This window comes from Actinomycetospora flava, from assembly GCF_037400335.1.
Lineage (GTDB): Bacteria > Actinomycetota > Actinomycetes > Mycobacteriales > Pseudonocardiaceae > Actinomycetospora > Actinomycetospora flava.
The window spans coordinates 56,997-113,997 of record NZ_JBBEGM010000006.1 but is presented as its reverse complement, the minus strand read 5'-3'; the positions used below and the strand labels follow the sequence as shown (position 1 = coordinate 113,997).

Genomic DNA, 57,001 nt, shown 5'->3' with positions numbered 1-57,001 from the left:
GCCCACGGGTCCCCGGCCGCGCGTAGTCTGGGTGCGGCACGACTCGTGGCACCCCGTCGACAAGGAGCCGTCCCGGTGGACCCAGCCGGAAACGATCCGCGGCCCACGTCAACCACCACCGCTCCGCCCGAGACCCCGCAGGCCCCCGCGTTCGACGAGGGGCCCAAGGAGGAGTGCGGCGTCTTCGGCGTGTGGGCGCCCGGCGAGGAGGTCTCGAAGCTCACGTACTTCGGGCTCTTCGCTCTCCAGCACCGCGGCCAGGAGGCCGCCGGCATGGCGGTCAGCGACGGCCGCCAGATCGTGGTCTTCAAGGACCTCGGGCTGGTCAGCCAGGTCTTCGACGAGCAGTCGCTGTCGTCGCTGCGGGGCCACCTCGCGGTCGGCCACACCCGCTACTCGACCACCGGCTCGCCGACCTGGGAGAACGCTCAGCCGACCTTCCGCACCACGGCGGCCGGCACGGGGCTCGCGCTCGGGCACAACGGCAACCTGGTCAACACCGCCGAGCTGGTGCGTCGTCGCGACGCGCCGGCCCCGGTGGGCGCGAGCACCGGCCACGGCGGCGGCAACCGCCGGCCCCGCTCCGCGCTCGACGGCGCGACCACCGACTCGGACGTCGTCACCGGCCTGCTCGCCGACGCGGCCGCCGACCTCGGGGTCGAGGAGGCGGCGCTGCGCCTGCTGCCGGACCTCCAGGGCGCCTTCAGCCTCGTGTTCTCCGACGAGACGACGCTCTACGCGGCCCGCGACCGCCACGGGGTCCGCCCGCTGGTGCTCGGCCGGCTCGACCGCGGCTGGGTCGTGGCGTCGGAGACCGCGGCGCTCGACATCGTCGGCGCCTCGTTCGTCCGCGAGGTCGAGCCCGGCGAGCTCATCGCCATCGACGCCGAGGGCCTGCGCAGCTCGCGCTTCGCCGCCCCGGAGCCCAAGGGCTGCATCTTCGAGTACGTCTACCTCGCCCGCCCGGACACCTCGATCGCCGGCCGCGGGGTGCACTCCGCCCGCGTCGAGATCGGGCGCCGCCTGGCCGACGAGCACCCGGCCGAGGCCGACCTCGTCATCCCCGTCCCGGAGTCGGGCACGCCGGCCGCCATCGGCTACGCGGAGCGCTCCGGCATCCCGTACGGCCAGGGCCTGGTGAAGAACGCCTACGTCGGGCGCACGTTCATCCAGCCCTCGCAGACCATCCGCCAGCTGGGCATCCGCCTCAAGCTCAACCCGCTGCGCGAGATCATCCGGGGCAAGCGGCTCGTGGTCGTCGACGACTCGATCGTCCGCGGCAACACCCAGCGCTCCCTGGTGCGGATGCTCCGCGAGGCCGGGGCCGTCGAGGTCCACGTGCGCATCGCGAGCCCGCCCGTGCGCTGGCCGTGCTTCTACGGCATCGACTTCGCCTCGCGTGCCGAGCTCATCGCCAACGGCCTCGAGGACGAGGGCGTGCGCCGCTCCGTCGGCGCCGACAGCCTCGGCTACATCTCCGAGGACGGCCTCGTCGCGGCCACCGACCAGCCGCGCTCGCGCCTGTGCACCGCCTGCTTCTCCGGCGAGTACCCCATCCCGCTGCCGTCCGACGCGATGGTCGGCAAGCACCTGCTCGAGGACGTCACCGGCGCCAGCTGCGGCGACGGCGGCTCCGGCGGGCCGGTGGTCCACACCGGGCACACCACGAACGGTGCCGGGATGTCACGGGAGACGGAGCGCAGCGGAGCCCGACCCGACATGCTGGGGACGCCGGGTTACGGTGCCGAGGACGCCCTCAGCCGTCCCTAGCGGACGGTCTCGACGGGTCGAGCCCCGGCTCCGCTCCGTCCCCATCCCCTGCCGCATGCCCAGCGAGGATCCCCACCGATGACCCACGCCCCCGAGAACCCCGACGCACCGCAGGCCAGCTACGCGGCGGCCGGTGTGGACGTCGAGGCGGGCGAGCGTGCGGTCGACCGGCTCAAGCCGCTCGCCAAGTCGACCTCCCGCGCGGAGGTCCTCGGCGGCATCGGCGGGTTCGCGGGGCTCTTCGCGCTGCGCAGCGGCAAGTACCGCGAGCCCGTGCTCGCGGCGTCCACCGACGGCGTCGGCACCAAGCTCGCCGTCGCGCAGGCCGCCGACCGGCACGACACCGTGGGCCGCGACCTCGTGGCGATGGTCGTCGACGACCTCGTCGTGTGCGGGGCCGAGCCGCTGTTCCTGCAGGACTACCTGGCGATCGGGAAGCTCGTCCCGGAGAAGGTCGAGAAGATCGTCTCGGGGATCGCCGAGGGCTGCCGGCTGGCGGGCTGCGCGCTGCTCGGCGGCGAGACCGCCGAGCACCCCGGGGTCATGGAGCCCCACCACTACGACCTCTCGGCCACCGGCGTGGGGATCGTCGAGGCCGACGGCATGCTCGGGCCCGACCGCGTGCGTCCCGGCGACACGGTCGTCGCCATGGCCTCGTCAGGGCTGCACTCCAACGGCTACTCGCTCGCCCGCCAGGTGCTGCTCGAGATCGGGCGGATGTCCCTCGACGGCCACGTCGAGGAGTTCGGCCGGACGCTGGGCGACGAGCTCCTCGAGCCCACCCGCATCTACGCCCGCGACTGCCTCGCCGTGGCCGCGGAGACCGACGTGCGCACGTTCGCCCACGTCACCGGCGGCGGCCTGTGCGCCAACCTCGCCCGGGTCCTGCCCGCCGGCCTCACCGCCGAGCTGGACCGCACGACCTGGACCCCGGCGCCGGTCTTCAAGCTCATCGCCTCCCGCGGACGCGTGACCCGCGACGAGATGGAGAAGACCTTCAACATGGGCGTCGGCATGGTCGTCGTCCTGCCGCCCGACGACGTCGACCGCGCCATGGCGGTGCTGACCGCCAAGCATGTGCCGTCGTGGGTGCTCGGCGAGGTGCGGGCGACCACGGAGGCCGACGAGGCACCGGCCGAGGCCGGCCACGCCGTCCTCCGGGGCGACCACCCACGGTTTTGAGTCAGTCGTCGGGCATGAGCTCCGAGTGGAGCTTGAGGACCCGCTGACCGTCGGACTGCTCCAGCACGTAGGCAGGGTTGTCGTCCGACCCGTTACGGGTCTTCTTCTTGCCGTCGATGGTGCGCTCGACGCGTTCGGTGTGGACTTCCTGGACGGTCGCCTCGGCCTGGCCGGGACCCCAGTTCCACTTGACGTCGTCGCCCTTGCTGAACGCCTTCGTCACGGGTACTCCTCGCGCTCGACGGTGCCGCTCGCTGGTGAGCGGCGATCGAGCGCGGTTACCCGCCCGGGAAGCGGCGAAGCACGCCGTCCCCGAGCGGATCACCCCGTGTCAGCGGAGCGAGCGGAAGTCACCGCTCGTCGTAGCTGTACTCACCCCAGCGTGCGTCGACCTGGTCGTCGTCGTCGGAGCGTCGCGTGAACGGGTCCTCGCCGCTGCCCAGTTCCTGCTGCAGCTTGTCGAAGTCCGTGTTCGGGGAGCTGTACTTGAGCTCTCGGGCCACCTTCGTCTGCTTGGCCTTGGCTCGTCCGCGTCCCATGGGTGGACCCCCTCGCACAGGGCGGGGGCGGCCGGAGCGTCTCCGGCGGCCCCCTGAAATCTGAGGTAACTCTCGTGCCCACGACAATACCGTGTGTCCGATCGGGGTCGCGACGTGACATGGCACGATCGACGGCCGTGCCCGCACCCTTCGTCTGCTACCTGCGCGTGTACGAACCGCTCGGTGCGCTGCGTGGACCGTTGGCCCAGCGGGTGCGGGCCGGACTGGCCCGTGGAGCCGTTCCCGTGGTGGACGCGGGCCGCCGCGATCGAGAAGTGTGTCTTCGCGCACAGTTGGGGGTCCCGCCCCGTCTGTTGCCCGGCGAGCGCATCGACGGCACCGCCATCGACGCCCCCGCGGACGTCCTGCTCGCCGAGGGGCCGGGGGGTGCCGCGGGGCAGGAACCGATCGGTCCGCAGACCCTCGTCTGCCCCCTCGAGACCCGCCCGCGGGCGGCCGCGGCGCTCGTCGGCTTCCTGTCGAGCGAGACGCCGGTCCTGCGCACGGCCGCGCTGACCGCGGAGGAGTCGGTGGTGCGCTCGCGCGCCGAGGCCGTCGTCGCCGAGCTCGGCGACTCCGCGACGCACATCGTCTCGGCGACCTGGACGGTGCCGCTGCCGTGGTTCGCGCTGGTGGAGCCGGCCGAGCGGATCCTCGTCCTGCCCAGCGACGACGCCGTCACCGCGCCCGAGGCGCCGACCCGCCGCTGCTACTGGCGGGTGCCGATGGCCGACGCGCTGTCCCGCGCCGACGCCGCCGCGGACCTCCTCGCCGACACCCTCGGCGACGACGGTCCCTCCGACGTGCTGCGCGACACCGCCCGCTGGCTGCGCCACTTCGACCCGGGCGCGCTCGTCGAGCTCGACTACGGCGGGCTCGTGGCGCTCATGGACGACCAGACGCTGGCCGCCGACACCTCCGCGGAGGACGTCGCCGAGGCGCTCGAGGCCCTGCGTGCGGGCGACGCCGAGAAGGCGATGGCGAGCTACCGGCGCCTGCGCGACTTCTGGGCCGGCCGGGCGGCCCACCAGCGCGCCAACTGAGCCGAGGCTCCGACCGCCGGATCAGGCGCCCTCGCGCTCGCGGCGCAGCAGGTCGTCCACCGAGGCCGAGCCGTCGCGGTAGCGCCGGCCCATCTCGTCGTTGCACGCGTCCATGACCTGCTGCACGCGGCCGCGGTGCTCCGAGACCGAGCCCTCCTCGGCGGCGTAGGCCGTGGCGGCGGCGGTGAGGTCGTCGTCGGGGAGCGTCGCCACGTCGGACAGGCCCGTGTCGGCGAGCAGGGCCTCGACGTGACGCCGGTGCGACTCGGCGCGCGAGGGCTGGACGGTGTGGTGGCGCCCGCGGCCCGCCGACGGGCCGAGCGCGTTGTCGGCGAGGATGCGCGGCAGCTCGTCGACCAGCGACGGGCCGTCCTCGCCGCGCGCGGTCGCGACCCGCCGACGCTGCTCGAACCGGACGATGTCCATCCGCGCGTGCAGGAGCCGCCGCAGGTAGGACAGGTCGGTCTCCTCCTGCGCGGCGTCGTCGCGCTTGGCGCGCACGTCGTCCAGCGGGCAGACCGACAGGTCGGCGAGGAAGGCGGGGTCGAGCACGCGGTCGAGGCGCCGACGACCGCCCTGACGGAACTCGATCATGTGTTCATCGTCGCGCGGGCGGGTGGGGCGTGTCATCCCGCACTCGGGTCGACGCGTCGAGAGGTGCGTGTCGCGCGTGCGCCGGTCGGAGCCGTGCGCCGCCGACGGCCGGGTGTCACCCGAACGTCGGCGCCGCCGACCGGTCGACCCCGTCGCCCAGCACCCCGGCCAGCCACCGCGGGTCGACGTTGCCGCCGCTGACGACGGCGACCGTGCGCCGCGCGCGGTCGGCGGTCGGGAGGGCGAGCCAGCCTGCGGTCGCGACGGCGCCGCTCGCCTCGCACGGCACGCCCGCGGCGTGCAGGCGCCGGGTCGCGTCGGCGATGGCCTCCTCGTCGACGGTGACGACGTCGGCGACGAGGTCGCGCACGTACGGCCAGGTCAGCTCGCCCAGGACGGTGGCGCGCAGGCCGTCGGCGGCGGTCCGGGCCACCTGCTCGCGGGGGAACCGGACGCGCTCGCCCGCCCGCTTGCTCGCCGCCGCGTCACCGGCGAGCGCCGGCTCGGCGCCGAGCACCCGGACGCCCGAGTCCCGCAGCGCCGCGGCGATCCCGCTGATCAGCCCGCCGCCGCCGATCGGGACGACGACCTGCTCGACGTCCGGCCGGTCGGCGAGGATCTCCGCGCCGACGGTGCCCTGGCCCGCGATGACGTGCGGGTGGTCGTAGGGCGGGATCAGCGTCCCGCCGGTCCCGGCGACGACGGCGGCCGCGGCGGACTCGCGCTCGTCGGCGGGGACCCGGACCAGCCGCGCCCCGAGCCCGGCCATCGCCTCGACCTTCGCCGCCACCGCGTCGTCGGGCACGACCACGGTGCACGGCACGCCGAGGTGCCGCGCGACCCAGGCGAGCGCCCGGCCGTGGTTGCCCGAGGAGTGGGTGACGAGCCCGGCCGCCTGCTGCTCGGGCGCGAGCCGGCTCGCGGCGTGGAAGGCACCGCGCAGCTTGAACGCGCCGATCGGCTGGAGGTCCTCGCGCTTGACCGCGAAACCGGCCGCGAGGTCGGTCAGCGGGGTGCGGGCCGCCACCCCGTCGAGCACCGCCGCGGCCGCGTCGACGTCGGACGGCCCGAGGAGCGTCACCCCTTCAGGCGCCGCATCGCCGCGCGCCCGGGGGGCTCGCCGGTGTCCGGCGGGATCGAGTCCGGGTCGACCGTCGCGGGGCCGGGCACGACGTCGCTCTCGTCGGACTCCGCGGCGACCCACAGCGGGTCGCCGCCCGGGACGGCCGCGACGGCCGAGCGCTTGAGCAGCGCGAGCGCGACCGTGCCGAGCTCGTGATGGCGCACCGCGGTGCCGATCCGGCCCACGGCCCGGCCGCCCTCCTCCGCGAGCACCGGGGTGCCCGGGGGCGGCAGCGGGTCGTCGCCGGCCTGCAGGTGCAGCAGGACCAGCTGGCGGGGAGGCCGGCCCAGGTTGGCGACGCGCGACACCGTCTCCTGCCCGCGGTAGCAGCCCTTGTGCAGGTGGACGGCCGCGCCGATCCAGCCCATCTCGTGGGGGATCGCGCGCTCGTCGGTGTCCAGGCCGAGGCGCGGCTTCAGGGCGGTGACCCGCAGGGCCTCGAACGCGTCGTGCCCGGCGGGGCGGGCGCCGGCGCCGCGCAGCCGCGACCACCACGCCGCCAGCTCCCCGCGCGGGACGATGAGGTCCACCGCCGCCTCGCTGTCGGGCCCGGGCCACGACATGCGGCGCACGATCCCGCCTTCCCGGGTCGAGCTGCGCTGCGCTGCGTCTCCGCCGCCCGGGAGGGCCGACGCGGTGTGGTCGCCGTGCGGGGCCTCGACGCCGGCGGCGGTGAGCACCTCGTCGACGGCGGGGCCGACGACGGACAGGACGGCCCACTCCGCGGTGGCGTCGGCGACCTCGACCTGCGACCAGAAGCGCATCTTCTCGAGGTAGTCCGCGAGCGCGGCGGCGCGCCCGGGCTCGACGTCGAGCCACACCGTGTCGTCGACGTGGGCGAGGACGGCGTGGTGCTCGACCCGTCCCTGCGCGTCCAGCACGAGCGCCTCGGTCCCGGCGCCCTCGGGCAGGTCCGCGACCTGCTGGGACAGCAGCAGGTGCAGCCAGCTCAGCCGCTCGGGGCCGGTGACGCGCAGGACGCCCCGGTGCGAGCGGTCGACGACGCCCGCGCGGCGGGCCATCGCGCGCTGCTCGTTGAAGGGGTCGCCGTAGTGGGCCGGGACGGCGGCGTCGAGGAGGTCGTCACCGGCGTCGTCGTCGCGGGGCTGCGGGGCGACGGCCCCCGGTTCGTCGAAGGACGGGCTGGTCACGGGGCGACCTCCTCCGCGAGCTCGGCGTCGGCGCGGTCGGCGCAGTCGCGGCACGCCCCCGACAGCGCCACGTGGGTGGCGTCCAGGCGGAACCCGTGGGACCGCCGCAGGGCGGCCGCCAGGTCGTCGAGGGCGTCCGCCTCGATCTCGTCGACCCGGCCGCAGTGGTGGCAGACGAGGTGGACGTGCTCGTGCTCGGAGGTCGCGTACGTCGGCGCGCCGTGCCCGAGGTGGGTGTGCTTGACGACGCCGAGCTGCTCGAGGAGGTCGAGCGTCCGGTAGACGGTGGTGATGTTCACGGCCGGCGCCGTCTCCTGCACCCGCGTGCACACGGCCTCGGGCGTCGCGTGCCCGAGCTCCGAGACCGCGTCGAGCACCAGCTGACGCTGCGGGGTCATGCGCAGGCCACGGCGGTGCAGCGTCTGCCGCAGTTCGGTGTCCACCCCCTCGATGGTAGGCGTCCTGACCACCCCGCGACCCCCGCCCTCGCGGGGCGTCGCCGCCGGGCCGGGTCCCGTGCGTGGGCGGGCCCCGGTCCCTACGATCAGTGGGGTTCCGCGCCGGACCCCCACGGCGGCGGAGAGGACCCGGCAGCAGGCAGGTGACGATGACGACCGGTGAGCAGGGACGCACACCGCCCGACGCCGAGCACTACCTGGATCTCTCGGGTGTCGAGGAGGACAGCCCCGGCCCGCACTTCGACGTCGTGCTGCGGGGGTACGACCGCCGCCAGGTCGACGAGCACGTGGCTGGCCTGCGCCGGATGAACGCCCAGCTCCGGGCGCAGCTCGCGGTGCGGGAGCGGCGGCGCAGCGGGCCCGGCGCGGCCGACACCTCCGCGCTCGAGGGCCGTGCCTCCGACACCGTCCCGGAGGGGCGGCGCGTGCCGCCGCCCGACGACCAGGCGATGGGCCCCGACATGGTCGGCGCCTTCAACGACCGGCTCCGCGGCATCCTGCAGGCCGCCGAGCAGGAGGCCCAGCTGGTCCGCAGCAAGGCCGCCGAGTCCCTGCTGGCCGAGCACGCCGAGTCGCGCGCCGCCCTCGCCGACCTGCGCGCCCAGCGCGACGCCGTCGTCGACGAGCTGGTGCGGCTGCGCGGACGCCTCGACGACATCGTCTCGGGCCCCGTGCGCCCGTCGGCCGTGCCGCCCGGTCCGCCGCGACCCGGCGCGCACCCCGGCCCCGGCGGGCCCGCCGGCCCGGCCGGCCCCTGGCGCGGGCCCGGCCGTCCCGCGCCCCCCGCCCCGGGCCCGCGTCCGCCGTCGCCCTACGCCGCCGGGCCGCCCGTCGCCCCGCCGGCCGGCGTCGGTGCCGAGGGCGGGGTCGGCTCGCCGGCGGAGGACACGGTGACCGTGGCCGCCGCGGGCGACGCGACCGCCGACACGGCCGACACCGCCGACACGGCCGACGCGGTCCCGGCCGTCGAGCCGGTCCGGTCCGGCGGCGAGCCCGACGCCGACCCCGACGCCGCCCCCGCCGCCGAGGTCGATGTCACCGAGGGCGCCCGCCCGGCGTCCGGACCGACCCAGGTGACGCCGTCTGCCCCGGAGCGTGCGGCAGACGGGTGACACGTTCCGACGTTCCGTGACCATCGAGACCCGCGGGACGACTCCGGTCGGCGTACTGTCTGCGGTCATGGGCGTGCTCGAGTCCCCGATCACCTGGATCGTCGTGGCCGCCGTCCTCGTGGTGGTCGCGATCCTGCTGCTGGTGGTGTCCGCCGCGCGGCGCCGTCGTGCCCGCCGGGCGGCCGCCGCCGCGGCGTGGCCGCCGCCGGCGCTGGAGGCGAGCCGGCCGAACTCGGACGCTCCCTGGACGGGCCCGACACCGGTCACCGAGGAGCGCGTGCGGGTGTCCACCCGACAAGCGGTGTCCAACCTGTCCGGCCGCGCCGAGGCCGCCGCGGCGACCCGGTACGCCGAGCCCGACACCGCGCCGCTCGACGTCGACACCATCCGGGCCCGCCTGGCGGCGGAGCTCGCGCGCGCCGACGCGGAGGAAACGCCTGCGGTGACCGCCGAGGAGCCCGCCGCCGAGGAGCCCGCCGCCGAGGAGCCCGCGCCCGAGGAGCCCGCGCCCGAGGGGCCCGCCGACGAGCGGCCCGCGTCGGTGTCGCTGTTCCGCCCGTACGCGCCGACGGTCCCCGCGGTCGTGTCGGCCACCGGCGACCACGGGCCGCACCGGCCCCGGCACGCCGCGCTCGACGGGTCCGACGAGACCGGCGACGACACCGGTGACGCCGGTACCGGGGACACCGCCCCGGAGGCGGCCACGGAGACCACCGGCCCCGACACCGAGTCCGCCAAGGACCGCCTGCTCGGCGTGCTGCTCCGCGACCCCCAGGCCGCGATCGCCGCGCTCGACACCAGGGGCGGCGACGCCGCGGAGGGTGACGTCACCGCGCTGCTGCGCGCCGGTCTCAGCCCGGCGCAGGTGGCCCGGCTGGTCGGGGTCGAGGAGCGCGACCTCGCGACGGTGGTCGCGCGCGGCCTCGGGCTGCTGCCCGCCGCCGATCAGACCGGCGGGATGACCAACGGCGAGAACCGCACCGACGACCCCGGCCGGAGCTGGGCGAACGCCGCGAGCTCGGCCGGGTCGACGACGCCGACGACGGGATAGCCGCCGGTCGTCGGGTGGTCGGCGAGGAACACCACCGGCTGCCCGTCCGGCGGCACCTGCACCGCGCCGCCGACCAGCCCCTCGCTGCGCAGCTCCTCGCCCCGCCGCGCGGCGGCGCGCTCGAGGGCGGGGCCCTCCAGCCGGACGCCGACCCGGTCGCCGGTCGGGGCGACGGTCCACGTCCCGGCGCGCAGGCGCTCGGCGGCGTCGTCGACCCAGTCGGCGCGCGGGCCCAGGTGCAGGCGCACCCGCACGGCGTCGGGGGCCGCGGAGACGCCGAGGGCGCCCGTGCCGACGGGCGGGATCGTCGTCGGTGCCCCGACCGGCAGCCGGGCACCGGCCTCGAGGGGCGCGGGCCCGAGCCCGGAGAGGGTGTCGGCGCTGCGGCTGCCGAGCACCTCGTCGACGACGATCCCGCCGCCGACGGCGAGGTAGCCGCGCAGGCCGGACGTCGGCGGCGGGACGACCACGACGTCGCCGGCGGCGAGGTGGACGGGCTGGTGCGAGGCCGCCGCCCGCTCCCGGTCGTCCCCGCGGCGGATGCGCAGGCCGCCGGGCGGGCCGGTCAGCGCCACGGTCGTCGCCGCGGTGGCGCGCAGGCCGAGCCCCCCGAGGAGGATCTCCAGCCCGGCGGCGTCCGGCGGGTTGCCGACGAGACGCTGCGCCAGCGCGTGCGCGGGACCGTCGAGGGCCCCGGCCGGCGGGACGCCGATGTGGGCCCAGCCGGGCCGGCCGCGGTCGACCACGAGGGCCTGCGGTCCGACCTCGGTGACCACGAGCTCGCGGGTCACGGCCGTCCCGCGTCCCGGAAGCGGACCGTCGTCCCCGGCACGAGCAGCGCCGGGGGGTCGCGGTCGGGGTCGAAGAGGGTCGGCGCGTCGTCCGTCAGCCGTCCGATGAGGCGCCACCCGCCGGGGGAGGTGCGCGGGTAGACGCCGCCGAACTCGCCCGCCACGCCGACCGAGCCCGACGGGATGCGTGGCCGCGGGGTGTCGAGCCGTGGCTGCTGCAGCGCCTCGGGGAGCCCGGCGAGGTAGGCGAAGCCGGGGGCGAAGCCGCCGAACGCGACCGTGAGCTCCGCGCCGGTGTGGGCGGCGACCACCTCGTCGGCCGACCAGCCCGCGTCCCGGGCGACGAGCTCGAGGTCCTCGCCGTCGTAGACCACCGGCAGCTCCACGGTGCCCGCCTCGCGGCGCTCCGGGACGTCGGCCGGGTCCACGTGCTCGAGCAGCGTCCGCACGGCCCGCAGCGCGTCCCGCGACCCGGGTGCGGTCACCAGCACCGTGCGGGCGGCCGGCACCACGTCGACGACGCCGGGCAGGTCGCCCCGGTCGAGGGCGTCCCGGAGCGCGGCGCCCACGGCGGCGACGGCGTCGAGCCCGTCGAGATCGACCAGCAGCGCCTCCGGCCCGGCCGGGAGGACGTCCACCTCAGCCGACGACGCGGCGCAGGCGCGCGGAGGTGTGCGGCTGCATCGGCTGGCCCTCCATGGCGCGCTCCTCGACGTAGGCGAGGTCGCCGTTGTCGACGATGCCGTAGAGGCGGGTCGCGCCGACGACCTCCTTCGCCGAGGAGGTCCGGGCGATCGCGTCGGTCTGCAGCTCCCAGGAGGTCTGGGTGCGGCTCTCGCCGTAGTAGAGCTCGACGATCCCGGTGTGGTGGGCGAGCAGGAGCTCGATCGTGCCGTCCTCCTGGGCCCGCCAGAAGCCGGACTCCCGCGCCGCGGGGCGCACGACGGCGCCACCCGGCCCGTCGAGGATCCAGGCGCGGGCCTCCCACGTCAGGAACGGCCGCCCGTCGTGCGCGACCGTGATCTGCTGGCCGAAGTGGAACGGGCCGTCGATCGTCGGGTACACGACCTCGCCCTCACCGCGCCACACCCCGACGATCGGCAGGAGCCCCAGGAGCGCGTCGTTCAGCTCGGGGCCGAGCCGCAGGTTGGCGGTGTCGTTCTCGATCGGCAGGTCCGGCCACTGCGGGAGGTTCGCGTCGCGGGTGTGCTGCGCGCGCTCCTCGGCCGCCCGGATGGCCTCGTTGCCGCTGGTGCCCTCGGGCTCGGTCATCGCGTCTCCTGGACATCATCGGAGCCGGTGAGGAGCTCGTCGCGGAACAGCCGCCGCGTCAGGGCGACGCCGGCGCCGAGGATGCCGGCACTGCACGCGGCGAGCACAACGGTGTAGAACCACGCCACCGGCCCACCCTAACGAAACGACACCGCCCGCCCGCCGTACCCGGGTGGGCGTGGCGAGCGGGCGGTGCGATCGGGCGATCAGGTCAGGCGACCTGGACCTCGGTGGTGAAGAGGCCGGGGCCGCCGACGGCGACCTCGGACTGGCCGTTGCCCGAGCGCGAGAGCGCGCGGACGGTCCACGTGCCGGGCGCCGCGAAGAAGCGGTAGTCGCCGGACGCGGACGCGACGACCTCGGCGGTGAACTCGCCGGTGCCGTCGAGGAGCCGGACGTAGGCGCCCGCGACGGGCGAGCCGCCGGACGTCACCTTGCCGACCAGCACCGACTCCTTGGTGAGGTCGGTGCCGGCGGGCAGCTCGGCGTTCTGGTCAGGAGCGCTGCACATCAGGACTTACCGTCCCCGAGCTCCACCGGGACGCCGATGAGCGACCCGTACTCGGTCCAGCTGCCGTCGTAGTTCTTGACGTCGGTCTCGCCGAGCAGCTCGTGCAGGGCGAACCACGAGTGCGAGCTGCGCTCGCCGATGCGGCAGTAGGCGATGGTCGAGCGCGAGGAGTCGAGACCCTGCTCCTCGTAGAGCTTGCGCAGCTCGTCGTCCGACTTGAAGGTGCCGTCCTCGTTGGCGGCCTTCGACCACGGCACGTTGAGCGCGCCGGGGATGTGGCCGCCGCGCTGCGCCTGCTCCTGCGGGAGGTGCGCCGGGGCGAGGAGCTTGCCGGAGAACTCGTCGGGCGACCGGACGTCGACGAGGTTCTTGTTGCCGATCGCGTTGACGACCTCGTCGCGGAAGGCGCGGATCGAGGTGTCCTGCTCCTGGGCGGAGTAGGAGGTCTGCGCGCGCTGCGGGACCTCGGTGTCGAGCTTGCGCCCGTCGAGCTCCCACTTCTTGCGGCCGCCGTCGAGCAGCTTCACGGCCTGGTGGCCGTAGAGCTTGAAGTACCAGTACGCGTAGGCCGCGAACCAGTTGTTGTTGCCGCCGTAGAGGATGACGGTGTCGTCGTTCGAGATGCCCTTCGCGGACAGCAGCTTCTCGAAGCCGGCCTTGTCGACGAAGTCGCGGCGGACCTGGTCCTGGAGCTCGGTCTTCCAGTCGAGCTTGACCGCGCCGGGGATGTGCCCGCCGTCGTAGGCGGTGGTGTCCTCGTCGACCTCGACGAAGACCGTGTTGGGGGCGTCGAGGTTCTGCTCGGCCCAGTCGGCACTGACCAGGGCGTCCTGGCGACTCATGTGCGGTACTCCTCGGATGCGTTCTCGGGTTCTCGGGACGGATGCCCAATGACAATCTCAGTGGCAACGCTCGCGAACCGGGACCTGCGGAAACGCGCGGAGACGCGATCAGGTGAACGGTCCGGCGCGGCGTCGGCCGGGAGGGGTCAGCGACAGAGGCTGGCGTCGAGGCGGCACAGGTCGACCGTGCGCCGTTGGGTGAGCCCTCCGTTCACGGGCGCCACGGTACCGAAGATTCGGGCATCCACCGAGAGTGATGTCCGACGGGTCAGCCGGTGCGCCGGTGCGGGGCGAGCGTGCCCACCAGATCCGCCCTCCGCGGCACCCCGACGGTGCGGGCGAGCTCCACCCCGGCGGGGTCGACCACCAGCGTCGTGGGCGTGCGCCGGATGCCCAGGAGGCGCACCAGCTCGGGGCGCATCGCGACGTCGACCTCCCGCACCGTGACGCCGTGGTGCTCCGAGGCGACGTCGGTGAGCACCGCGCGCGAGGCGCGGCAGTCGGCGCAGAACTGCGAGGAGAGCTGCAGGAGGGCCAGACCGCCCGGCGGGGCGGCGAGGTCGCGCGGGAGGACGCCGCTCACCTCGGCGCCCGGGCGCGGGGCGACGGCCCGCAGGTCGCGGCGCGTGCCCTCGGGACCGGGGTCCTCCACCGGGGGCGCCGCCCGTGCGTCGGCGACGCGACGACGGCCCCGCACGACACCGAGCACGACGCCGGCGACGACGATCACGACCAGGACCGCCCCCGCGGCCACGAGCACCCAGCTCGACACCCGACCCCCCGTCGACCGCTCCGTGTTCCTGCAGCGTAGTCCCGGGATCGTGAGGTCCGGGTCGGTGGTGGGGGCCGTCCGGGCCGGCGGCGGGTGAGCGAGTGACGTTGAGCGCGCGGGCGGGTGACGGCGCGGTGAACTGGTCTATCGTCCGGGGCACGATCGCGGAGGGAGACAAGCGTGGAGCTGTTGCTGCTCACCGCCGACCCCGAGCCGACGTCAGTGTTGCCGTCGCTGGCCCTGCTACCCCACGGACTCCGGACCGCGGCCCCCGAGGTCGCGGCCCTGCTCGATGCCGGCCCGCACGACGCCGTGCTGGTCGACGCCCGGCACGACCTCGCCGCCGCCCGCAGCCTCTGCCGCCTGCTGGGCTCCACCGGCCTGGACGTCCCGGTCATCGCCGTCCTCACCGAGGGCGGCCTCGTCGCCGTGTCCCTCGAGTGGGGCGTCGACGAGGTGCTGCTGCCCGGTGCCGGGCCGGCCGAGATCGACGCCCGCCTGCGTCTCCTGCGGGCCCGGCGCGCCTCGGACGGCGCCGGGGTCGAGGGCGCGCTGGTGCTCGGTGAGCTCGTCATCGACGAGTCCACGTACACCGCACGCCTGCGCGGGCGCCCGCTCGACCTCACCTACAAGGAGTTCGAGCTCCTCAAGTACCTCGCCCAGCACGCCGGCCGGGTGTTCACCCGCGCCCAGCTGCTGCAGGAGGTCTGGGGCTACGACTTCTTCGGTGGCACGCGCACGGTCGACGTCCACGTCCGGCGTCTGCGCGCGAAGCTCGGCCCCGAGCACGAGCAGCTCATCGGCACCGTGCGCAACGTGGGCTACAAGTTCGTCCGCCCCATGCGCGGGGTGCTGGGCACGAGCCAGCGCGCCGGGGACGACGCGGGCGAGCGCACCGAGCCGGACGAGGAGGACGCCTCCGGTCGAGGCGCCGCCGGTCCGCCCGCACCGCCGTCGGGACGCCTGCCGGCCACGCCGGTGCCGCGGTCGTCGGGGTCCTGGGACGACGCCCGGGTGGTGCGCCCCGCCGCCTGGGCCCGGGGTGTCTGACCCGCCGCGATGACCGACGGCGCTACGGTCCCGTCCGTGCTCACGACCCGGTGGGTGTCCGCCGCGACGCCGCAGGAGGCCGACGAGGTCCGCGCGCTGGTCGGCGCCGTGGCGGCCGCCGACGGGGTCGACGCGTTCGCCGAGCCGGCGCGCCGCGACGTCGCCGCGCTCGGCGGCGACGGGGGGCGGGCGACCTCACGGCACCTGCTGGTGCACGACCGCGACGATCTCGTCGGGTACGCGCTGCTCGACCTCGAGAACGCCGACGACCCGGTCGCCGAGCTGGCCGTGCTCCCGGCGCGCCGGCGTCAGGGGATCGGCGCGGCCGTGGTCGACGCCGTCGTCGCGGAGTCACCGGCGGCCCGCTTCTGGGCCCACGGCGACCACCCGGGCGCCGGTCACCTGGCCGAGCGCGTCGGTCGCCGCCGCGTCCGGGAGCTCTGGCGGATGCGCCGCCCGGCACCGGGCCACGAGGCCCCGCCGCTGCCCGACCTCGTCGTCCCCGAGGGCGTCACCATCGAGCCGCTGCGGGTCGGCCGCGACGAGGACGCCGTCGTCGCCGTCAACAACCGCGCGTTCTCCTGGCACCCCGAGCAGAGCGGGTGGACCACCGCGGACGTCGCCGAGATCGAGGCCGAGCCGTGGTTCGAGGCCGCGGGTGTCCTGCTCGGCTGGGACACCGCGACCGGCGACCTGCTCGGCTTCCACTTCACGAAGGTCCACGAGGTGTCGGCGACGGTCCCCGAGCCCCTCGGCGAGGTCTACGTCGTGGGCGTCGACCCCTCCGCCCAGGGGCGGGGTCTGGGGCGCGCGCTCACCCTCGCGGGGCTCCATCACCTGGCTGGTCGCGGTCTGCGAGTCACCCTCCTGTACGTGGAGGGCGACAACGCCCCGGCGATCGCGACCTACCGCCGGCTCGGCTTCGAACGCGATGCGGTGGACGTCTCCTACCAGCGATGATCACCGCATGTGACCACGGTCGCAGTTGATCACCCCTTCGGTTGTACGTCACTGAGCCAGTTCATCTCGCGTTCACCTTGCTAGCTCCGCATGTCCACCCTGCCTGCCTAGCCTCCGGCGTCGTGGTGCGAGCCCGCGCCGCGACCTGCCCGCATCGAGGTGGGCACAACGGACTCGGAGGACACTCTGTGAGGTATCAGCGGCGCGTGGCGGCGATCGGTCTGATCGCCGCATCGGCGCTCGTGCTCGGCGCGTGCGGCAGCGACGAGAACGCTGGTGGCGGCGGAGTCACCGCGGTCGAGGGTGTGCAGTGCGGTGGCAAGCCGGACCTGCGCTCCAGTGGCTCGTCGGCCCAGAACAACGCCATGACCCGTTTCGTGGCGACGTACCAGCAGACCTGCCAGGGGCAGACGCTGAACTACACCCCCAGTGGCTCCGGCGCGGGCCGCAACGAGTTCCTCGGCGGGCAGACCGACTTCGCCGGCTCGGACTCGGCCCTCAAGGACGGCGACGAGACCAACCGCGCCCAGCAGCGCTGCGCCTCCCCGGCGTGGAACCTGCCGGTCGTCTTCGGCCCGGTCGCGATCGCCTACAACGTCGCGGGCGTCCCCGACCTCGCGCTCGACGGCGCCACCGCCGCCCGCATCTTCAACGGGCAGATCACCACCTGGAACGACCCGGCCATCGCCGCCCTCAACCAGGGCAAGCAGCTCCCGGCCGCGCCGATCATCGTGAACTTCCGTTCCGACGAGTCGGGCACCACGGAGAACTTCCAGAAGTACCTGGTGGCCGCCTCGAACGGTGCCTACGGCAAGGAGGCCGCGCAGACGTTCAACGGCGGCGTCGGCGCCGGTGCCCGCGGCAGCCAGGGCGTCGCGGACGCCACCCGCAACACCCCGAACTCGATCTCCTACGTCGAGGCCTCGTTCGCGCAGCGTGCGAACCTCGGCATCGCGCAGATCATCAACGCGGGTGGCGGCGCCCCGGTCGCCCTCTCGCCCGAGTCGGTCGGTGCGGCGATCAACAACGTGCAGGTCTCGGGTCAGGGCAACGACCTGAAGCTGAACCTGGACAGCCTCTACCAGGCGAGCGCCCCGGGCGCGTACCCGATCGCGCTGGCGACCTACGAGATCGTCTGCTCGAACTACGCGGACGACCAGACCGCCTCCGCGGTCCGGGCGTTCCTGCAGACCGCGCTCTCGCCGAACGCGCAGCAGGCGCTGCCGGAGGCCGGCTACGTCCCGCTGCCCGACCAGTTCAAGCAGCGGCTGACCACCGCGGTCAACGCCATCCAGTAAGGACCGGCCAGACCGATTGACCAGCGACGACGAGGCGGACGGAACCCCGGCTGTGACCGAACGCACCACGGAGCAGGCCCCGTCGCGGAGCTCTCAGGACGAGAGTTCCGCGGCCGGGTCGTCCACCATCGACACCGTGACCGAACCCGACCCTGCTCGTGGGCGGTCCCAGGGGTCCCCCACCCGAGGACGCGGTGAGCGGATCTTCCGGGGACTGACCTCGGGGTCCGGCCTCCTCGTCGTCGCGGCCGTCGCCGCGATCGGGCTCTTCCTGCTCGTGCAGGCGGTGCCCTCGCTGCTGGCCAACAACGCCAACTTCTTCACGTCGCCGGTGTTCGACACCCGCGACGCGGCGAACCTCAACTTCGGCATCCGTGACCTGCTGGTGGTCACGCTGCTGTCGTCGCTGTTCGCCCTGCTGATCGCGATGCCGATCGCCATGGGCATCGCGCTCTTCCTGACGCAGTACACGCCGAAGCGGGTCGCGCGACCCTTCGCCTACATCATCGACCTGCTCGCCGCCGTGCCGTCGATCATCTACGGCCTCTGGGGCATCGCGGTCCTCGCGCCGGCGCTGCTGCCGATCGCCGAGTGGCTGCAGGGCAACCTCGGATGGTTCTTCCTGTTCGCGCCCGGCAACCTGCCGGTGCTCACCGGGACGATCTTCACCGGCGGCGTCGTGCTGGCGGTGATGATCCTGCCGATCATCACCGCGGTCACCCGCGAGGTGTTCTCGCAGACCCCGCGCTTCCACATCGAGGCGGCGCAGGCGCTCGGGGCCACCCGCTGGGAGGTCATCCGCATGGCCGTGCTGCCGTACGGCCGCAGCGGCTACATCGCCGGTTCGATGCTCGGCCTCGGCCGCGCGCTCGGCGAGACCATCGCGGTCCTCATCGTCATCCGGGCCGCCACCACGCCCTCGGGCTTCAGCCTCTTCGACGGCGGCTACACGTTCGCTTCCCTGATCGCCTCGGCGGCCTCGGAGTTCAGTCAGCCGCTGCCCACCGGCGCCTACATCGCCGCGGGCCTGGTCCTGTTCGTCCTGACCTTCGTGGTCAACGCGATCGCCCGCGTGGTCGCCGGCGGGAAGGTGAACGGCTGATGAGCACCGCGACCGGGCTCGACTCCCCGGACCGTCCGGCCAACGGCCCCACCTTCCAGGCGCTCAGCACGGGCCGGAAGATCAAGAACAACGCCGCCACCGTGCTGGTGACCCTCGCGTTCCTCATCGCCCTGGTGCCCCTGGTGTGGGTGCTGGTGACGGTGGTCGGGCGCGGGATCGGCGCGATCCTCTCCGCCGACTGGTGGGGCCGCTCGCTCAACGGCGTGCTCCCGGAGTCGTTCGCCGGCGGCGTCTACCACGCGATCTACGGCACGATCATCCAGGCGCTGCTCGCCGCGCTCATCGCGGTGCCGGTCGGCATCGCGGCCGCGGTCTACCTCGTCGAGTACGGCCGCGGGCGCCTGGCGAAGACCACCAGCTTCATGGTCGACATCCTCGCCGGCGTCCCGTCGATCGTCGCCGCGCTGTTCATCTTCGCCGCCTTCATCTCGATCCTGGGCGGCACGCAGAGCGCCTTCATGGTGTCGCTGGCCCTGGTGCTCCTGATGCTCCCGGTGGTCATCCGCAACACCGAGGAGATGCTGCGGCTGGTGCCCGACGAGCTCCGCGAGGCGTCGTACGCCCTCGGCATCCCGAAGTGGAAGACGATCCTGCGGATCGTGCTGCCGACCGCGCTGTCGGGCACCGTCACGGGCGTCATGCTGGCGCTCGCCCGCGTCATGGGCGAGACCGCGCCGGTGCTGGTGCTGGTCGGCTACTCGCAGTCGATCAACTTCGACCCGTTCTCCGGCAACATGGCCTCGCTGCCGCTGCTGATGTTCTCGGAGCTGTCGAACCCGGAGCCCTCCGGCCAGTTCCGCATCTGGGGCGCGGCGCTCACGCTGATCCTCATCATCATGATCCTGCAGCTCGGGGCGAGCGTCGTGTCGCGCTTCTCCGCCATCTCGAAGTAGAGGGAATCCCCGTGGCCAAGCGTCTCGACCTCAAAGACGTCGACATCTTCTACGGCGACTTCCACGCCGTGGCGGGTGTGAACCTGTCCGTCGCCCCGCGCAGCGTCACCTCCTTCATCGGACCGTCGGGCTGCGGCAAGTCGACCGTGCTCCGCACGCTCAACCGCATGCACGAGGAGATCCCCGGCGCCCGCGTCGACGGCGAGGTGCTCCTCGACGGCGAGGACATCTACGCCCGCGGCTCGGACGCCGTCGCCGTGCGCAAGACGATCGGCATGGTGTTCCAGCGCCCGAACCCCTTCCCGACGATGTCCATCCGCGACAACGTCGTGGCGGGCCTGAAGCTCTCGGGCGTGCGGGACAAGAAGAAGCTCGACGAGGTCTGCGAGGCCTCGCTGCGCGGCGCGAACCTCTGGAAGGAGGTCTCGGGCCGGCTCGACAAGCCCGGCGGCGGCCTGTCCGGCGGTCAGCAGCAGCGTCTGTGCATCGCCCGCGCGATCGCGGTGGCGCCCGACGTCCTGCTGATGGACGAGCCCTGCTCGGCGCTCGACCCCATCTCGACGCTGGCGATCGAGGACCTCATCGCGGACCTCAAGAAGGAGTACACGATCGTCATCGTCACCCACAACATGCAGCAGGCTGCGCGGGTGAGCGACCAGACGGCGTTCTTCAACCTCGAGGCCACCGGCAAGCCGGGCAAGCTCGTGGAGATCGACGACACCGAGAAGATCTTCTCGAACCCCACCGAGCAGGCCACCGAGGACTACATCTCGGGCCGCTTCGGCTGAGCATCACGCCGCCCCGCACGTTCTGAGCGAAGGGCCCCTCCGGTCGGTAGAGCCGACCGGAGGGGCCCTTCGGTCGTCGCCGGGGGTGCGCGCGAGAGAGCCCCTCCCACACGCGGCGGGAGGGGCTCTCGGTGGTCGCGGGGAGGCTCAGGCCTCGGGGGTGTTGGGCATCTTGCCGGTGACCATGAAGACGACGCGGCGGGCCACGGCGACGGCGTGGTCGGCGAACCGCTCGTAGAAGCGGCCCAGCAGGGTCACGTCGATGGCGGGGGCGACGCCGCTCGGCCAGTCCTTGCTCAGCAGCAGGGTGAACAGGTGGCGGTGCAGGTCGTCCATGGCGTCGTCGTCGGACTCCATGGTGAAGGCGAGCTCGACGTCGCGGGTGAGGATGACCTGGCGGGCGTCCTGGGCGAGGTCGAGCGCTACCCGGCCCATCTCGGCGAAGTACGGGGTGACGTCGTCGGGCAGGACCTTGGCGGGGTGGCGGCGGCGGGCCGCCTTCGCGACGTGGAGGGCGAGGTCGCCCATCCGCTCGAGGTCGCCTGCGGAGTGGATGGCGGCGATGACCGAGCGGAGGTCACCGGCCACGGGCGCCTGCAGGGCGAGGAGCCCGAACGCCTGCTCCTCGGCCTGGCTGCGCAGGGCATCGATCTTGTTGTCTTCCGAGATGACCTCTTCGGCGAGGTCGAGGTCGCCCTCGAGGAGGGCGCTCGTCGCCTTCTTCATGGCCTCGCCGGCCATGAGGGACATCTCGGCCAGCTCGCCGGACAGGGCGTCGAGCTTCTCGTGGTAGGCCGCGCGCATACGCCGCAACCTACGCGGATCCGCGGACGCGCATCCGACCGCTGCGTGAACCAGGGATGAACGAGATCGGGGAAACCCCTCGTCAGAGGCGTGACGGTCGTCGCTTCCGCGGGGAGCGAGCGCGTGGCGATACGGACGTTGGACGTCAGCGACGCCACGCCGCTGACATGGGGGCGAGCGGGTGGCGCTACGGACGCTCGACGTCAGCGGTGGGCCCCCGCTGACACCGGCGTCAGGCGCAGGAGGCGTCGGCGGCCGTGATCGTCGGGTTGACCGGCGCCGAGGGGGTGGCGCCCGAGGGGCCGGAGCCCGAGCGGACGCGGCCGTCGAAGTCGTCGCCGAGGACGAGGGTCAGCGTCCCGTTCCCGGACGACGTCGGCTCGAGTGTCGCGCCCGGCACCGCGGAGGCGAGCGTCTGCGCCGCCAGCGCCTGGTCGGGCGAGTAGCGGATCGTCGTGCCGCGGGCGCCGGCGGAGGAACCGCTGTCGTCGGTGACCACCCCGAAGCCGGCCGAGCGCAGCCGCTCCGCGATCGACGAGGCGGACGGGCCCGAGCCGCCGGAGGAGGAGCCGCCGTCCTCCGAGTCGCCGTCGTCCGAGTCGCCGGAACGCTCGTCGGAGCCGTCGTCGGCGGGGGAGCGACCGTCGACCAGACGGACGTCGACGGGGGCCGGCGCCGGCGCCGGCGGAGCCGCCGGCGCACCGGGAGCTCCCGGCGCCCCCGGCAGCGGGCGGCCCTCGATGATCGAGCTGAACAGCGCCCGCTCCTCGACGGGGCGCAGGACCTCGTTGCCCCGGTCGTTGGCGATGCCCGTCGTGGGCACGGTGACGAAGGTGACCGCGCGCGGGTCGAGGCTGCCGAACGACTGCGCCAGGGTGAGCAGCTGGTCGGAGCCGATGTTCTCCCCGAACGTCGAGCGGGAGATCGCCTCGACGAGACCGTTGAGCCGGCCCGGGTCGAGCAGCGTGCCTGCCGAGAGCACCGAGCGGAGCAGGGCCCCGAGGAAGCGCTGCTGGCGCTGGATGCGGCCGTAGTCGCTGGACGGGTCGCCCTCGACGTGGCGGGCGCGGACGTAGTCGAGGGCCTGCTGCCCGGTGAGCACCGTGGGACCGGCCTGCGTGACGATCGGCCCCAGCACCGAGTCCCGCACCGGCCGCTCGACGCAGATCGGCACGCCGCGCACCGAGTCGACCATGCCCTGGAAGCCCTGGAAGTCGACGCCCAGGAAGCGATTGATCGCCAGCCCGGAGAGCTCCTGGACGGCGCGGGTGACGCAGCGCGGACCGCCGGCCGCGTACGCGGAGTTGAGCTTGACCCGCGGGGTCGGCGGCAGCATCTCGGGGGAGTACGCGCCGCTCACCGGGTCCCAGCGCTCGCAGGCGGGCCGGGTGATCTCCAGGTCGCGGGGGAAGGAGACGACCGTGACACCCGAGCGGTCCTCGGGGACGTGCACGATCATGATCGTGTCGGTGCGGGCGCCCGGGACGTCGGCGGTGTCGCCCGCGTCCTCCGAGGGCGGAGCGCCCGCGCGGCTGTCCGAGCCCACGACGAGGAAGTTCTGGTCGCCGGCCTGCGCGGCGGCGTCCTGGATGGCGGGCGAGTTCGGGTCGAGCGCGCCGATCTGGCGGACGGCGGCCTCGACCCACGACGCGGCGCCCCACCCCAGCCCGCACACCACGACCACGAGCACCGCGCACGTCGCGGTCAGCAACCGCATCACGCGCGCGCCGGTCCAGCCGCGGCGCCAGGTCGCGAGGCGGGCGCCCGCCGCCGCGACCACCGCGGACGTCGCGGCGTAGTCGGCCTCGCCCGCCCGGGCCTCGGCCGCGGGGCGACGGCGATCCGACGACGGCGAGGGGTCGTCCTCGCCGCGCGAGCGCTCGGAGGGCTTCGCGGGGGTCGGTTCCTCCGCCGCCGACGCCCCGGCGGGGACGGACGTCACGGCGAGGGGCAGGACCTGCTTGGCCGTGGGCGACGCCGCGGCGGGTGCGGGTGCGGCCGGTGCCGGAGGGGCGCCCGCAGGCGCCCGGCCGGTCGGCGGCGCGGCAGTCCCGGCGCCGACGGTGGGAGCGGGACCGGCGACCGGCTTCCCCGGTGGCTTCCCGTGCGGTCCCCCGACGCGCGGGCGGGCCGGGGGCGGCTCGGGCACCGCGTCGGGCCGGGGTTCCGGGGCCTCCGGCCCGGGCGTGACGACCTGTCGGGGCACGCGGCCCGCCGGCAGGGTGACCGCGTCGACGGGCCCGCGGGTGGACGGCGGCGCCGGGGCGGCGGGCGAGGGGATGCCCGACGACGGAGTCCCGGGCGATCCGCCGGCGGACGAGGAGGAGGAGGTCGACGAGGTCGACGTCGGCGCGGTCACGAGCGCCGACCCGGGCGGGCGCAGCCCGAACCGCGGGCCCGTCCGGCGCGTCAGGCGCACCATCGTCGGGCGGCGGGACGAGGGCGTCGCGACCGGGATCCGGAAGGGTGCCGAGGCGGGCCCGCCGAGGGTGGACGTGCGGACCGCGTCGGAACCGGTCGTCGCGGGGCGAGAGCCCCGGACCGGGTCACCGGCGCGGTCGTCGGTCACGCAACTCCTCGAGGATCCACGGGCCGGGGACGTCAGCAGGCGGATACTACGGCGCGTACCGGTGAGTTCGGCGTCGACCCCACTACGCCACGCAGATACTCGGACACAACGGTCGCCACACGACCGGGGGACACGATCCACCCCCGAACGTTCAGCTTCGGCTCAGACCGTCACGCGGACGGGAACGCCCGGCGTACGGCGGCGCCGATGCCGCGCCGACCACCGGCGGCGCCCGCCAGGCGCACCTCGCCGTCGGCCGTGTCGCGGAAGGCGACGGCGTTCCGGCCGGCGCGCTTGGCGACGTAGAGCAGGGCGTCGGCGGCGTCGAGCCCCGGCGACTGCGGGGTGCCCCCGTCGCAGGCGTCGAGGCAGGCGACGCCGACGCTGACCGTCACCCGCAGCCCCTCGGCGATCTCGTGCCACGGGTGGGCGTCGACGCGGGCGCGGGCCTCCTCGCACACGCGGACCGCCTCGGCGGGCTCGACCCCGGGCAGCACGAGCGCGAACTCCTCGCCGCCGTAGCGGGCGCAGAAGCCGTCCTCGGGCAGTCCCTCGCTCATCAGGTCGACGAGACGCCGCAGCACCTCGTCGCCGAGCGCGTGGCCGTGGGTGTCGTTGACGTCCTTGAAGTGGTCGACGTCCGCGAGGGCGACGCACGCCGCGCCGCCGTGCGAGCCATCACGCAGCGTGCCGAGCCGCTCGTCGAGGTAGCGCCGGTTCCACGTCGCCGTGAGGCTGTCGCGGCGGCTCTGCTCGCGCGCCTCCGCCCGCTCGCGCCGGAGACGGTCGACCTCGACGCGTAACTGGTCGGGCACGCCCGACGGGAGTGCCCGCTCGTCGCGCACGAGGGAGACGGCGGCCTTGAGGTGGTGGTACGCGCGGCGCCAGTCGCCCCGGTCGGCGAGGACCTCCGCGGCGGCCTCGTGGGCCCGCGCCTGGTCGGTCCGGTCCTCGCCGGGTGTGTCCCCGGACGGCACGGCCTCGAGCCCGACGATGGGCTTGGTGGGGAAACCGCAGGTGACGGACGTCTCGACGTTCGTGGCGTTCTCGGTGCGCGACGGCTCGGCGGTTGTCACCGCCGTGCTCCCACGTCCGTGGAGCAACCCGACCAGCCGCACACACACCACCTCCGTCCCGCCTCTAGTGTCGCCCCCGATCACCGCGATGTAACGGTCATTCCCCGCGTCGCCCGCAACTTCAATCGTCCGGCGCAGGTGACGCTGCGTAGAAGCATCAGGCGCCGACCCGTTCGGCCCACCTTGAGTCGCCCGCGCCGGTGGTCCTGCGGGAACAGCGGGTGCCTGCCGTGATGAGGCCGGCGCCACCGAGCACGAAGAGTAGCGTCAGCCGCCGCTGTGCATGACGTCCGCGGCCGTCGGGACGGTGTCGTCCTCGGGGTCGTCGAGCCAGCCCTCGGGCAGGGTGACGTGCGCGGGCGAGCCCTGGCGTCCCCGCGGGCCGTCGGCGTCGGCGGGGAACGGCAGGTCGTGGTCGAGCTTCGCGAGCAGCTCGTCGAGACGGTCGAGGCCGTCGATCATCCCGAGCTCGCGGCGCAGCTCCGAGCCGACGGCGAACCCGTGCAGGTACCAGGACATGTGCTTGCGGGAGTCGCGCACGCCCTTGTGGTGGCCGTGGTGGGCGATGAGCAGCTCCACGTGCCGGCGCATCACCGCGGCGACCTCACCGAGGGTGGGCGGAGTCGGGATCGGGCGTCCCGCGAGCGCCGCCTCGAGCTCGCCGAACAGCCACGGCCGACCGAGGCACCCGCGCCCGACGACGACCCCGTCGCACCCGGTCTTCTCCATCATCGCCACGGCGTCGGAGGCGGCGAAGATGTCGCCGTTGCCCAGCACCGGCGTCGTCGCGGGCAGCGTGTCGCGCAGCTCGGCGATGCGGTCCCAGTCGGCGTGCCCCGAGTAGCGCTGCGACGCCGTGCGCGCGTGCAGGGCCACCGACGCGGCGCCCTCGGCGGCGGCGATGCGGCCGGCGTCGAGGAACGTCACGTGGTCGTCGTCGATGCCCACGCGCATCTTCACCGTCAGCGGCAGCCCGCCCCGCGACGCCGCCTCGACGGCCGTGCGCACGATCGAGCCGAACAGCCGCCGCTTGAACGGAAGCGCGGCCCCGCCGCCGCGGCGGGTGACCTTGGGGACCGGGCAGCCGAAGTTGAGGTCGACGTGGTCGGCGAGGTCCTCGTCGACGATGCGGTCGACCGCGCGCCCGATCGTCACCGGGTCGACGCCGTAGAGCTGCATCGAGCGCGGCTTCTCGTCCGCGTCGAAGGCGATCATCTCCGCGGTGCCGGGGTGCTTCTCCACCAGCGCCCGCGCGGTGATCATCTCGCAGACGTAGAGCCCGGCGCCCTGCTCGCGGCAGAGGCGGCGGAACGCGACGTTGGTGATGCCCGCCATCGGCGCGAGCACGACCGGCGTCGGCAGCTCGAGGGGACCGATGCGCAGCACGCTTCCTACTCTCCCAGCTTCTCCGCGCGGATCTCGTGACCCGCGGACGTCAGGCAGCGGCCGGTGCGGAGGTTGAACTTCCAGTTGTGCAGCGAGCACGTCAGCACCTCGCCGTCGACCGAGCCGAACTTCGACAGGTCGGCCGACAGGTGCGGGCACCGCGCCTGCACGCGCCAGCCGTCGAGCTCGATGTCGCGGCCGTCGTCGTTCTGCGCGTCGTACCAGTTCTCCACGTAGTCCATCCGCTCCTCGGACAGACACTTGAAGAACGTGTAGAGGTACTCGTTGTACTGGCCCACGCGGGTGGCGGTGAACCGCACCGACAGGAACAGCGAGTTCGACCAGTCGACCTCGCCGGTGTCGATGTTCGTCTGCACCAGCGTGGCCGGCACGCCCCACCGGTAGCGGGCCTGCTCGCCGTTCCAGACGCGGATCTCGCGGGCGGGGAAGTCGAACGCCAGCGAGAGCGTGCCGTCGGAGTCGACGCCGGGGGTGTCCCCGGGCATTCCCTGCAGGTCCATGCGGACCGGGCCGCCGATGCCGTCGCACATGTGGTCGGCGCGCTTCATCAGCGGCTCGATCCACTCCTTGAGCTGGCGCAGGATGTCCGGCTGCGGCGCCGACCAGGACGCCTTCTGCGCGTCGATCGCCGGGCGGACGCGCTCGGCGAAGTCGCGCAGGTAGCGCTCCTTGTCGAGGAAGATCGTCTCGACCTCGGCGTCCGGCAGCGGGTGCGTGAGGTCCTCGACGGTGCCGTGGCCGATCTCGGCGGTGGTGCCCGGCAGCAGCAGGTGGCCCTGCTGATCGGACCCGGCCTCGTGGCCCAGCTCGCGCATCCGGCCCAGGAACTCCCACTGGTCCGTGAAGATCGACTCGCCCTCGACGCCCTCGTAGCCCAGCGCGTTCCACCGGAACAGGTCGTCGTCGAGGAAGCAGGGCGGGCCGGCGGTCGGGAAGACGTGCGGCGCCCCGACCTCGCGGATGTAGCGCATGGCCCGGTCCTCCTGGCCGATGCGCTTGCGGCGCGCGAACTCGCGCTTCGCGGCCTTCGGCAGGTCGTAGACCATCGGCCACCAGATCGCGCCGGAGAACTGCGTGAAGTGGGCGTCGTACGCGCCGAACTCGAGCAGCTTCGGGATGTCGAGCGGGTGCGCGTCGTTCTGGTTGACGACGCGCGCGGTGCCGTCGTCCAGCGACAGCGCGGAGTCGCCGATCGGCCCGTCACCGGGGCCCTTCAGCGACGTGATCATGAAGCGCAGGCCGCCGTCGAGCTCCTGCGGGACGCCGGTCTCGGTGCGCACGAAGTGCTTGAACCCCAGCTCGCGCAGCTCGTTCTCGAGCTCGTCGGTGGGGTAGTCCGGCAGCAGGACGCGCGCGTCCTTGGAGACGTGGTCGCGCAGGTTGGCCGCGTCGAAGTGGTCGCGGTGCAGGTGGGAGACGTAGAGGTAGTCGCAGTCGCCCAGCGCGTCCCAGTCCAGCTGGGTGTTGTCCGGGAACGGCACCCACGACGCGAAGAACGTCGGGTTGGTCCACGGGTCGCACAGCACGCTGCCGCCCGTGGTCTCGAAGCGCATTCCCGCGTGCCCGACTCCGGTCACCCGCACGAGCAGACCACCTCCATCACAGTGCTCACCACCGATTGTCCGTGGTGCTGTGGCCCACGGCGGCTCCGGGTGGGGTATCCCTGACCACGTGACCGCCCTCCCCGTCGACGGTGACCCGATCGCCGCACTGCGCGCCGTCGCCTTCTACCTCGAGCGCGAGCGGGCCGAGACCTACCGGGTGAAGGCCTACCGCTCGGCGGCCGAACGGCTGGCCGAGCTCGATCCCGACGAGGTTGCCACGCGGGCCCGCTCCGGAACCCTCACCGACCTCAAGGGCGTCGGGAAGAAGACCGCCGCCGTCGTCACCGAGATCCTCGACGGGGGGACGTCGACGACGCTCGCCGACCTCGAGGCCCGCCACACCGAGCCCGTCGCCGGTGGCGCGGCGATCCGGGCCGCCCTGCGCGGCGACTGCCACACGCACTCGACGTGGTCCGACGGCGGCAGCGACATCCTCGAGATGGCCCGCACCGCCCGCGACCTGGGGCACGAGTGGATGGTGCTCACCGACCACTCCGAGAACCTCACCGTCGCCAACGGCCTCACCCCTGAGCGGCGGCGCCGTCAGTTCGACGTGATCGCCCAGGTCAACGAGGAGCTCGCGCCGTTCCGCCTGCTGCGCGGCATCGAGGTCGACATCCTCGAGGACGGCGACATCGACGCGCCCGACGACCTGCTGGAGGAGCTCGACCTCGTCGTGGCCAGCGTGCACTCGAAGCTCCGGGCGCCGAGCGAGCTGATGACCGCCCGCATGGTCGCCGGGGTGTCGCACCCGCTGGTCGACGTGCTCGGGCACTGCACCGGGCGCCTCGTCACCGGCGGGCGGGGGACGCGCCCGCCCTCGACGTTCGACGCCGAGGCGGTGTTCGACGCGTGCATCGAGAACGGCGTGGCCGTCGAGATCAACTCGCGGCCGGAGCGCCTCGACCCCCCGCGCCCGCTGCTGCGCCAGGCCCTCGCGGCGGGCTGCGAGTTCGTCGTCGACACCGACGCCCACGCCCCGGGCCAGCTCGACTGGCAGCCCTACGGCGCCGAACGCGCCGAGGAGTGCGAGGTGCCGGTGGACCGGATCGTCAACACCCGCTCCGCCGACGACCTCGCCGCCTGGCGTTCCCGGGGTGAGTCAGCGTGGCGGCCACGCTCACGTTGAACGTCAGGAAATCGGCCACGATCACTCGGTGACCGCGACCTCGCCCGTCTCCAGCAGGGACTTGAGGTTCGACAGGATGCCGGGCCAGCCCTGCGACACCCCCGCGCGCATCTCGCTGTCGGGCGCGAAGTCGTCGTGGGTGACGGTGAGCTTCACGGCCTGACCCGCCGGCTCGATGTCGAACGTGACCTTCGAGATCTTCTCCTGCCGCAGCTCGGCGAGGCGCTCGTCGCTCCACCCGAACATCTCCGCCATCTCGGGCTGGTAGTTGTGCCAGCTGTACGACAGCCGCCGCGGCGGGTCGGCCTCGAGGACGTGCTGGTCCCAGTCGTGGTGGTCCTCGCCCTGCATCGACCACAGCACTTTCGAGCCGACAATCCAGTCGGAGGCGGGCCCGCCGCCGTCGAAGTAGCGGGTGATGAACGCCGGGTCGGTGAGCGCCTGCCAGAGCTTCTCGGGCGTCGTGCGGATGTAGGTGACGTAGACGAAGTCGTCGGACATCTCGGTCTCCTCGAGCGCTGTCTTGAGATCGGCGAGGGCCTCCGCCCGCGCCCGGTCGTACCGCTGGATCCACCGGTCGGCGACGTCGTTGATCGGCGCGGCGTTGAGGTGGTGGTGCTTCTCCCGCCCGTGCCACGAGGTGACGACGAGGCCCGCGTCCTCGAGCACCCCCAGGTGCTTCGCGACGGCCTGGCGCGTCATCTCCAGACCCTCGCCGAGCTCGCGCAGCGACTGGCCGCCGCGGTCGCGCAGCGCGTCGAGCAGGGCCCGCCGACTCGGGTCGGCGAGGGCGCGGAACACCTCGTCCATCACCACTCCGCTCAGGCAACCATCAGGTTGCCCATCCGACGATAGGGAACCGCTCGGTTGCCTGTCAACGGCGGCTGTCCAAAGGCGTTTGCGGGGTGATCTCCATGCGCCTACGTTGGGACGTACACGGGAGAGGAGGTGGTCCAGCGTTGAAGAACGACAGGACTCGTGAGGTGTCCGTCAGCTAGCTGCTCGAAGGCCGTGGAATGGCCGGTCCGCGGGCACGATGATCCCGCGGCAGGGCGGCCAGCGAATCCAGGCAGGACACCAGCCCCCGGAGCTTCCCGACATTCGTCCAGTCGGGGCCCGATCCGCCCGGCATCAGCCGGGTCGGACGGGAGCAGCTCCGGGGGCCTGCCTGTCTCCAGGGGCCTCGTCTACCAGCGTGAGGCGTGCATCCGGTCGTCGATGCCGAAGGACGAGCCGTAGGGCGCGTCGAAGGTCGACCCGTAGGGCCGCTCACCCGTCATCGCGCCCGGCGTCTCCCCGAGCGGGTCGCCCCCGAGCGGGCGGTCGTCGAACGACGAGGCGTCGAACGACGACGCGAACGTCGAGAGCGGCCGGTCGCCGGTGGTGAGCGTGGGCTCCGGGCGCGGCGTGCCGCCGAGCAGCGGGTCGTCGTGCCGGCCCAGGGGATCCGGGGACGGCCCCGACAGGGCCGACGACGAGCCGAGCAGGGAGTCGGGCGACGAGCCGGGCTGCGGGTCCGGCGGGCTGATGCGGGTGCGGCTCGGCCCGGGGCCGTGCGGGCCGGTGCCGGGCAGACCGCCCTCGGCGACCCACTTCGCCTCCTCCGCGATCCGGTACGTCTGGCACGGCCAGCTCGCCCGGGACCCGCCCTGGAAGCACTCGCGACAGTTCTGCTGCCCGTCCGGCACGTGCTCGGCGAGCACCTTGCGCCAGACGTCGGGCATCTCGGACATGACCACTGCCATCGACATGCCGGTGGCTCCTCTCGGTGCGGCCGGCGCGCCTGAGGGGTCAAGCGCTCGGTCGGGGCCCGCGGGTGACCGTCACGGCAGGCGAGGCGTCGAGATCGGGGAGGCTCGACCCACCGCATCGGTCGTGCGTCCCGGAGGCGGGACCTCCGGTACCCGCTGTTCGTACTCGTTTCCTCACCGCCGCACGACAGTGACCCGACGGTGACCTTCGGTGACGCTGCGTCAGACGGTCACCCGGTGTGCCGTCCCGGCGTGTTTCGCCGCGCGGCCGAACCGGATCTCGATACAGGTCCCTGACCAGCGACGACATGCGTCCCGGCCGCGCTGGTCGTCACACCGCTTCCCTCGGTGAGTGATCGCCGACTGCACCGAGTGGGGCTCCGGACACGCAGCGCACCGACCTCCGGACGGGCGGAGGCGTTCGCCGAACGCCACGATCGATGCGCTGAACGGACCAACACGAGGTGCGCTTGTCCTGCTCCTGACGGCTCTGCCGCGTCGCCCGGCTACGCTCGTCCTGCGGCTCACCGTGGTCGCCGGGGCCTCTAGCTCAATGGGTCAGAGCTACGGACTTTTAATCCGTTGGTTGTGGGTTCGAGTCCCACGGGGCCCACCCATCTCGTCCTGCGGTTATGAGTCGAACGGACCCTATCGACAGGGGTCCGCGCGACTCTCGTGGAGCAGATCGTGGAGCACAGCGCGCTGTACTCTCCACGTCATGGCCGCGGGGAGGGGCCGGCGTAGCGCCCGGCGAGGGACGATCGAGGAGTTGCCGAGCGGCTCGTTGCGCGTGTCGCTCTTCGCTGGCACTGACCCAGTCACTGGCCGTCGCATGTACTTGCGCGAGGTCGTTCCGCCCGGTCCGCGTGCTGCTCGGGAAGCGGAGAAGGCCGCGCGCCGGCTCGGGACGCAGCTCGACGAGCGCCGCAGCCCTCGGACCGCGGCAACGGTCAACCAGATGCTCGACAAGTACTTCGAGGTCCTCGACCGGGAGACGAGCACGATCGGCACGTACGTGGGTTACGCCGACAACCACATCCGGCCCCTCATTGGCTCGGTGAAGGTCGGCGCTCTCGATGGGAACGTCTTCGACTCCTTCTACGCGGAACTCAGGCGATGCCGAGCCCATTGCGACCGACGACCCCGCCTCGACCACCGCACCGGGCGGGAGCACACCTGTGACCATCGGTGTCGAGCCCATGTGTGTCGACCGCTGGCCTCCTCAAGCGTGCGCCAGATTCACTTCGTCCTCAGCGGCGCCCTGAAGCGGGCAGTTCGATGGGGTTGGATCTCGACGAACCCGATCGACTCAGCTGAGCCGCCCACGGCCCCGAAGCCGAACCCGACGCCGCCTTCGCCCGATGAGGCCGCGCGCATCCTCAACGAAGCGTGGAAGGACCCCGATTGGGGCCTGCTCGTATGGCTCGTGATGGTGACCGGGCTGCGGCGGGGTGAGCTCTGCAGCTTGAGGTGGCGAGATGTCGACCTCGAGCGCGGAACGCTCACGTTGGCGCGGAGTATCGGGCAACGGGGCCAGCAGCGGTGGGAGAAGGACACCAAGTCTCATCAGCAGCGGCGCCTTGCCCTCGACGACGAGTCGGTCGCGCTCTTGCTCGCTCATCGCGAACGGTGCAAGGCGCATTCGGTCGCGGTTGGCATCGACCTCCCCGATGAGTCCTTCGTCTTCTCGCGAGTGCCCGACGGCTCCTCTCACCTGTTGCCCGACTCCGTGTCGCAGCGATACGCAAAGCTCGTTGCGCGCCTAGGGATCAAGACATCGATCCACAAACTGCGTCACTACTCCGCAACCGAGCTCATCTCCGGGGGCGTCGACGTCCGCACCGTCGCTGGCCGGCTCGGGCACGGGGGAGGAGGGTCGACGACGCTTCGCGTCTACACCGCATGGGTGTCCGAATCTGACCAGCGCGCCTCCTCGACCCTCTTCTCCCGCATGCCTCCACGACCCAAGACGACATCTCGGGTCAGGCCGGACTCCGAACCGGTGCACCCGTACGAAATCCTTGCTCACGCACTGGCTGAGGAGATTGAGCTCGGCGACTGGCCCGTCGGCGAGCTCTTGCCATCGCTGCCTCGGCTCGCCGAACAGCGCGGCATCTCGGTTTCCACCGTCCAACGGGCCGTGAAGCTGCTTGAAGCATGGGCCTACGTGCAGGTCACAACCGGACGCGGTGCACGCGTCCTGCCTTGAGCTCACGCACAGCGAGGATGGACCTCCCACGATCTCACCGCGCCATGTCTAGGCTGCCCGGGTGCGCCTCGAGCCGGCCGACGCGGAAGATCTGGCGCAGCGACTCCTCGCGGAGTCGATCCCGCGTCGTTGGGCTCACGTCATCGCGGTGGCGCAGAAGGCTCGTTGCATCGCGCGGGAACTCGGCCAAGACGGCGACCTTCTCGAGGCGACGGCCTGGGCCCACGACGTGGGGTACGCGCCGGACCTGGCGATCACCGGCTTCCACCCCCTCGATGGGGCCCGTTTTCTCCGTGAGCTGGGGGCGCCACCGCGAATCGTCGCCCTCGTCGCCTTCCACTCATCGGCCTGGGCGGAGGCTCAGAAGTTCGGGGTCTCCGAGCAGCTCGCGGAGTTCGACGACGAGCGGACTCTGACTCGCGACCTGCTCTGGTACTGCGACATGACCACCGGGCCGGACGGGGCTGACCTCGAGTTCGAGGACCGCATGGCCGAGGTAAGGAAGCGCTACGGCCCCGACCACTACGTGACGCGAGCGCTCGACGCCGGCATGGACGAACGCCGAGCTGCGGTCCGGCGCTCTCGGGAGTGGCTCGCGTCCGTCGGTCTCGCAGATCAGGTGTAGTACGGCGGCGCGTCGGTGGTGAAGCCGTGATCGATCCGGAGCCGGATCGATGGATGGACGTCAATGCCGGCCAGCTCGTCGCGAGGCACCCACACGACTTCGCTCGACTCATCGCTGGTCCGTGGCGCGCCAGCGACCGCCCGGGCTCGGAAGCAGATCGAGAACTCCTGGCGGACCTCGCCGTCGTCGTAGGCGAGGACGTGATCCGGGTTCGAGTAGATGCCGACGAGGCTCGTCACCTCGACAAAAATCCCGGTCTCCTCCTCGGTCTCACGAACCGCGGTCTCGGTCATCGTTTCGCCGAGCTCGTGGCGGCCGCCCGGTAGGGCGTAGAAGCCATTGTCCGTCCGGCGAATCATCAACAGTCGTTCGTCTTCGTCGAGGACGAAGGTGCTTACTGCGATGACGATGCTGTTCGGGCGCGGCGCGTTCGGGTCTTCGAAGTGGTCGGTCCTGGCCACGCCACTACCACTCGGCCGGCTTCGACTGCTCCCACACGGCCACGAAGCTACGCTCATAGGTGTCGAATACATCGCCCGCCGCCAGCTTGCGGAGATGCATCGCGGGAGCGTGCGGACCCGGAACGCCGAAGACGTGCATGTTGACGATCATCTCATCGTCGAACCGGAAGATGGAGTTGTACAGCGTCGTCTCGTGGAAGCGGAACTCGACACCGGCGGTGTGGCGGAGCGGTCGGTAGCTCGCGAGGCCGTACCGGATGCGGGCCCCCAGGACGCCGGGACCGAGCCTCTCCTCGGTGCTGCGGAGCTCGGTGGCGGCACTCTCGGGTGCACCGAACGCGATCCGGACGTCGACGCCGGCCTCTGCCTTGGCCTTCACCGTGGAGATGAAGCCTGCGCGCTCGTGGAGGAACTGCCCGGCGTGCACGAGCACGTCGATCCGCGCTGAGGACCGTTGGAGCAGGTCATCCCATAGCCGGAGCGGCACGTCGCTGCGGTGCGGGAACGCCTCGACGATCTCCGAGGTAGCGGCCTTCTTCTGTCGCTGAGCCGGTAAGGCGTCGGGCCACAGGTACGACTCGCTCCGGTCGACGAGCGCCGCCAGAGCACCGCGATGACGGGGGTACGGCACCCGATCCTGCGTGAGCCAGCGTTCAACGGTTTTCGCGTCGACCCCGACCTCGTCGGCGGCTGTGGCGGTCGAGTGCCCCGCATGCATCAGCGCGTCACGGAGACGTTCGTTGGCCATCTCTGACCTCCAGGCCCTGCCGAGGGACGACTTTAGTCTAGCGAAGACGTCCCTAGTTGTCCCGCCTGATGGTGTAGGCGTCCCCTGCTCTTTCCGCACTCTTGCGTTGCCTCGCCGCTACTCGGTGAGCACAGAGGAGCTTCGGAGGACGATGTGACACTCAACGAGAGGACTGCGACAGCGCCGACGTTCTACGACGTGGCCGAGGTCGCCGCAATGTTCAAGATGTCGCGCATGACGGTGTACCGAGCGATCAATTCCGGCGAGCTGCGGGCGATCCGTATTCGTGGTCGCCTTCTGATCCCCGCTGTTGTCATCGATGGACTCGTCGAGGAGGCGACCGCCGAGCGATCCGACAGCGACTCCGCCATGCTCGGCGTTCTCCGAGGGGGCCGGTCATGAGCGTCGGCCTGCTGATTCTGTTCGCAATCCTAGGCGCGTTCATCTGCGCGAAGACGCGGTCTGCCGCGGGTGCCGTCGTGTTCTCTCTCGTGGCGCTGGTGCTGTTCATTGGTACCCCGGCTGGGCAGGGTCTGCCGGGCGCGATCGGCGGGTTGATGTCGGCGGTCGATCAGGCCACGACGCCTGCCCTCGAGGGCGCCTCGGAAGCGCCGACTGGCGGCTAGGCGGGCGGACAGGGCGCTCAAGGCCGCGTGGCCGAGAGAAGTCCGAATGAGTCGCTGAATGCGACGCCGACCCGAGGTGTCCCGCCGAGCGTGAGCCAGCCGTTCCTCCGGCTTCAAGGGCGTCTGCGGCGCCGCTGCGCGGCCGGACTGCGTCCGGCCCTTGACCCCGGAGACCTCGACGGCCGGCGGCGCCCGCACGCGGGGTGAAGGCAGCCAGGACGCCTCCACCCGCTACCCGGCGGGACCCATCGACACCCAGCTGCGCGACGGGCGTGGCTGACCCACTCCTGAGGAGACCGTCATGAACGAGACCACTTTGACCATCGTCGGGAACCTGACCGACGCCCCGGAGCTGCGGTATCTGCCCAGCGGGGCGGCCCGGGCGGGGTTCACGGTGGCGTCGACGCCGCGGCGTTTCGACCGTCAAACCGGCGAGTGGATTGATGGGGATGCGCTGTTCCTGCGGGCCGTGGCGTGGGGCCCGCTCGCTGAGCACGCCGCGGAGTCGTTGTCCAAGGGCGACCGGGTGGTGGTGACCGGGCGACTGCGGCAGCGCTCGTTCGAGACCGCGGAGGGCGCTCGCCGGCAGGTGATCGAGCTCGAGGTCGACGAGGTCGGGGTGTCGCTGCGCTACGCCACCGCCCGCCCCCAGCGCACGTCCGCACCCGCGCCCGCCGACCGGAACGGGGCGGCGGAGCGCGTTGACGACTCGGCTGGCGACTCGGCCGACGAGCTGGTGGGCGGCCATGACTGACACGCATTGGCAGGCATCGGCGGCGTGCCGGGGCGTCGACCCGGAGCTCTTCTTCCCGGAGACCACCGACGGGGCGCCGGACCAGGCGCTGGACCAGGCGCGGGACGACGGAGCGGCGAGCGAGTCGTTAGTGCGCCGGCAGGTGGAGGCGGCGAAGGCGGTGTGCCGCGGCTGCCCGGTGCGGGAGCGGTGCCTGGTCGAGGCGCTCGAGCGGCTTCCTTACGGCATCGCGGGCGGGATGACCGCCCACGAGCGTCGACAGGTTCGCGCGCACCGCGTGCGCCCGGGCGAGCGGAAGCCGCGGTGGCTGGCGCTGCTCGAGGCCGGGTCGTCGCCGCCGGAGGTGGCCAGGGAGTACGGGGTCAGCGTCCGCACCATTGCGCGCTGGGCCGCCCGCCTGCCCGCCGAGCTGCGGACTGAGCCGTCGACGAGGGCTGCCGGCGGTGGCGCGCGGTGAGCGCGCTGCAGGTGAGCCGCCGGGAGCAGGCGGCGTGGTCGACCCGCGAGCACGTGCGCCGGGTGGCGGTCACCGCGTTCGACACCACCGAGCGGCAAGAGCCGATCGAGGGCTTCCACGGACTCTCGCGCCCGGTGCTGGCCGATCCGCTGGCCGGGGTGCGCGCCGGGCGGCTGGTGGCCGAGGTCGCGAGCGGTGCGCTGCGGGAGTGGGCGCTGCGCGCCCGCGGGGCCGGGCACAGCTGGGACGCCGTCGGCGACGCCCTCGAGCTCCCCACAGCTCAAGAAGGAAGCGCGCGGGACGAGGCGGCGTGGGAGTGGCTCATCGAGCACCGACCGCCACCCCCCACAACCGGCGCTGCGGCCGGCATGCCGCCGGCGTCTGCGGTGTGGACGTGCACCACGTGCCGGGCCCGGGTGCGTGACAGCGGCCCGTTCGCCCCGCATCCCGACGACCGCGAGCAGGGCCACGAGCACGACTGCGCCCGCCGCGCCGCGGCCCTCGAGGCCTGGCAGCGCCATGCGGGCGACGGCGAGGACGGCGAGGACGACGAGGGCGGCGACGAGGGAGGAAGCGATGCGTAGCCGGCGAACGGCCAGTGCGAGCGGGGTGTCGGTGCTGGGGGAGCAGGTGCACGCGACGCTGCCGCTGCTGCTGGGGGTGGAGCTGGTCCGCGCCGACATCGCCGCGATGGTGCTCGGGGTCGGGCTCGGGGAGGTGCCGTGCGGCGGCCCGATCACCTGGGCGCTGCTGATCGACGGCGCGGTGGCGGGCCGCACCGACGAGCCGCTGACCGACGACGCCGCCCAGTCCTGGGCGCGCCGCATGCTCGGCGAGGGCGCGCGTTTCCAGCTCGCCCACACTGGCGGCGGCTACTGGCTCACCGACACCCCCGACCTTCCCCAGCACCCCGACCTCCGCCAGCGCTCCGAGTTTCCGGGGTCGTCGAGCGCGCAGGGTGGGTGGTCGCGGTGATGGTCACGCTGCTGATCCTGGTGCTGCTGGCCGCCACGACCGCGCTGCTGGTGGCGCGGGGCGCCCGGCTGTGGGCGTGTGCGCCGGGCCTGCTGGCCATGCTGCCGGCGCTCACGCTGCTGCAGGTCCTGTCGTGGCCCGGGCTGCTGGTCGCCGGCGGGCTGCTCATGCTCATGGGCTGGCATCGCTGGTCGCGGTCGCGGGCCACGATCACTCGGTGGTCGGCGCGCTCGCGGCGCCGCGCCGGGGTCGCCTCGACCCTGGACGTGGCACGGCATGCGGGCACGGTCGCCACGCGGCGGCGGGCGGGCACGGTGCGCCCGTCACTGGCTCGCCTCAGCCGCCGGGAGCGGCTGGGGGTGCCGACCACGGCGGTGGGGGTGGAGCTGTGCCGGGTCGGGGTGCAGCGGGTGTGGTCCTCGATCGAGGACGTGACCCTGGTGTTCGGCGGGCCGCGCACCGGCAAGACCGGCTGGCTGGCCAGCCGCGTCCTCGACGCCCCCGGCGCGGCCGTGGTCACCTCGACCCGCACGGACCTGCTGGAGCTGTGCGCCCCGATCCGGCAGAAGTCCCGGGGGCCGGTGTTCGTGTTCAACCCGGTCGGGCTGGGCGGTATCCGCTCCACGATCAGCTTCGACCCACTGACCGGCTGCACCGACCCGGTCACCGCGATGGAGCGCGCCACCGACATGGTCGCCGCCACCTCCCGCGCGAGTCACGGGGACGCGGAGCGGTGGGACGCCCAGGCCCGCCGCGTCCTCGCCGCGCTGTTGCACGCCGCCGCGCTCGGGGGCGGCTCGATGCGCGACGTGCTCGGCTGGGTCGCCGACAACGACCGCGCCGCCCGCGAAGTCCCCGCCCTGCTGCGGCGCAGTCAGGTGGAGACCTTCGACAAGGCGGCCGAGCAGTTCGTCACCACCAACGACCGCACCCGCACCAGCATCACCAACTCGATCATGCCGGCGCTGGGGTGGCTCAACCATCCCGACGCGGCCGCCGCGGCAGCGCCCACGGATCAGCCCTTCGACGTCGAGGCCCTGCTCGCCTCGCGGGCGACGGTGTTCCTGCTAGGTGCGGAGGAAGCTGACACCGGGCCGCTGGTATGTGCGCTGACCGGGCACATCGCCCGCGAGGCCCGCCGCCTCGCCACGGGGAAGCCGGCCGGGCGGCTCGATCCGCCGCTGCTGCTCGCCCTCGACGAGGCGGCGCTGATCAGCCCGGTGCCGTTGGAGAACTGGACCGCGGACATGGGCGGACGCGGGGTCACCATCATCGCCCCGTTCCAGTCCCGCGCGCAGCTGCTCGCGCGGTACGGGGAGCACAAGACCGCCACCATCCTGAACAACACCGGCTCGGTGCTGCTGTTCGGCGGCACGAGGGACCAGGCCGACCTGCAATTCTGGTCCACCCTGGCCGGGGAGCGCGACGAGCGCATCACCACCACCGACCTCCACGGGCGCGTCGCGTCCCGCACGGTCCGCAAAGTTCCAGTACTGGCGCCGGCGCAGCTGGCGAACCTCCCAGCGGGGAAGGTCGTGGTCTACCGGCGCGGCATCGCTCCGGTGATCGGGCGGGCCCGGATGGCCTGGACCCGCCGCGACGTCCGCGCCCACCACGCCCCCGTGCCGACAACCGGGTGGCGCGGCCGGTGGCGGCGGGCGCGGGCGTGGGCCGAGATCGGCCTCGGGGCCCTATGGCGCCGCGCCACCACCCCCAGGCAAGGGGAACCGGCACCGCCTGCGCGCCCGGAGCCGGAGTTCGGGCGGATGCCGCTGGTGATCGACGTCGAGCCAGTCGTCGACCCCGTGATCGGTGGGCAGCAGCCCGGTCCGCGTGACGGGTCGTGGCGGCGATGAGTGTCCCGGAGTCGACCTCAACCCCGAGCCTGCAGCGGCTGCTCGCCACCTGGCAGGCCTGGAACAGCCGCGACGTGATCGCCCAAGCCGCCGCTCGCGCCGCCAGCAGCGGCGACACCGAGCGCGTCGCAACGCTGCAGGCGCTGCTCGGGGCGCAACAGGCGCCCTCGGCGACCGAGGCACTCGCCGCGCAGCACCAACTCGCTTCTCGGCTGGACGGGTGGCAGTGGCAGACCGTGGCCGCCGCCCGCGGCGAGGGTGACAGCTGGGACGACATCGCCGCCGCCACCGGTACCACCCCCGACGACGCGGAGTTCACGCACGTCGTCGCGCTCGAGCGCGCCGAACAGGCCGCGGCCGCCGCCGGGCTCGCCTTTGACCACGCCCGCTACTGGACCCCCGATCCCGACGGCGAGCGCGACGACACCACCTCACACGACCACGCCGACGCCGACGTCGAACGAGGCGCCGCTGCTGCAGGAGAGATCGCCATGACCGAGCCCACCGATCCCACCGACCCCCCGACGGCAACGGCGGCGGGCGCCGCTGCGGCGGGTGTCGCGTGGGCGACGCCCGATCCAACGGTGCCGCTTGCGCAGCTCTCGGAGCGGGAGCTGATTGCCCGCGCCGAGCGCTTCGACCAGGTCGCGCACAGCGGCAGCCCTGCCGACCAGGCCGCCGCCCTGCGCGAGCTCGACGCCACCAGGGGCGAAGCCGAGCGCCGCGCGCACGGCCTCCCGGCGGTCAGCCTCCCCGCGCAGGTCGCCGGCTACATCGCGCTGGTCCGCGAGGACTACGACCACGCCCTCGCTGCCGAGACCGCCACTTGGCGCCGTCAGCTCGACGCCGCGCTCCAACCCCTCGAGATCGACCCCGAGCGTGACCTCCAGCGTGGTCGCCCGATCCCCACCGCGCACGATCTCGATGCCGAGCGCGCGAAGGCCGACCCGGAGTGGGCGTGGGGCCACTACGCCGGGCGGGAGCTGACCCTCACCGAGCGAGCCGACCGGGCCCAGAGCCTCGCCCAGGGCGCCGGGGTCGACGTGGCCGGCAGCCACATGAGCTGGGACCCGGCGGACACCGACATCTACACCGACCCCGCCACCGGGCAGGTCGTCCGCCTCGACGGGCACCACGAAGACCCGTCCGCAGCTTCGGCGGCGTCGATCGGCGAGAACCGCGACGTCGCCGTCCCGGTGGCCGACCACCAGCCCGTCGGGGAGCACCAGGCGGCGGTGGAGGACTGGGACACCGCGGCCGCGATCGCCGAGCGCGACGGCTACGTCGTGTTCGACCCGACCGTCCCGGGAGGCTTCCGCCCCCTGGCCGCCGCCGAGCGCGACACCCTGGCCAGCCACACCCTGACCGGCCACACCCTGACCGACCAGCCTCACACTCCGGGGCCGGGACGTTGGACCGGGGCCGAGCACGAGGCCTACCTCGACGCCCGTCCGGACGCGAGCACGAGCTACAACCCGGCCGCGGAGTACGGCGACCCCGACTGGCGCGAGCCCGCCTCCGACATCGAGGCCACCGCCCGCACCACCTGGTTGGCCGAGAGCGCCGCCCCCGTCTCCGGGTGGCGGCCGCGCCCGTTGACCGCGGTCGAGGACGCGCTGCAGGACGCGCAGGAACGCGCGGTGCTCTCCGACCGCGCCCACGACTCCGACCCCGACGCCTGGGCCGAGTACCACCGGCTCCAAGCCCTCGACAAGCTCGCCCCGCTCCCCGAGCGCGACGCGCTCGACGCACTTCCGCGCGACGAGCACGGCGAGCCCGACGCCCTCGCGGGGCCCGACTGGTCCCGCGACGACGACACAGTCCCGGACCAACCCGCCCTGCAGGCGCGACCCGATGGCCATCCCGACGCGGAGCGCGCGGCCACCGACTCCGTTCCCAATGTCGACGGTCCGGACCGGGCGCGGGCCCAGCTCGAACGGGCGCGTGCCCGGCTCGCCGCCCGCGACGGCATCGGCTCCGCGCATGAAGCCGGCTCCGGTGTCGACGCGGGCATCGATGAGCAGCGGCGCCGGGAGCAGCTGGCGCGGTGGCACGACGACGACGTGCGCCGTGGGGCGCTGGGGATTCGAGCGGAGGTGGGAGACCTCCGCGACTGATTCTGTCGCAGCAGAACGGTGAAGCTGAGGGCAGCCGGACTCGGGTGATGCCGGGAATGGTGGGAGCAGCCCTGACAAAGCCGGGACGTGCCAGTACTGCCAGATGGTGCGGGTTCGGCGAGCGTGATGGGAAGGAGTACGTGAGGAACCGGCGTCGTTACGTCTCTTAACGTGCCACCGGCTCAAATCTGGCGGATATGGGCCGGTCGCGGTGCGCACCCTGCCCCTCATGTCGGGTGGGAGAACTCCCGGGCTGGTCTGTCGTTGCCGATCGGGAGGCCACAAGGAATGTCTGCGGCGTACTCGTGGCGATACCGCAGGGACAGAGTCGGGCTCCTAGCCCATCGAACGAATCATCAGTGAACACGGGAACCACCCCGGGTCTTGCCCTCTTTCCGCGTTGCCGACGCGGCGGGCGGGTTGAGCGCATCGACCGCTGATCGGTCCGGGGTGGGACGGAGCCGCCGTAGTACTCCGAGCCGGGGAGAGCCCGGCACATGGGGAAGGGCGGCAGCGGTTTCGAGAAGGGAGGAGGCTGTAATGCCGAAAGATGCGACGCTGAATGGCGACGCTCCGGTCTCGGTGGCCCCGGAGGGGTCGCGGGCGCGGGTATCGGGGATGCAGGCCAAGCTTCACCAGTGGGCGGCGACCGACCCTGGTCGTCGGTTTGACGACCTGTTCAACCTGGTGCACGACCCGGCGACGCTGAGGGTGGCGTTCGACCGGGTCGCGAGCAACACCGGAGCCCGCACTGCCGGGGCGGATGGCCGCACGGCCACCCACATCGAGCAGAACATCGGGGCCGAGGTGTTCCTGGACGACGTGCGCGCCCAGCTCAAGACGGGTGCGTTCCGGGCCCTGCCGGTGCGGGAGCGCAAGATCCCCAAGCCGGGTGGGTCGGGCAAGGTCCGCAGCCTCGGGATACCGACGGTCGCGGACCGGGTCGTTCAGGCGGCGCTGAAGCTGGTGCTGGAACCGATCTTCGAGGCCGACTTCATGCCGGTCTCCTACGGGTTCCGGCCCAAGCGGCGAGCCCACGACGCGATCGCCGAGATACACCTGTTCGGCACCAACGGATACCGTTGGGTGCTCGACGCGGATATCGAGGCATGTTTCGACACCATCGACCACACCGCGCTGCTGGAGCGGGTGCGGTCGCGGGTGAGCGATAAGCGCGTGCTGGCGCTGGTCAAGGGGTTCCTCAAGGCCGGATTGCTCACCGAGCTCGGCGAGGAACGCGACACCCCGACCGGCACGCCGCAAGGGGGCATTCTGTCTCCGCTGTTGGCCAACATCGCCTTGTCGGTGCTCGATGAGCACCTGCATCGGCCGTGGCAGCCCGGCGGGGAGATGTCCACCAAGTATCGACGCGCCGTTCGTCGTCATCGCGGGTCACCGAACTGGCGGATCATCCGCTACGCCGATGACTTCGTCGTTCTGGTCCACGGGACCCAGACCGACACCGAGACGGTGCGCGAGGAGATCGCGCGTGTGCTCGCTCCTATGGGTCTTGCGCTGTCACCAGTCAAGACCGCGGTCGTGCACATGGGCGAGGGGTTCGACTTTCTGGGGTTCCGCATCCAGTGGCGCCGCAAGAAAGGGTCGAACACGTGGCACGTCTACACCTTCATCGCTGACCGGCCCGTCCGGTCGATCAAGGCGAAGATTCGTGCCCTGACCCGCAGGAATTCCCAGCAGGACCTACCGACAGTGCTGACCCGGCTCAACCAGGTCATGCACGGTTGGGCGGCCTACTTCCGCCACGCGGTCGCCAAGCACACCTTCGCCACGATCGCCGCGTTCGCGTGGCGACGCGTCGCGGCGATGGTGCGTCACCGGCACCGCTGGCAACGGGCCGACGTCCGCCGCTGGCTCATCGACCCCAGCGGGCGATGGCGACGGCCAACAGCGGACGGGATCGAGCTGTTCGACATGGGCGCGGTGCCGGTCACCCGATACCGCTACCGCAGCAAGATCCCCAACCCGTGGGTCCACCCCGTCAACACCCACTCGGCAGAAACCGTGGAGAGCCCGTTGCGCGGAGACGCGCACGGCGGGTTCGGCGAGCGGCCTGGGGAAACGGACCGGGAGCAATCCCGGCACCGCGCCCCAGGCCGACTCAACCGGGCGTCCGTACCCGCCGATGCGGGAGACACCGCCGAGGGCACCGGTGACAGTGGTGAGAGCGGCGACTTTGGCGACCCGGCGTCGGGGTGGTACCGGTGAGCCGCCGCCCCAGCAGCCAGCCCAACGGCGTGGACGGGGAGTTCGCGCGGGTCGAGGCGCTGGCCGGGCTGGCTCGCGAAGTCGACGGGCTGCGTCGCGGGCTCGACGCGCTGGTCGGCACTCCGACCCGGGTCGACGACCTGGCCCGCACGGTGGCCCAGCTCGCCGACGCCGTCGCCGCCACCCCCGCCCGACCGGGCCCGACGGTGGCCCCGTCGTGGCTGACCGCGCCCACCGACCCGGCCGCGGTGGCGCAGCTGCTCGAGGGGCTGTGTCGGTGGCTGCAGGTGGTGTTCCTGCGCTACCCCGACGGGGTCGCGGTGCTGCCCGAGTGCTGGCTCTGGCACCCCGACGTCGTCGAGGAGCTGCTCTGGCTCTCCCACGCGTGGCGCGCCGCCTACGAGGAACGGGGCGCGTCGGTGCAGCTGGCCGGGGACTGGCACGACCGGCAACGCCCCGGGGTGGTGCGCCGGCTCAAGACCTCGGTCGGATCGTGCTCGCGGGAACGGCACCAGACCCGTGCGGGCTGGTCTCAGGCCCCCAGCGGCGCGACACCGGTGCCCGGCCTCGACGCGCTCGCCCCGATCGCCGCCTGGTGGGCCGGCGCCCGCGACGACGCGGCCCCCGAGCCGGCTGCGACGTGCACCGCAGGGCGGGATGGCTCGGGCATCAACGCCGAGGTCAACGGCGCCGAGCACGGGCGGTGGTCGCGATGACCGCCGCCGAGCAGGCCGAGACCCGTGCGCAGCAACGGGCCCGCGAAGCCGCGGAGCGGGCAGAGTGGGACCGGCTGTCGGAGATCTACTTCGCACACATGAACGCGATCGCGCCCGATCAGTTCCACTGCTTCTGCGGCTCCCTCGACGACCTCCGCCAGGCCGTCGCACGACTCGACCAGGAAGCCACCCGCAACCAGCCCGCGAAGCCTGGCGCGGCGTCGTCTCGCGGAGCCCCTGCCGACAGGGCGGCCCGCGGCGCTGGCCGGGCCGTCGAGCAGGGCGGCCAGGACCAGCAGCGTCGCGAGCAGCTCACCCAGTGGCACGCGGCTGACCGGACCGTCGAGCGCGACAGCGTCGACGCCGACACGGACTAACAGGTTCATGGCCGAGACCGACACCGATATCGACACCGATACCGCGCGGGATCGCGCGTCGGGCTCGCGTGGGACGGGTGTACTGCTGTGGCTTCCCGGGCTGGCGGTCGCGCTTGGCGCGGCCGTGGCGACCGCGCACGGCCTGTTCGAGGTCGCCGTCGCCGCGCGCGTGCCGGCCGGGATCGCGTGGCTCTACCCGCTGATCACCGACGGGCTCGCATTGGTCGCCTACTCCGCCACCGCACGGCTGCGCGAGGGCGCCGCGCGCTATGCGTGGACGGTTGTCGTCACCGCGGCGGGGCTGTCCGGGCTCGCCCAGGCCACTTACCTGGCCGGTGGCCCCACGGTGGAGGTTTCCTCCGCGCTGCGGTTCGGGGTCGGCGCCTGGCCGGCCGTCGCTGCCGCCGTGGTCGCGCATCTGCTCTACCTGCTCGCCGCCGCGGGCCCTCGTGCTGTTCAGCCCGAACCCGTTCATCGGACATCGTTGAACGCCGCCGCTGTACAGGCGCACGTCCTCCCCGGCGTCGTTCAGCCCGGGCCCGGTGAGAACGCGGACCCGGCGGGCCATGAGCGCGCCACCGACGACCGATCGGCTGCCTTGTCTTCGCGGGCGGCGGCCTCGCCGGCCCGCGACCGGGCCGAGGCGGCCGCAGCCCGGCACGCCCAGCGCCACGGCGCCTGGCCAACGGTCACCGAGCTCGAGACCGCCGCCGAGGTGTCTCGCGGCACCGCCGCCGCCGCGCTCAAAGCCTTACGCGACCGACCGATGCCCCTCCGTCTGATCAACACCAACACGAACGACCCCACCGACGAGGCCCAACCATGACCATCCAGCAGCCGATCACCACGACCACAACCAACAACCAGCACCAAGACGAAGAGCAAGAACCAAGACCACTTCCCGACACCGATCACTACGCCGAACAGACGACAAGACACGAACAACAAGACCTACGACCGAAAAGATCAAGGGAAAGATCAGAAGACGCACACCTAGGCATCACGATCCGAGGGTCCGGGCCGGCCTCCGGCCGGCCGGAACGACCGCGCGCGACCGGCGTGCTCGCAAAGCCACCGTGGACGATCTCCGAGAGGTCGTCCGAATGCTGAGCGTCTCCTCCGGATACTCGCCGGACTACCTCCTCAACGAGGTCGCGACCGGCCGCGAGTCCTACTACACCGGCGCGGTCACCGACGGCGAACCGCCCGGACGCTGGTGGGGCTCCGGCGCGGAGAAGCTCGGCCTGAGCGGGCTGGTCGACGCCCAAGCCATGCGCGGGATCTACGAGCGCTTCCTCGACCCGCGCCACGAGGGCTTCGCCGACCCCGATCGGTGGGACGAGGTCCCGACCCTCGGCCACACCGGCCGCCGCTACGCGACCGAGGACGAGTTGTACGCCGCGGCGCTTGAACGCGAGCCCGACGCCAGCGCTGAACGCCGCGCTGAACTCCAGGTCGAGGCGGGCAAGCAGGCCCGGCACAACGTCGCCTTCCTGGACGCCACGTTCAGCGTTCAGAAGAGCGTCACGGTGCTGCACACCGCGTTCGAGGCCGAGGAGGTCAAAGCCCGGGACGCCGGCGAGGAGGACGCCGCCGCGGCGTGGGGCGAGTACCGCCGGGCTGTCGAGGACGCCATCTGGGCGGGCAACAACGCCGCGCTGTCCTACCTGCAGGACAAGGCCGGCTACGCCCGGGTCGGGCATCACGGCGGCGCCGCCGGCCGGTGGGTCGACGCGCACGGCTGGGTGGTGGCGTCGTTCTTCCAGCACGACTCGCGTGACCACGACCCGCAGCTGCACATCCACAACCCGATCCTCAACCGCGCCCCGGGTGACTCCGACGACGAGTGGCGCACCCTCGACTCCCGCGCGATCCACAAGTTCCGCCCGGCGGCGGCTGCGGTCGGCGAGCGCACCACCGAGGAGCACCTCGCCCACGCGCTCGGACTGAAGCTGGCCATGCGTCCCGACGGGAAGGCGCGAGAGGTCATCGGCATCGACGACACGGTCACCGACCTGCTCTCGTCGCGGCGCCGCGCGGTCACCGAAAAGGCCGAGCAGCTGATCGCCGAGTTCGAGGCCCACCACGACCGCGAGGCCAACGGCCTCGAACGCGACCGGCTCTCCCGCCAGGCCACCCTGGCCACCCGCCGCGCCAAGTCGCACGAGGGCGAGACCCGCAGCCAGTTCCTCGACCGCATCGACGCCCAGCTCCGCGACGAGGTCGCCGGCGGACTGCGCGGCGTCGCCGAGGACGTCCTCGGCGCCCGCGAGCAGGACCCGCCGGTTGCAGGGCAGTGGGCCCCGCGCGAGGTCCTGGAGACCGCGCTGGCCGACGTGCAGACCCGCAAGGCCGCCTGGACCCGCGCCGACCTCACCCGCGCGATCAACGACGCCCTGCCCGACACCCTTGGCCTGACCGACGGCCGGGACGTGGCCGGTCTCCTGGACTGGCTCACCGACGAGGGCCTAGACCTCGCGACCCCGCTGGACGCTGCCCGTCCCGGCGATGATGTCCTGCCGGACGAGCTGCGGCTGGCCAACGGTCGGTCGGCCTACGACGCGCCCGGCGCCAAGCTCTACGCCACCCCCGAGCACGTCCACACCGAGCGCGCGATGGTCGCCGCGGCCCGTCGAGGCGACGCCGAGGCAGCGCCCGCCTCGGTCGCGGACCGGTTTCTGACCCAGCTGCGGGACTCCGGTGTGGGGCTCGGCGCCGATCAGGCTGCCGCCGTCCGTGGAGTGCTGACCTCGGGTGCGCGGATCGAGACCCTCGTCGGGCCGGCCGGTACCGGCAAGAGCTTCGTCGTCGGCGCCCTCGCCAGGGCCTGGTCCGACCCGGAGCTGCGCGGCGCCGCGGCAGGGCGGGTGTTCGGGCTGGCGACCAGCCAGATCGCTACCGAGGTCCTCGTCGACGAGGGCCTCATCGCCCGCAACGTCGACCGCTGGCTCACCACCCAGGACCGGCTCGCCCGCACCGGGGCCACCGACCTCGACGGGTGGCGGCTGCAGGTCGGTGACCTGGTGGTCGTCGACGAGTCCGCGATGACCGACACCGCCGCGCTCGCCGCGATCCACGAACGCGTGAAAGACGCCGGTGCGAAGCTGCTGCTCGTCGGGGACCACCGCCAGCTTGCCGCGGTCGGCGCCGGCGGTGCGATGGACCTGCTCTCCCAGGTCGGTGCCCGCTACGAGCTCGCCGAGACCCGCCGCTTCCGCGAGGACTGGGAAGGACCCGCCTCGCTGCGCCTGCGCGAGGGCGACGAGGCCGTGCTGCGCGACTACCACCGCCACGGACGAATCCTCGACACCGGCACCGTTGAGGACGCCGAAGCCTCCGCCTCCCGAGCGTGGCTCGCCGACACCCTCGCCGGGCAGCGCTCGGTGCTGGTGGTCGACACCAACGACCAGGCCGCACGCCTGTCCGCGGGGCTGCGCGCCGAGCTGGTCCGTCTCGGACGCGTCGACGAGCACGGGGTCGCGCTCGGCCGGGAGGGCGCATACGCCGGCGTCGGTGACCTCGTCGCCGCCCGCCGCAACGGCTGGGAGCTCGCCGGCCACGACGGCAACAAGCGCGGACCGATCAACCGCGAGACCTACCGCGTCACCGCCCTCGGAGACGATGGCTCCCTCACCGTGGCGCCGGTCCACGGTCGTGACAGCGAGGGCGCCGAGGTGCTCGGCGAGACGCTGGTTCTCCCCAGCGACTACGTCGCCGCCGACCTGTCCCTGGCCTACGCCGGGACCGCGCACGCCACCCAGGGCCGCACCGTCGACACCGGCCACCTCGTCGCCGGCCCGTCGACCAGCCGCGCGGCGAGCTACGTCGGCCTCTCCCGCGGCGGCGCCTCGAACACCGCCCACGTCGCCACCATCAACGGGCCCGCCGACCCCGCTGACGGACTCGCCACCGAGCACTCGCTGCACCGCGACCCCGTCGCGGTGCTCGCCGGCATCCTCACCCGAGACGACACGACAGACACCGCGTCAGCACTGGCCATCGCCACCGAGTCGGCCACCAAGGTCGGCGCCACTCGTACCGCCGCAGAACTGTTCGCCGACGCCGCCCACCTCGCCGCGGTCGAACGGACCGGCGGCTGGCTCGACGCCCTCGCCGCCCACGGAACGATCACCACCCACGACCGCGCGCGGCTGGCCGCAGAAGGCGGGGCCGCATCCCTGACCCGCGTTCTGCGCCGCGCCGAGATCGCCGGCCACGACCCCGAAGCCGTCCTCCGCGACGCCGTCACCGACCGGCCCCTCGACGGGGCCCGCAACCTCACCAACGTCATCCACGGCCGCATCCGCGACGCCCACACCTTCGATCCCGAAGGACAACGGTGGGCCGACTGGACACCGCGCACCGGCCGCTCCGACTGGGACCGCTACCTCACCTCGCTCGCCGACGCCGCCGACCAGCGCGCCCACAAGGTCGGGCAACAGCTCACCGCGGAACAACCACGGTGGCTGACCGACGCCCTGGGCCCCGTCCCCGACGCACCCGAGGAGCTCGACCGCTGGCAGGACCGAGCAGCAGCCATCGCCGCCTGGCGCGAACTCAGTGGCCACGACAGCAGCGAGGACGCCCTCGGGGCGGCGCCCGCCCCTGGCCAGGTCGAGGCCTACGCCTCCTACCGCGCAGCCTGGCGCGCCCTCGGACGCCCCGAGATCGACCGCGAAGAGCTCGAGCTCTCCGACGGCCAACTCCGCGTCCGGATCCGGGCGCACGAACGCGAAGCCGCCTGGGCCCCGCGCTACGTCGCCAACGAGCTGGCCGGCACCCACCAGACCGCCACCCGAACCCGTCAGGACGCCGAACTCCGGCGCGCCGAAGCCGACGCGGCCACCGACCCCGACGAGAAGGTCCGTCTCGGCCACGAGGCCGACCAGACCGGGACCCTCGCGACGTCACTCGAGTCCCGTGCCCGGGAACTCGCCGAGCTCGACGACATCCGCTCGCAATGGCTCGCCCACACCGCCGGCACCCGCGCCGCTGCCGAACGCGCCAAGGCCGAGCTCGCCGCGCGCCACGCCGACGACACCGACCCCGAGCCGCGCTCCACCGCTGCTGAGTGGCTTGCCGCTCATCGAGCCTCTGTTGCCGACGACGAGGCACATCGCGAGGTGACCGACGCTGATGTCCCCGAACGACCGGACGACATCCACGAGACTGCGGAGGGAGAGATCGTCGACCGACGGGACGACGACGTCACGGTGGAAGCCAGCGACCCCGACATCCGGGAGGAGGCTGAGGCAGAACCCGCCCCACTGGCTGAGGACCACGTCCGCGTGCCCACCGCCGACGAGACCAATGCAGCGGTGGAGAAAGCGAACCGCGCCCTCGCCGAGATGCGAGCCCGCGACGAAGCCGACGCCAAGGAGGAGGCCGACCACCGAGCGGAGCAGCTCACCCACTGGCAGTCCCGCGACGAAGCCGTCGAGGACATCAACGCTCCGGTCGCCACGGCAACAGACGAGCCTGATGAGGCCTTCGACGCTGACGACGCGAGCGTTTGAGGCTGCCTACTTCCCTGCCGGGATCTCAACGTTCACGGGCGCGGGCCCCTCGCGACGCCACGCCCACCGCAGGGTCGCCAGCACGCCCTCGCACCAGCCCGGGCGCGACTCCACGAGGTCCGGGCGCTGCTCCGCCAGCCGCTCGGCAGCCAGGAACTCCTGCTCGATCAGCTCCTCGTACGCGAGCGCGGTCCTCCGCGTCGCGGGCGCCGGCGTCGGATCGACCAACCCATTCGGCAGTCGGGACGGCGCCGTGGCCAGCCACCGACAGGTGGTCGCGACGCCGCCTACATACCAGTCCGTCACCCCACTCGCTGCCAGCTCATCGGCGCGCTCGCTGGCGGCGAGCCACGTCAACAAGAAGTCCTGGCGTGGTACGCGGACATTTCTCGACGGGACGGCGCCCATGTCCGCATCCGTCACCTTCACGCAGGTCAGCGTTGCACAGCGCAGCGATAATGGGCAGGTCCTGGAGCGGAAGGGCGAGGTCCAGATGCGAGATAAGGAGTAGGGCTTCGACTCGGCCTCGACCTTGGAACAGGTCGCGGCCGACATTGACGAACCGACATCGGATGCCGTCCCTCGGTCGACCAGGACGACACGTTCGACGCCGCCTGGCTGCGACGCTCCAGGCGGTGACCGTGCCCGCGTGCTGTTTCGCCCGATTGTTCGAGTCGACGAGCGTAGTGCGCGAGATCGGAGGTGACAGCGCCTAGACCTGGTCGCCCGCGGAGCGTTCGATACGAGGGTGGTCGGGCGAAGAGCTGGAAGCGGTCCCAGGACTCCATATCGATCATCATTCAGCCGACGATGAGGTCCTTGGTCTCGGCGAACGGGCCGTCGGTCACCGGCGGGCGCCCCTCGCCGTCGTACCGCACGAAGGCGCCCTCGGACGCCAGCGCCTGGCTGTCGACGAACTCACCGGTATCGACCAGGCGCTTCGCGAAATCGCTCATGTAGTTTATGTGCGCGTCGACCCCGTCCGGTATCCACCGGTCCATGGGGTCATGTCGGTCGAGGGGGCCGGGCCACCCCGGTAGTGCTCGAGCAGCAGGTACTTCATGGCGTTCTCCTCCTTCGGCACGCGGATCGCGTCGGCCACTCCGACCCAGGGACGGGGCCGACGCCGCGTTCTCGACGCCCCGCTGCGGAGGATTCTTCAGCCGCCTCCCACCTCGCGCGGCCCGAGCACGGCGAGGAGTGCGGTCGTCTCGGCGCCGGGGGCGAGGCCGAGCTCCTGGTCGAGCAGCCGGGCGACGTTGCGATAGGCCCGACGAGCCTCGCCGACGTTGCCCTCTGCGAGGTGCGCGCGGATGAGGGTCCGGTGCGCGCTCTCGCGCAGGGCGTCGCAGCGGACCGCGGCGAGCGCGGCCTCGATAGCCAAGCCGTACCGACCGTCCTCGGACAGCCGCTCGGCCACCGCCTCGAGAAGGTGCAGGCGCAGCTGGTGCAGTCGCTCGCGCTCGTGGGTCAGCCACGGCTCGTCCCAGTCCACGAGCAGGTCGTCCTCGGTCAACGGCCACGTAGGGACATTCCCGTCGCGGCCGTGGAGCACGGCCGTCGCGCGGGCGACGAAGGCGCGGACGTCGACCTGGGCCCGGGCGTCGACCTCGACCGCGTCCCCCCGAGTCAGGACCAGCTGGGGGGCCGCCTGGTTCACCCGCCAGATCACCGTGCGCAGGCTCGCCAGGGCTCGCGGCTCGCTGGCCTCCGGCCACAGCGTCCCGGCGAGACGGCTGCGGCTCGTGCGCCCCTGCAGCGCGAGGACGGCCACGAGCCGCTTCGAGGTGCCGGGGAGGTCGACGACCCGGCCGTCGACCCGGAGGCAGAACAGGCCCATCAGCGACAGCTCGACGCTGGAGAGACTGTCGACGCGGGTCCTCGCTCGGGTACGCCGCGGTCCGCGATCGGCCACCGGCGCCGGCTCACGGTCCCGACCGTGGTCACGGTCGGCGGCAGACGCCGGACCCCGACGCCCGGCCTCGGCCGCCGATGCCGCCGCGTCACCCGCCTTCGCCGGCGCCATGGCTCCCCCCGCGACGTGTCCGCCCGTTATCGGAAACGGAGCGTAACTAGTAAGACTCGACGTCCGGGGCCGGTCGCCGCGTTCACCGCCCGAATGGCCTATCACTGGGTTAGGCGAACCGGAATCTCACGCCGATTCTGACTCTCCGTGTCGGCTTCTTCGAAGATGAGCGACAGCGACGATGACGGAGCGCTGACGGGCGCGTGACGCCGGCCCACGACGGTGCCGCCACAGGCACCGTCCGCTTGAGGAGCCCCATGACAACGCCGGAGCTGTCCTACCCGGGTGTGTACGTCCAGGAGATCCCCAGCGGGGCGCGGGCGATCACGGGCGTCGCGACCGCGGTCACGGCCTTCCTGGGTCGAGCGCGCCGGGGCCCGGTCGACGAGCCGGTGGCGATCAGCTCGTTTGGCGACTTCGAGCGGCGCTTCGGAGGGCTCTGGCGCGAGAGCGGCCTCGGCTACGCCGTGCGGGACTACTTTCGCAACGGAGGTGGCAACGCGCTCGTGGCGCGTCTGGCCGGCAGCGCCACACCGGCGACGGTCACCCTCGCCGGGGTGACGTTCGAGGCACGGGAGCCGGGCACTTGGGCTCGCGGCTACACCGTGCGCCTCCGCCATCCCGGCCTCGATCCCGAGGCCGCCGCACGGGCCGTGGCCGCCGCCCGCGAGGCCCTCGACGCAGCGGTGACCGCGCTCCACGCGGCCGAGGGCGCGGCAACGCAGGCAGATGAGGAGGCCACGGCCGCCGAGGATGCCTCGGCGAAGGCCCCGAACAGCAAGCCGAAGGCGGGCACGGCCACCGAGAAGCGGGACGAGGCCGACGCCCAGCAGACCGCCTACGCGGAGGCGCGGGAGAAGGTAGCCGCGGCGGCCGCCGCCCACGACCGCGCCCTCGCGGACAAGAACCGCGCCGACGCGCACGCCGAGATCGCGCACGCCCAGGGCGTGCCGGTGGACAAGCTGTTCGACGTCGAGGTCCTCGACCGAGCGACGGATCCGGCCGGAGCGCGCACCGACGCCGCTGCTGCGTCGGCCACCGGTGCGCAGCCCACGCTCGAGTCCTTCCCCAACGTGACCTTCGTCGACGGTCCGCGGAGCCTCGGCCTCGTCCTGCGGGGTTCCCGCCTGATCCGTCTGGCCGACGGCCCGGTGCCGGAACCGGATCTGTCCGCGCTGGACCTGGTCCCGGCGCCGGGCGAGGGGACGCCGACCGGGCCCCCCACCGGCGGCACAACCACCTCCGGCACACCGACCTCCGACACCGCCACCACCGGCACCGCCACCACCGGCGACTTGGGGTCCGCCTCCGGCGCCCCCTCGTCGGGCTCCGGCGAGTCGGCCGCGCCGTCGACCTCCGGCACGCCGGGAACGGAGGAGGGCCGGCCGGCCCCCGTCGAGCGGGTGGGCATCGGCGCGCTCGCCGGCGGCGACGACGGGGCGGTGCTGGCGGCCAACGATTACGTCGCCGCCGGATTCGCCGACGGCAAGCAGGGCCTCTACGCGCTCGAGAAGACCGACCTGTTCACGCTCCTGTGCCTGCCCCCGTCAGAGCCGTCCGGGGTCCTCCCCGAGACCGTCTGGGCCGAGGCGCTGGCCTACTGCACGCGCCGGCGTGCCTTCCTGCTGGTCGATCCGCCTCCGGACGAAACCAAGGAGAGCATCGAACGCTGGAGCATGGCCCGCGGTCTCGTAGGCGCGGCCAGCCGCAACGCCGCGCTGTACTTCCCGCGGATCCGCTACCCCGATCCGTTGCGCGACGGTGCCGACGGCGACTTCGCGCCGTGCGGGGCGGTGGCCGGGACGATGGCCAGCACCGACGCCAGCCGCGGGGTGTGGAAGGCGCCAGCGGGGCTCGAGGCCGGGCTCGTGGGCGCGGGCGCCCTTGCGGTCGACCTCACCGACGCGGAGCACGGCCGCCTCGCCCGCCAGGTGAACGCCCTGCGCGCCTTCCCGTCGGTCGGGCCGGTCGTCTGGGGTGCCCGCACCCTGCGGGGCGCGGACGTCTTCGCCGACGACTACAAGTACGTGCCGGTCCGGCGCCTGGCCCTCTACCTCGAGGAGAGCCTGCATCGCGGCACCCAGTGGGTGGTCTTCGAGCCGAACGACGAGCCCCTGTGGTCCCAGGTCCGCGCGACCCTGACCGCGTTCATGCAGGACCTCTTCCGGCAGGGCGCGTTCGCCGGGGGCAGCCCGCGCGAGGCGTACTTCGTGCGCTGCGACGCGAACACCACGACCCCCTACGACGTCGCCCGCGGCCTAGTCAACGTCCAGGTCGGCTTCGCTCCGTTGCGGCCCGCGGAGTTCGTGGTCGTCGGGATCCAACAGAAGACCGCCGACGCCGGCTGAGCACGGACAGGAGGAACCGGCCATGGCCGACTTCACGGTGAACGCGCGGCGCTTCGACCCGTACAAGAACTTCAAGTTCCGGGTGAAGTGGGACGGGCGCTACATCGCCGGCGTCAGCAAGGTCAGCGCGTTGCGGCGCACCACCGAGGTGGTCCGCCACCGGCACGGGGGTGACCCGAGCAGCAGCCGCAAGTCCCCGGGGCGGACCGAGTACGAGCCGGTCACCCTCGAGCGCGGGGTGACCCACGACCCGGAGTTCGAGCGCTGGGCGAACAAGGTGTGGAACTGGGGCTCGGCCATGGGCTCGGAGACGTCGCTGGCCGACTTCCGCAAGGACATCGTCCTCGAGGTCTGCAACGAGGCCGGCCAGGTCGCGCTCTCCTACGTCCTCTACCGGTGCTGGGTCTCGGAGTACCACAGCCTCCCCGATCTCGACGCCAACGCGAACGCGGTCGCCATCCAGTCGCTGAAGCTGGAGAACGAGGGCTGGGAGCGCGACGTCGCCGCCGTCGAGCCGACCGAGCCGTCCTTCGAACCGTGATGTCCCGGCCCGCCCGCACCGGCCCGTCCCGCGCGGGCGCCGCCCTGCTCGCGGGGTGGGAGGCGGCCGCCGAGCTGCCGGCGGCGGCCCGCCCCGCGGCCCTGCTGCCGCATCTCGCGGGGGTCCCGGGGCTGGAGGCGGCCCTGGATCTACCGGTCGGCCGGTGCGCCGCCCTCGCCGCCGCGTCGATCGTCAAGACCGCGGGCGGGACGCTCGAGGTGCTCCTCCGGTGCCCCGGGTGCCGCGCGTCGTCGGAAGTCACCCTCGACCTGACCCCGCTCGCCGCGGGTGGGGACGCGGACGGGGGCGCCCGCGCCGTGGTCCCACTCGCGCTCGGCGAGATCGAGGTCCGCGCCCCGACCACCCGCGACCTGCTGGCCACGCGCACGGAGCCGGACGGGGTCACGGCGCTGCTCGCGCGATGCCTGCGTCACGCCGACGGTCGGGAGCTCTCCAAGACGGAGATGGCCGGCCTGGCCCCGGAGGAGATCGACGCCGTCGACGCCGCCGCCCGCGAGCAGGCGGGGTCCGCGGGCACCGTGGTGCGGACGAGCTGCCCCGGGTGCGGCGCCGCCGTCGCCGCGCCCCTCGACCTCGGCGCGCTCTGGTGGCAGCAGGTCGCCGAGGCCGCCCACCGCCTGCTCGCGGAGGTCGCGACGCTGGCGCGCAGTTTCGGGTGGGCAGAGCGGGAGGTCCTGGAGCTGTCCCCGACGCGTCGAGCCGCCTACCTCGCGTTGGCGGAGGAGAGCAGTGCCGGCGTGCTCACCGCAGCGACGCCGTGACCGGGTTCTTCGCCGAGATGGCGAGCCGCGCCCGTGGGCAGACGCCTGTGGTGGCGCTGCGACGGCGGGCACGGTTCGAACCCGTCTCCACGTCCGACGGGCCGGACGCGCCCGACGGACCGGTCGTGCCGGGCGTCCGGCACCACCCGAGCGAGCCCCGGGCCGTACCGTCGCCGATCGATCCCGCCGTGGTCGACGATCCCGCCGTGGTCGACGATCCCGCCGTGGTCGACGATCCCGCCGTGGTCGACGAACCCGCCGTGGTCGACGAACCCGCCGTGGTAGACCCCGCTGTGTTCGACCCCGCCCTGGTCGACTCCCGCGTGGCCGACGAGGACCTCGACCAACCTGAGCGGACGCTCGACACCCGGGTTGCGGCCCACGGCGGCACCGGGGTCCCCCGGAGCATCACGACACCCGACCGCCACGTCCACACGCCGCCTCCGGGAAGCGCTCGCCCCCCGGCGTCGCCCGCCCGTGCGACGCCCGGCCCCGTCCCAGCCGCCACACCCCCAGCCACCACGCCCGCAGGCGCCGCGTCGCCTGCCGCGGCGCCCCCAGCCCCCGCTCCCCGTGTCGCCGCGTCCTCGGACGCCGCCACCCCGGCCGTCGCCTCGCCGGTCGATGCGGCCCCGCCGGTCACCCCCGTGGTCGACGGCCTCCGACTCCCGGTCGAGCCGGCGTCGGCCTCCGACCCCGCGCCGACCGCGTCCGGCCGGGACGCGCCCATGCCGGAACGGACCGCCACCCCGGCGCAACCCGCCCGGGCCGAGCCCGCCGCGGACGTCCCCGTTCCTGAGCACCCCGACCACGGAGAGCGGGAAAACGAGGACCCCGCCCGCGAGGACACCACCGCCGAGAACACCACCGCCGGACACGCCCGGTCCGCCGTCGCGGGGGGCACCCTCGACGACCCGGGACGGGCTGGGCCTCCTCGAGACGTCGCGCCCCGTCCCGCCCACGCACCGCCACCCTCCG

At 73.3% G+C, this 57,001-nt stretch carries 54 protein-coding genes, 1 tRNA gene and 1 pseudogene; 31 read left to right on the top strand and 25 right to left on the bottom strand.

Annotation, left to right across the window (positions count from 1 at the left end; translation table 11 throughout):
• The first annotated feature begins 189 nt into the window (after nt 1–189).
• Complete coding sequence (purF, locus tag WCD58_RS15810; protein WP_373696234.1) at nt 190–1,770, top strand: amidophosphoribosyltransferase; 1,581 nt, start codon at nt 190–192, stop codon at nt 1,768–1,770.
• Between the two features lie 78 nt (nt 1,771–1,848).
• Nucleotides 1,849–2,952, top strand: a complete 1,104-nt coding sequence (purM, locus tag WCD58_RS15805) for a phosphoribosylformylglycinamidine cyclo-ligase (RefSeq protein WP_337704016.1) — start codon at nt 1,849–1,851, stop codon at nt 2,950–2,952.
• A 1-nt stretch (nt 2,953) separates the two neighbouring features.
• Here the strand turns inward: purM and WCD58_RS15800 are convergent, their stop codons facing one another.
• Complete coding sequence (locus WCD58_RS15800) at nt 2,954–3,175, bottom strand: hypervirulence associated TUDOR domain-containing protein (protein ID WP_337704015.1); 222 nt, start codon at nt 3,173–3,175, stop codon at nt 2,954–2,956.
• A gap of 127 nt (nt 3,176–3,302) precedes the next feature.
• A complete protein-coding gene (locus WCD58_RS15795; protein ID WP_337704014.1) occupies nt 3,303–3,491 on the bottom strand; it encodes a DUF3073 domain-containing protein in 189 nt (62 codons plus the stop codon).
• Between the two features lie 119 nt (nt 3,492–3,610).
• Between WCD58_RS15795 and WCD58_RS15790 the strand changes: the two genes are divergently transcribed.
• Complete coding sequence (locus WCD58_RS15790; protein WP_507237432.1) at nt 3,611–4,534, top strand: DUF8083 family protein; 924 nt, start codon at nt 3,611–3,613, stop codon at nt 4,532–4,534.
• A gap of 21 nt (nt 4,535–4,555) precedes the next feature.
• Here WCD58_RS15790 and WCD58_RS15785 read toward each other — a convergent pair whose 3' ends face one another.
• The 4 genes from WCD58_RS15785 to WCD58_RS15770 all read right to left on the bottom strand — a co-directional run bounded on the left by WCD58_RS15785 (nt 4,556) and on the right by WCD58_RS15770 (nt 7,845).
• Nucleotides 4,556–5,128 (bottom strand): RsiG family protein, encoded by a 573-nt coding sequence (locus tag WCD58_RS15785; protein ID WP_337704012.1) that lies wholly within the window; start codon nt 5,126–5,128, stop codon nt 4,556–4,558.
• A 115-nt stretch (nt 5,129–5,243) separates the two neighbouring features.
• Nucleotides 5,244–6,209 (bottom strand): threonine ammonia-lyase, encoded by a 966-nt coding sequence (locus WCD58_RS15780; RefSeq protein ID WP_337704011.1) that lies wholly within the window; start codon nt 6,207–6,209, stop codon nt 5,244–5,246.
• Nucleotides 6,206–7,402 carry a CAF17-like 4Fe-4S cluster assembly/insertion protein YgfZ gene (gene ygfZ, locus WCD58_RS15775; protein ID WP_337704010.1) on the bottom strand — a complete coding sequence of 399 codons (1,197 nt, stop codon included), beginning with the start codon at nt 7,400–7,402 and terminating at the stop codon, nt 6,206–6,208. The genes WCD58_RS15780 and ygfZ overlap by 4 nt, the downstream gene beginning before the upstream one ends.
• Nucleotides 7,399–7,845, bottom strand: a complete 447-nt coding sequence (locus tag WCD58_RS15770; protein WP_444876320.1) for a Fur family transcriptional regulator — start codon at nt 7,843–7,845, stop codon at nt 7,399–7,401. Before WCD58_RS15770 ends, ygfZ begins: the two co-directional genes overlap by 4 nt.
• Before the next feature lie 164 nt (nt 7,846–8,009).
• Here WCD58_RS15770 and WCD58_RS15765 point away from each other — a divergent pair, with 164 nt between their 5' ends.
• Nucleotides 8,010–8,972 (top strand): hypothetical protein, encoded by a 963-nt coding sequence (locus WCD58_RS15765; protein WP_337704009.1) that lies wholly within the window; start codon nt 8,010–8,012, stop codon nt 8,970–8,972.
• A gap of 67 nt (nt 8,973–9,039) precedes the next feature.
• Complete coding sequence (locus tag WCD58_RS15760) at nt 9,040–10,023, top strand: hypothetical protein (protein ID WP_337704008.1); 984 nt, start codon at nt 9,040–9,042, stop codon at nt 10,021–10,023.
• Here WCD58_RS15760 and WCD58_RS15755 read toward each other — a convergent pair.
• The 7 genes from WCD58_RS15755 to WCD58_RS15725 all read right to left on the bottom strand — a co-directional run bounded on the left by WCD58_RS15755 (nt 9,918) and on the right by WCD58_RS15725 (nt 14,211).
• The gene (locus tag WCD58_RS15755; protein WP_337704007.1) at nt 9,918–10,814 is read right to left on the bottom strand and encodes a 5-oxoprolinase subunit C family protein; all 897 of its coding nucleotides are present in this window, start codon (nt 10,812–10,814) and stop codon (nt 9,918–9,920) included. The two genes, WCD58_RS15760 and WCD58_RS15755, sit on opposite strands and share 106 nt — an antisense overlap.
• Complete coding sequence (locus WCD58_RS15750) at nt 10,811–11,452, bottom strand: 5-oxoprolinase subunit B family protein (RefSeq protein ID WP_337704006.1); 642 nt, start codon at nt 11,450–11,452, stop codon at nt 10,811–10,813. The genes WCD58_RS15755 and WCD58_RS15750 overlap by 4 nt, the downstream gene beginning before the upstream one ends.
• Before the next feature lies 1 nt (nt 11,453).
• Nucleotides 11,454–12,086 carry a heme-binding beta-barrel domain-containing protein gene (locus WCD58_RS15745; protein WP_337704005.1) on the bottom strand — a complete coding sequence of 211 codons (633 nt, stop codon included), beginning with the start codon at nt 12,084–12,086 and terminating at the stop codon, nt 11,454–11,456.
• A complete protein-coding gene (locus tag WCD58_RS15740; protein ID WP_337704004.1) occupies nt 12,083–12,214 on the bottom strand; it encodes a hypothetical protein in 132 nt (43 codons plus the stop codon). Before WCD58_RS15740 ends, WCD58_RS15745 begins: the two co-directional genes overlap by 4 nt.
• A gap of 83 nt (nt 12,215–12,297) precedes the next feature.
• Nucleotides 12,298–12,597 carry a DUF1416 domain-containing protein gene (locus WCD58_RS15735; protein WP_337704003.1) on the bottom strand — a complete coding sequence of 100 codons (300 nt, stop codon included), beginning with the start codon at nt 12,595–12,597 and terminating at the stop codon, nt 12,298–12,300.
• Nucleotides 12,597–13,439 carry a sulfurtransferase gene (locus WCD58_RS15730; protein ID WP_337704002.1) on the bottom strand — a complete coding sequence of 281 codons (843 nt, stop codon included), beginning with the start codon at nt 13,437–13,439 and terminating at the stop codon, nt 12,597–12,599. The genes WCD58_RS15735 and WCD58_RS15730 overlap by 1 nt, the downstream gene beginning before the upstream one ends.
• A 268-nt stretch (nt 13,440–13,707) precedes the next feature.
• Nucleotides 13,708–14,211, bottom strand: coding sequence for a TlpA family protein disulfide reductase (locus WCD58_RS15725; protein ID WP_337704001.1), 504 nt, complete (start codon nt 14,209–14,211; stop codon nt 13,708–13,710).
• 180 nt (nt 14,212–14,391) lie between these two features.
• Between WCD58_RS15725 and WCD58_RS15720 the strand changes: the two genes are divergently transcribed.
• The 6 genes from WCD58_RS15720 to pstB all read left to right on the top strand — a co-directional run bounded on the left by WCD58_RS15720 (nt 14,392) and on the right by pstB (nt 20,323).
• The gene (locus WCD58_RS15720) at nt 14,392–15,261 is read left to right on the top strand and encodes a winged helix-turn-helix transcriptional regulator (protein WP_337704000.1); all 870 of its coding nucleotides are present in this window, start codon (nt 14,392–14,394) and stop codon (nt 15,259–15,261) included.
• A gap of 36 nt (nt 15,262–15,297) precedes the next feature.
• Nucleotides 15,298–16,221: a mycothiol synthase gene (mshD, locus tag WCD58_RS15715; protein WP_337703999.1), complete on the top strand. Its 924-nt coding sequence runs from the start codon at nt 15,298–15,300 to the stop codon at nt 16,219–16,221.
• A gap of 206 nt (nt 16,222–16,427) precedes the next feature.
• Nucleotides 16,428–17,519: a phosphate ABC transporter substrate-binding protein PstS gene (gene pstS, locus WCD58_RS15710; protein ID WP_444876319.1), complete on the top strand. Its 1,092-nt coding sequence runs from the start codon at nt 16,428–16,430 to the stop codon at nt 17,517–17,519.
• 136 nt (nt 17,520–17,655) lie between these two features.
• Complete coding sequence (pstC, locus tag WCD58_RS15705) at nt 17,656–18,621, top strand: phosphate ABC transporter permease subunit PstC (RefSeq protein WP_337703997.1); 966 nt, start codon at nt 17,656–17,658, stop codon at nt 18,619–18,621.
• Complete coding sequence (gene pstA, locus WCD58_RS15700; protein ID WP_337703996.1) at nt 18,621–19,535, top strand: phosphate ABC transporter permease PstA; 915 nt, start codon at nt 18,621–18,623, stop codon at nt 19,533–19,535. The genes pstC and pstA overlap by 1 nt, the downstream gene beginning before the upstream one ends.
• An 11-nt stretch (nt 19,536–19,546) precedes the next feature.
• On the top strand, nt 19,547–20,323 hold the full coding sequence (pstB, locus tag WCD58_RS15695) for a phosphate ABC transporter ATP-binding protein PstB (RefSeq protein WP_337703995.1): 777 nt from the start codon (nt 19,547–19,549) through the stop codon (nt 20,321–20,323).
• A gap of 147 nt (nt 20,324–20,470) precedes the next feature.
• On the opposite strand, the gene phoU is transcribed toward pstB, so the two are convergent.
• From phoU to WCD58_RS15670, 5 genes are all read right to left on the bottom strand, one after another.
• Nucleotides 20,471–21,127, bottom strand: a complete 657-nt coding sequence (gene phoU / locus WCD58_RS15690) for a phosphate signaling complex protein PhoU (RefSeq protein ID WP_337703994.1) — start codon at nt 21,125–21,127, stop codon at nt 20,471–20,473.
• Nucleotides 21,128–21,359: 232 nt separating this feature from the next.
• The gene (locus WCD58_RS15685; protein WP_337703993.1) at nt 21,360–23,696 is read right to left on the bottom strand and encodes an LCP family protein; all 2,337 of its coding nucleotides are present in this window, start codon (nt 23,694–23,696) and stop codon (nt 21,360–21,362) included.
• A 170-nt stretch (nt 23,697–23,866) separates the two neighbouring features.
• Nucleotides 23,867–24,772, bottom strand: coding sequence for a GGDEF domain-containing protein (locus WCD58_RS15680; RefSeq protein WP_337703992.1), 906 nt, complete (start codon nt 24,770–24,772; stop codon nt 23,867–23,869).
• Between the two features lie 267 nt (nt 24,773–25,039).
• Nucleotides 25,040–26,158, bottom strand: a complete 1,119-nt coding sequence (gene dusB, locus WCD58_RS15675) for a tRNA dihydrouridine synthase DusB (protein ID WP_337703991.1) — start codon at nt 26,156–26,158, stop codon at nt 25,040–25,042.
• A 5-nt stretch (nt 26,159–26,163) separates the two neighbouring features.
• A complete protein-coding gene (locus WCD58_RS15670; protein ID WP_337703990.1) occupies nt 26,164–27,762 on the bottom strand; it encodes a Rieske 2Fe-2S domain-containing protein in 1,599 nt (532 codons plus the stop codon).
• A gap of 88 nt (nt 27,763–27,850) precedes the next feature.
• On the opposite strand from WCD58_RS15670, the gene WCD58_RS15665 reads away from it, so the two are divergent.
• A complete protein-coding gene (locus WCD58_RS15665; protein WP_337703989.1) occupies nt 27,851–28,912 on the top strand; it encodes a PHP domain-containing protein in 1,062 nt (353 codons plus the stop codon).
• A 21-nt stretch (nt 28,913–28,933) separates the two neighbouring features.
• Here the strand turns inward: WCD58_RS15665 and WCD58_RS15660 are convergent, their stop codons facing one another.
• Complete coding sequence (locus tag WCD58_RS15660; protein WP_337703988.1) at nt 28,934–29,722, bottom strand: ArsR/SmtB family transcription factor; 789 nt, start codon at nt 29,720–29,722, stop codon at nt 28,934–28,936.
• 377 nt (nt 29,723–30,099) lie between these two features.
• On the bottom strand, nt 30,100–30,663 hold the full coding sequence (locus WCD58_RS15655; RefSeq protein ID WP_337703987.1) for a hypothetical protein: 564 nt from the start codon (nt 30,661–30,663) through the stop codon (nt 30,100–30,102).
• 539 nt (nt 30,664–31,202) lie between these two features.
• Here WCD58_RS15655 and WCD58_RS15650 point away from each other — a divergent pair.
• The 3 genes from WCD58_RS15650 (at nt 31,203) to WCD58_RS15640 (ending at nt 33,497) form a co-directional block, all read left to right on the top strand.
• A tRNA-Lys gene (locus WCD58_RS15650) sits at nt 31,203–31,276 on the top strand.
• Nucleotides 31,277–31,381: 105 nt separating this feature from the next.
• Nucleotides 31,382–32,872: a tyrosine-type recombinase/integrase gene (locus tag WCD58_RS15645; RefSeq protein WP_337703986.1), complete on the top strand. Its 1,491-nt coding sequence runs from the start codon at nt 31,382–31,384 to the stop codon at nt 32,870–32,872.
• A gap of 61 nt (nt 32,873–32,933) precedes the next feature.
• Nucleotides 32,934–33,497, top strand: a complete 564-nt coding sequence (locus tag WCD58_RS15640; RefSeq protein WP_337703985.1) for an HD domain-containing protein — start codon at nt 32,934–32,936, stop codon at nt 33,495–33,497.
• On the opposite strand, the gene WCD58_RS15635 is transcribed toward WCD58_RS15640, so the two are convergent.
• On the bottom strand, nt 33,488–33,958 hold the full coding sequence (locus WCD58_RS15635; RefSeq protein WP_337703984.1) for an NUDIX hydrolase: 471 nt from the start codon (nt 33,956–33,958) through the stop codon (nt 33,488–33,490). The two genes, WCD58_RS15640 and WCD58_RS15635, sit on opposite strands and share 10 nt — an antisense overlap.
• Before the next feature lie 4 nt (nt 33,959–33,962).
• A complete protein-coding gene (locus tag WCD58_RS15630; RefSeq protein ID WP_337703983.1) occupies nt 33,963–34,706 on the bottom strand; it encodes an XRE family transcriptional regulator in 744 nt (247 codons plus the stop codon).
• A gap of 198 nt (nt 34,707–34,904) precedes the next feature.
• Here WCD58_RS15630 and WCD58_RS15625 point away from each other — a divergent pair, with 198 nt between their 5' ends.
• The 13 genes from WCD58_RS15625 to mobF all read left to right on the top strand — a co-directional run bounded on the left by WCD58_RS15625 (nt 34,905) and on the right by mobF (nt 50,326).
• Nucleotides 34,905–35,108, top strand: a complete 204-nt coding sequence (locus WCD58_RS15625) for a helix-turn-helix domain-containing protein (RefSeq protein WP_337703982.1) — start codon at nt 34,905–34,907, stop codon at nt 35,106–35,108.
• Nucleotides 35,105–35,332: a hypothetical protein gene (locus tag WCD58_RS15620; RefSeq protein WP_337703981.1), complete on the top strand. Its 228-nt coding sequence runs from the start codon at nt 35,105–35,107 to the stop codon at nt 35,330–35,332. Before WCD58_RS15625 ends, WCD58_RS15620 begins: the two co-directional genes overlap by 4 nt.
• A gap of 301 nt (nt 35,333–35,633) precedes the next feature.
• Nucleotides 35,634–36,086 (top strand): single-stranded DNA-binding protein, encoded by a 453-nt coding sequence (gene ssb, locus WCD58_RS15615; RefSeq protein WP_337703980.1) that lies wholly within the window; start codon nt 35,634–35,636, stop codon nt 36,084–36,086.
• Nucleotides 36,079–36,543 (top strand): WhiB family transcriptional regulator, encoded by a 465-nt coding sequence (locus WCD58_RS15610; protein WP_337703979.1) that lies wholly within the window; start codon nt 36,079–36,081, stop codon nt 36,541–36,543. Before ssb ends, WCD58_RS15610 begins: the two co-directional genes overlap by 8 nt.
• The gene (locus tag WCD58_RS15605) at nt 36,540–37,127 is read left to right on the top strand and encodes a hypothetical protein (RefSeq protein WP_337703978.1); all 588 of its coding nucleotides are present in this window, start codon (nt 36,540–36,542) and stop codon (nt 37,125–37,127) included. The genes WCD58_RS15610 and WCD58_RS15605 overlap by 4 nt, the downstream gene beginning before the upstream one ends.
• A complete protein-coding gene (locus tag WCD58_RS15600) occupies nt 37,120–37,518 on the top strand; it encodes a hypothetical protein (RefSeq protein ID WP_337703977.1) in 399 nt (132 codons plus the stop codon). The genes WCD58_RS15605 and WCD58_RS15600 overlap by 8 nt, the downstream gene beginning before the upstream one ends.
• Nucleotides 37,518–39,374 carry a type IV secretory system conjugative DNA transfer family protein gene (locus tag WCD58_RS15595; protein ID WP_337703976.1) on the top strand — a complete coding sequence of 619 codons (1,857 nt, stop codon included), beginning with the start codon at nt 37,518–37,520 and terminating at the stop codon, nt 39,372–39,374. Before WCD58_RS15600 ends, WCD58_RS15595 begins: the two co-directional genes overlap by 1 nt.
• Complete coding sequence (locus WCD58_RS15590; protein ID WP_337703975.1) at nt 39,371–41,491, top strand: hypothetical protein; 2,121 nt, start codon at nt 39,371–39,373, stop codon at nt 41,489–41,491. Before WCD58_RS15595 ends, WCD58_RS15590 begins: the two co-directional genes overlap by 4 nt.
• A 540-nt stretch (nt 41,492–42,031) precedes the next feature.
• Nucleotides 42,032–43,717, top strand: a complete 1,686-nt coding sequence (gene ltrA, locus WCD58_RS15585) for a group II intron reverse transcriptase/maturase (RefSeq protein ID WP_337703974.1) — start codon at nt 42,032–42,034, stop codon at nt 43,715–43,717.
• Nucleotides 43,714–44,433 (top strand): hypothetical protein, encoded by a 720-nt coding sequence (locus WCD58_RS15580; RefSeq protein ID WP_337703973.1) that lies wholly within the window; start codon nt 43,714–43,716, stop codon nt 44,431–44,433. The genes ltrA and WCD58_RS15580 overlap by 4 nt, the downstream gene beginning before the upstream one ends.
• Nucleotides 44,430–44,810: a hypothetical protein gene (locus WCD58_RS15575; protein ID WP_337703972.1), complete on the top strand. Its 381-nt coding sequence runs from the start codon at nt 44,430–44,432 to the stop codon at nt 44,808–44,810. The genes WCD58_RS15580 and WCD58_RS15575 overlap by 4 nt, the downstream gene beginning before the upstream one ends.
• Nucleotides 44,811–44,817: 7 nt before the next feature.
• The gene (locus WCD58_RS15570; RefSeq protein WP_337703971.1) at nt 44,818–45,636 is read left to right on the top strand and encodes a hypothetical protein; all 819 of its coding nucleotides are present in this window, start codon (nt 44,818–44,820) and stop codon (nt 45,634–45,636) included.
• Between the two features lie 277 nt (nt 45,637–45,913).
• Complete coding sequence (gene mobF, locus WCD58_RS15565) at nt 45,914–50,326, top strand: MobF family relaxase (RefSeq protein ID WP_337703970.1); 4,413 nt, start codon at nt 45,914–45,916, stop codon at nt 50,324–50,326.
• A 6-nt stretch (nt 50,327–50,332) separates the two neighbouring features.
• Here mobF and WCD58_RS15560 read toward each other — a convergent pair whose 3' ends face one another.
• The 3 genes and pseudogenes from WCD58_RS15560 to WCD58_RS15550 form a co-directional block, all read right to left on the bottom strand.
• Nucleotides 50,333–50,755 carry a hypothetical protein gene (locus tag WCD58_RS15560; protein ID WP_337703969.1) on the bottom strand — a complete coding sequence of 141 codons (423 nt, stop codon included), beginning with the start codon at nt 50,753–50,755 and terminating at the stop codon, nt 50,333–50,335.
• 374 nt (nt 50,756–51,129) lie between these two features.
• Nucleotides 51,130–51,389, bottom strand: a pseudogene (locus WCD58_RS15555) (YciI family protein); the annotation flags it as partial.
• Nucleotides 51,390–51,485: 96 nt separating this feature from the next.
• Nucleotides 51,486–52,166, bottom strand: a complete 681-nt coding sequence (locus WCD58_RS15550) for an AfsR/SARP family transcriptional regulator (protein WP_337703968.1) — start codon at nt 52,164–52,166, stop codon at nt 51,486–51,488.
• A gap of 443 nt (nt 52,167–52,609) precedes the next feature.
• Here WCD58_RS15550 and WCD58_RS15545 point away from each other — a divergent pair, with 443 nt between their 5' ends.
• From WCD58_RS15545 to WCD58_RS15535, 3 genes are read left to right on the top strand one after another with little or no spacing between them, the layout of a single operon-like run.
• Nucleotides 52,610–54,700 (top strand): phage tail sheath C-terminal domain-containing protein, encoded by a 2,091-nt coding sequence (locus WCD58_RS15545; protein ID WP_337703967.1) that lies wholly within the window; start codon nt 52,610–52,612, stop codon nt 54,698–54,700.
• Between the two features lie 22 nt (nt 54,701–54,722).
• Entirely contained in the window at nt 54,723–55,241 is a 519-nt protein-coding gene (locus tag WCD58_RS15540) for a phage tail protein (RefSeq protein WP_337703966.1), read from the top strand.
• Nucleotides 55,238–56,023: a hypothetical protein gene (locus WCD58_RS15535; RefSeq protein ID WP_337703965.1), complete on the top strand. Its 786-nt coding sequence runs from the start codon at nt 55,238–55,240 to the stop codon at nt 56,021–56,023. The genes WCD58_RS15540 and WCD58_RS15535 overlap by 4 nt, the downstream gene beginning before the upstream one ends.
• Nucleotides 56,024–57,001 lie beyond the last annotated feature (978 nt).

Bases quoted from the DNA above. Each gene is read 5' to 3' on its own strand.
- WCD58_RS15760 (WP_337704008.1), top strand. From the start codon at position 9,040: ATGGGCGTGCTCGAGTCCCCGATCACCTGGATCGTCGTGGCCGCCGTC.
- WCD58_RS15570 (WP_337703971.1), top strand. From the start codon at position 44,818: ATGGCCGAGACCGACACCGATATCGACACCGATACCGCGCGGGATCGC.
- WCD58_RS15765 (WP_337704009.1), top strand. From the start codon at position 8,010: ATGACGACCGGTGAGCAGGGACGCACACCGCCCGACGCCGAGCACTAC.
- WCD58_RS15540 (WP_337703966.1), top strand. From the start codon at position 54,723: ATGGCCGACTTCACGGTGAACGCGCGGCGCTTCGACCCGTACAAGAAC.
- WCD58_RS15545 (WP_337703967.1), top strand. From the start codon at position 52,610: ATGACAACGCCGGAGCTGTCCTACCCGGGTGTGTACGTCCAGGAGATC.
- phoU (WP_337703994.1), bottom strand. From the start codon at position 21,127: ATGCGCGCGGCCTACCACGAGAAGCTCGACGCCCTGTCCGGCGAGCTG.
- WCD58_RS15730 (WP_337704002.1), bottom strand. From the start codon at position 13,439: ATGAGTCGCCAGGACGCCCTGGTCAGTGCCGACTGGGCCGAGCAGAAC.
- purM (WP_337704016.1), top strand. From the start codon at position 1,849: ATGACCCACGCCCCCGAGAACCCCGACGCACCGCAGGCCAGCTACGCG.
- WCD58_RS15600 (WP_337703977.1), top strand. From the start codon at position 37,120: ATGCGTAGCCGGCGAACGGCCAGTGCGAGCGGGGTGTCGGTGCTGGGG.
- WCD58_RS15735 (WP_337704003.1), bottom strand. From the start codon at position 12,597: ATGTGCAGCGCTCCTGACCAGAACGCCGAGCTGCCCGCCGGCACCGAC.
- WCD58_RS15575 (WP_337703972.1), top strand. From the start codon at position 44,430: ATGACCGCCGCCGAGCAGGCCGAGACCCGTGCGCAGCAACGGGCCCGC.
- pstA (WP_337703996.1), top strand. From the start codon at position 18,621: ATGAGCACCGCGACCGGGCTCGACTCCCCGGACCGTCCGGCCAACGGC.
- WCD58_RS15785 (WP_337704012.1), bottom strand. From the start codon at position 5,128: ATGATCGAGTTCCGTCAGGGCGGTCGTCGGCGCCTCGACCGCGTGCTC.
- ltrA (WP_337703974.1), top strand. From the start codon at position 42,032: ATGCCGAAAGATGCGACGCTGAATGGCGACGCTCCGGTCTCGGTGGCC.
- ssb (WP_337703980.1), top strand. From the start codon at position 35,634: ATGAACGAGACCACTTTGACCATCGTCGGGAACCTGACCGACGCCCCG.
- mobF (WP_337703970.1), top strand. From the start codon at position 45,914: ATGCTGAGCGTCTCCTCCGGATACTCGCCGGACTACCTCCTCAACGAG.
- WCD58_RS15630 (WP_337703983.1), bottom strand. From the start codon at position 34,706: ATGGCCAACGAACGTCTCCGTGACGCGCTGATGCATGCGGGGCACTCG.
- WCD58_RS15790 (WP_507237432.1), top strand. From the start codon at position 3,611: ATGGCACGATCGACGGCCGTGCCCGCACCCTTCGTCTGCTACCTGCGC.
- WCD58_RS15620 (WP_337703981.1), top strand. From the start codon at position 35,105: ATGAGCGTCGGCCTGCTGATTCTGTTCGCAATCCTAGGCGCGTTCATC.
- WCD58_RS15590 (WP_337703975.1), top strand. From the start codon at position 39,371: ATGAGTGTCCCGGAGTCGACCTCAACCCCGAGCCTGCAGCGGCTGCTC.
- WCD58_RS15595 (WP_337703976.1), top strand. From the start codon at position 37,518: ATGGTCACGCTGCTGATCCTGGTGCTGCTGGCCGCCACGACCGCGCTG.
- WCD58_RS15610 (WP_337703979.1), top strand. From the start codon at position 36,079: ATGACTGACACGCATTGGCAGGCATCGGCGGCGTGCCGGGGCGTCGAC.
- WCD58_RS15645 (WP_337703986.1), top strand. From the start codon at position 31,382: ATGGCCGCGGGGAGGGGCCGGCGTAGCGCCCGGCGAGGGACGATCGAG.
- WCD58_RS15795 (WP_337704014.1), bottom strand. From the start codon at position 3,491: ATGGGACGCGGACGAGCCAAGGCCAAGCAGACGAAGGTGGCCCGAGAG.
- WCD58_RS15550 (WP_337703968.1), bottom strand. From the start codon at position 52,166: ATGGGCCTGTTCTGCCTCCGGGTCGACGGCCGGGTCGTCGACCTCCCC.
- WCD58_RS15660 (WP_337703988.1), bottom strand. From the start codon at position 29,722: ATGGACGAGGTGTTCCGCGCCCTCGCCGACCCGAGTCGGCGGGCCCTG.
- WCD58_RS15745 (WP_337704005.1), bottom strand. From the start codon at position 12,086: ATGACCGAGCCCGAGGGCACCAGCGGCAACGAGGCCATCCGGGCGGCC.
- WCD58_RS15655 (WP_337703987.1), bottom strand. From the start codon at position 30,663: ATGTCGATGGCAGTGGTCATGTCCGAGATGCCCGACGTCTGGCGCAAG.